This is a genomic window from Streptomyces sp. NPDC001137 (assembly GCF_040298885.1).
In the GTDB taxonomy this organism is placed as follows: domain Bacteria; phylum Actinomycetota; class Actinomycetes; order Streptomycetales; family Streptomycetaceae; genus Streptomyces.
The window spans coordinates 1-56687 of the sequence record NZ_JBEPBA010000022.1 but is presented as its reverse complement, the minus strand read 5'-3'; the positions used below and the strand labels follow the sequence as shown (position 1 = coordinate 56687).

The window sequence follows — 56687 nt, the reverse complement described above, 5'->3', positions numbered from 1 at the left end:
TCGCGCCGAAGGCGTACGCGCCGGCGATGATGCCGGCGGCCGGGTCACCGACCATGACGTAGCTCTCGCCGTTGTTCGAGGCCCACTTGGGCAGCAGACCCGTCTGGTCGTAGCCGTTGAGCATCGAGGTGACGACGTCGCTCGCGACCTTGGGCTCGACCATCGCCATCAGCTGGGTCTGCGAGCGGTAGGTGTCCCAGCCCGAGTAGTTGGCGTACTGGGCCCTCTGCCCCTTGGCCAGCCTGTGGACCTGGTTGTCCATGCCCATGTACTGGCCATTGGCGTCGGAGAAGACGTTCGGGTGCAGCAGCGCGTGGTAGAGCGCGGTGTAGAACTGCACCTGCTGGTCGGAGGTGCCGCCGCCGATCTGGAGCTTGTTCAGCACCGCGTTCCACGCTTGGTGGTTGGCCTGCTCGACGGTGTCGAGGTTCCATGTCCTGATCTCGGTGGCGAGGTTGTCCGCCGCGTTTGCGTCGTTCGTGTAGGAGATGCCGACCTTCGCGCTCACCGTGGGGTCGGAGGAGGTGTCGAAGGTCAGGTACATGCCGTTCGCGCCCGTCGTGGGGGGCTGGGCCGCCCGGGGCGTGGTGCCGGCGCTCGGCGCCGGGGACGGTGTGCCGGAAGCCTTGGCACTGCTCCCGTGGATCGTGGGAGCCGGCTTCGCCGGGACGGTGAAGTGCTTCTCCTTCAGCGGGGCCGACTGGGAGGCCTGCGGGGTCTGCCGGACCGTGCCCGCCTTCAGCGACCTCGCGTCGGGGTTGATGGTGCTGCCGACCCAGGTGCCGCTCTCGGTGAACGGATGGTCGAACTTGATGTCGAAGTGCAGCGTGTACCTGTTCTTGGCGCCGCAGAAGTGACCGCTGTCGATCGCGCCGCTGATCTCCCGGTCGTTCACCACCTGGACCCGGGTTCCGTCCACCTGCGTGGCGCCGCCGCTCAGCTTGAACAGCAGGTTCGCCTGCCGGCCCGCCGGGAAGGTGAAGCGGCCGAGGCCCGCACGGGTGGTGTCGGCCAACTCGGTCTTGACGCCGTTCGCGTCGGTGACCTCGTAGGAGCCGATGCCTGCCTGCTCGTCGCTGTGGCTGAAGCCGACGGACGTGTCGCCGAGGCTGCCGGACAGCGCACCGGTCACCGGCAGGATCGGCAGGTCCCCCGCGACGGGGCAGCCGGGGCCCGAAACGTGGGTGAGGCTGAAGCCTGAGATCTTGCTGTCGTTGTACTCGTAGCCGCCGCCGTCGGGGCGGTGGGGCGTCGTGTCGGGTCCCCACTGCACCATGCCGGCCGGCATGTCGGGACCGGGGAAGGTGTCCACGGCACCGGACGTGCCGATGAGCGGGTTGACGAGGGACGCGGGGTCCTTCACGAACGCCGGCGTCGCGGTGCTCGCGGCATCGGCGCTGCCCGCTGCCGTGAGCGGCAGGGCGACCATGCCCAACACGCAGACCGCCGCCAAGTGCTGACGGCGTCTCTTGCGGTCACGTGGCGCAGCTGAACGTCGGGGTCTCACCATCGGTTGCCTCCGCAGCAGTTCGTGCTTCGCACATCAGGTGCCGACGCTCCCGTAACCACGCAGCGCCGACGGGAGACAACGTTGTCGGACACTCTCCGTACAGTCTGACAACGTTGCCATCCATGAGTGTCGAGTGAAACGCCTGAGCTGATGGGATGTCAACGAGGCCAACCGGACTTTCTGAGGGAGGAGTTCACCGATGGTCACACCCGCCCGGGCGGAGGTACCTCGGGGGGTCCTTTGGCCCGCGGAGTCCGACCTCAGCTGTCGCGCTCGTCGGCAGGAGTGTGCTCGGTGTCGATGGTGTAGACGTCCTTGAGCTTCACCTCGGTGACGCCGCGGCCCTCCGGGAAGACCGCGCGCCAGTCGCCGATGACGTGCAGCTCGTCGGTTCCCATCGCGCGGACCACCATCAGGCCCTGGTCGTAGGCGCGGTGTGCTTTCCACCAGAGGTTCGCGAAGGCCTGCGACCGGATGAGGTGCATCCAGTCGGTGCGGTACAGCTCCCGGTTGTAGTTCGATTCCCCCAGGGTCGAGACGAACTTCGAGTACATCGCCTTGACGTACTCCAGCGTCACTTCGTCGTCTTCGGCGATCGCCCGGTCCCGGGCGTCCTTGAGGGCGACGCGGAACTTCTCCAGCAGGCCTTCGGTGGCCCCCGAAGTCCACGACTCGTGGATCTCCGGCGGGTCGCACAGCCCGTACTTCGGCCCCGAGATCCGCAGCAGCAGCCGCAGCGTCGGTTCGGTCACCCACAGCGGTCCCGGCTCGTCCCGGCTGCCGATCGGGTTGGGCAGACAGGCGTCGTGGTCCCAGTCCGGCGGGGTGATCAGGTGGAGGCCGGCGCGGCGCGGGTTGTGATGGTTGCCGGTGGAGTGCTCCAACTGGCCGAGCGGCAGATGAGTCTTGAGGGCGCTCAGATAGGCGCCGTTGATGTCGAGCGCGGTGACCTCATGGAGGCCGGGCGGTAGTTCGGGCCGCGCCCACTTGGGGCGGGCCTCCCAGATCTGGTCCGCGCCGCGGGAGGACTGCTTGCGCAGGATGTCGGGCAGCCACGGATGGGCGACGATCTCGTAGCGGCCGCCCTTGCGGCTGTGGTCCAGCAGTGCCATCGCATCCGGGATCGCCCGCTTCACCAGTGCCTTGGTCGCCGCTTCCACGTCACCGGAGTGCTCGGCGAGCGCGGCCGAGACCGCTGAGCCGATCAGGTCCGGGGTGTCGGCGGTCTGCATGCGGCGGCCGACGGGCACGACCCGGACACCGCGTCCCGCCTGCCCCTGTCGGCCGCGGGATGGTGCACGCGAGAGAGTCGTCCGTGCGGCGGGCCTCTCCGGCGCGACGGGCTGCTTCGTCTCCTCGGGCGCGGCGGCCTGACACTCGGCGGGGTCCAGGTGCTGGGGGAATCCGGCGACCTGGTGACGGGCGGGCTGCCCGCACAGCACGCACGGTTGCGGGGTGGCGAGCACGTCGACGTCGTCGTCCTGGTCGGCGGTCGGCTCGGCATCCGCGCGAACTTCGTCCTCCGGCGCCTCCGCCGGGGCTTCCTCGGATACGTCCGCTGCCTCGGCGGCCAGCTTGGCCTTCGCCCCCTCGAGGAAGTACGCGTACTTCTCCCGCACTTCGCCGCTCGGGTCCCGTCCCGACTCCCAGCCCTTTACGGTGGAAGGGCTCACCGCCAGGGCCTGCGCAAGCTGGGCGCGCGAGACGTTCAGCTCCTCGCGCAGGGCACGCCGCTCCTCGACGGAGGGCAGCGCCACCTCCTTCTTGGCACCGGCGAGCAGCGCGTCGATCGCGCCGAAGTCCGTCATCGCACGCCCCCTTCGACGGCCGCAGGGCGCTGGGTGCCGGCCGGGCGGCCGGGAACGCGGCGGCGCGCGGCAGGCAGCGCCTCGGTGGCCCGGGTGGGTCCGGCCAGAAGTTCGAGGACGTCGATGCCGTAGTGCGCGGCGACCGCCTCGCAGTCGGTCAGACTCCACGCTGCGGTGCCTGACTGACGACGGCTCACCTGGGCCTGACTCACACCCAGAGCGGCGGCCAGCTCGGTCTGCGACTCGCCTGCCGCATGCAGGAGCGCCGCCACCGCCGATCGCACGCGCTCTTCAAGGCTCATACCCACGATGCTGACTATATCGCGCATTCCTCATGCACCATACGCATATCGCATGGAGGTTGGCAGTGGGGCGGCCAGGTGCGCGCAATGGCACAGGTCGGGCCAGTTCGGTGTGCAGTGCGCGCGGGATCGTTCCAGACGACGAAGAAGTCGGTCTCGAGCTGGACGCGTCGACATGATCAGTGGCAGGGGCGGCAGGATTTGAACCTGCGGCATCCGGTTTTGGAGACCGGCGCTCTGACCAGCTGAGCTACACCCCTTCGGTGGAGGACAGCTTGGTATGACCAGCGGGTCCATCGCCAAAGGTTTTCCAGCAACTGCCTTGCGCACACCGGCATTTCATGGCTCCTGCCGGGCACCGATACGTTCCGGATTCATGGAGTGGAATTTTCTGACGGCCGAAGAACTCATGGCCGCCCTGCGCGCCGGTGAAGTGACTTCGACGGAACTGACCGACGGGGCGATCGCCCGTATTGAGCGGGACGACAAGGCGGTCAACGCGATCTGCGTGCCGGACTTCGAGCGTGCGCGGGCCGCCGCCCGCGATGCCGACAAGGCCCGCGCCCGCGGTGAGGACCGGCCACTGCTCGGCATTCCGGTGACGGTCAAGGAGTCCTACAACATCGCCGGACTGCCCACGACCTGGGGCATACCGCTGCACCGGAACTACCTGCCGGCCGAGGACGCGGTGCAGGTGTCGCGGCTCAAGGGCGCAGGCGCGGTGGTGCTCGGCAAGACCAATGTGCCCTTGGGACTGCAGGACGTGCAGAGCTTCAACGAGATCTACGGCACCACCAACAATCCCTGGGACCACGCCCGTACGGCGGGTGGGTCCTCCGGCGGATCAGCGGCCGCGCTGGCGTGCGGGTTCGGCGCGCTGTCCATCGGCTCCGACATCGGCGGTTCGCTGCGCACCCCCGCGCATTTCTGCGGTGTCTACGCGCACAAGCCGACCCTCGGGCTGGCGGCGACCCGCGGCATGGTTCCGCCGCCCGCACCGGCACTGCCGGTCGAGCTTGATCTCGCTGTCGTCGGTCCGATGGCGCGCAGTGCCCGTGACCTCGCCCTCCTCTTCGACATCATGGCCGGACCGGACCCGCTGACGCTGGGTGTGGCACACGACTTGCGGCTGCCGCCCGCGCGCCACGAGCGGCTGGGCGACTTCCGGGTCCTGGTTCTCGACGACCATCCGCTCATTCCGACCGGGTCCGCCGTGCGGGCGGGCGTGAACCGGGTGGCCGACGCGCTTGCCGACGCCGGCGCCCGCGTCGAACGGCACAGTCCGCTGCTGCCCAGTCTCACCGAAGCGGCCGTGATCTACACGCGGTTGCTGTTCTCGTACTCCGCCGCACGATTCCCCGTCGACATGTACGAGCAGCTGCGAACCCACGCCGCCGGGCTGAGCGCGGACGACCGGAGTCTTGAGGCGGAACGGCTGCGCGGCACGGTGCTCAGCCACCGCGACTGGATCGAGGCGAACGACCTCCGTGAACTGCACCGTCACGGCTGGCGGCAGGTCTTCGCCGAGTTCGACGCCGTGGTGTGTCCCGTCACGCCCACTCCCGCGTTCCCGCACGACCACAACCCCGATCTGATGGGTCGCCGGATCGCCATCGACGGCGTCGAGTACCCGTACCTCGACCAGCTCGTCTGGGCCGGTCTGGCCACCATGCCCGGCCTGCCCGCCACCGCCGTACCCGCGGGCCGGTCCCCCGAGGGACTGCCGGTGGGCGTGCAGCTCATCGGTCCGATGTTCGAGGACCGTACCCCGCTGCGGCTGGCGGAACTGCTCGAGCCGAAGCTGGGTGGCTTCCAGGCGCCGAGGTGATCCGCAAGCCGGCAGTCGTTCGAGCGCGGCCGTGACGGCCCCGGTGCGGACCGTCAGGCGAGGCCGAACCAGCCGAGCGCCCTCTGGATCAGAGGGATGGTGGACATGGCGCCGATTCCGCGTACCGGCGCCCGGGTGTCTGTCTACGCGCCGGAGAACGCGCTGACGCCGGTCCGGGTGCCGAGGTAGACATGGTCGGCGGAGAGCACGGGCGAGGCGAAGTTCGGCAGGTCGCCCACCGCCAGGTGCTGTCGGACCCGTCCGGTGCCCGGGTCGAGGGCGTACAGCGTGCCCGCCTCGAAGTCGGTGACCCAGACCGCGCCGCCGCCGATCACGGGCGAGCCCGCCCGCCGCAGCGCCGTCCGCCACCCGGTGGTCATCGTGCCGTCCGCCCGGACCGTCAGCCGCAGCAGCCCGTCGAAGCACGGCACATAGACGGTGCTGCCGGTGAAGGCCGCCGCTCCGTACGCCGGGCAGGCGCCGGTCTGCGTGAGCTGCCCGCCGATGCCGCCGAGGTGGTCGGCGGACAGCAGGTAGGCGGTGCCGCTCTTGCCGACCATCACGACGAAGCGGCCGATCCGCACCGGGGTGAGGGAACCCAGGTCGGCATCGGCCGCGTTGTCCCGCCCCCAGTCGGAGGGGGCGAAGTAGTCGGTGCGGTGCAGACCGGCGGAGAGAGCCAGCACGGAGTCCGTTCCGTCGTAACTCCCGCCGGTGGACTCGCCGTTGCCGACGGAGACCAGGAGCCGCCCACCGTCGACCACCGGCCCGCCCGGCGCCCAGATGCCGCCCATACGGTGAGTGGGCACGGTGTACGAGGTGACAGGACCCGAGCCCGTCACCGCGACCGAGACCACCGAGCCGCGGTAGGACCCGCAGTCTCCGTACAACCCGCCGTACGCGATGTACACCCGGCCCGCCAGCAGGGCGAGCGCGGCACGCTGCTGGTGCGCCGATCGGTCGCCGGCCGGGGACTCCACCTCGCGGTCCACCTTCTCGCGCCCCGTGGCCAGGTCCAGCCCCACCAGGCGGTGACGCCCGCCGGCGGTCTCGGCCACGGCGAAGACGAGCCCGGTGGAGGCGTCGTACACGGGCGTGCCGGTGATGCCGAGCGGGTCGATGTTCCCGCACCCGAGGCCCGATCGGGGCTGCGGTGTGCCCAGGTGGCGGTGCCACAGGACGCGGCCGGTGTCCGGGGCGAGGGCGTAGACGGTGTCGTTCTCGGTGGCGGCCACCACCTTGCCGCGCACGACGAGCGGCTGGCCGTACACCGCTCCGTCGAGCCGGGCCGTCCAGGCCTGCCGGAGCGTACCGAGCGCCGGTGTGCCGGGGGCGTACCCGCTGCGCAGTCCGTCGCGGTGGTACGTCGTCCAGTCCGACCGCCCCGCCGGTGCCGCCGACCGGCTCTGCGGGGGCAGGGAGCGCGGGGCCGGTACGGCGCTGTCGTCCCCCGTCGAACACCCGGCGGCCAGCAGCCCGCCGCACAGCACGATCGCCGCCAGCCGCCGCACCATCACCCTCGCCCCTTCCGCCGTCGAGGAGTGAGGGACATATCTCCTCTCCTCCACTCTGCCCGGCAGACGCGTCCGCAGCTCCCACGGCGCGGACGCGAGGGCGCGGCAGGGCACCAACACCCCGCGTGACAGGGGGTTTGTCCAAAAGAGCACCAAGGGACGGTCAAGGTGACCGACAGATCCACCCGCACGGCCAACCGCGACCGGCCGTCTCTCGTCCTCAACTGCGCGAACGAGCACAGGCCGGTCACCGGGGCCAGCCATCTTTCGCCGTCCCGGCCGCACCCCATCGGTCCTACAAGATGTAGGGTGCTCTCGCCCTACAAGGCGTAGGGCCGGGTCGACGGCAGCACGCGGGAAGAGACATGAACAAAGTACCGCGCACCGATCATGGTTGCCGACCAGAGGGATCCATACGGCACCCTCAGGAGCTGCGCTCCGAGCGCGAGGCGCTTGCCGCTCTGCGGGCCCCGGCCGGGGAGCTCACCGCGCCATCGGCGTTCCGCCCGGCGGGACCGTCCGGCTCACGATCCGCCGACGCCCGCTCGCCGGTGAGGGATCTCGCCGAAACGACCTCACGGCCCTTGCGGCACGCCCTTGCCCATCGGCCCGCCACCGCCGGCCGATGGACCGCCTTCGGGCAACCCGCGCCGCAGGCGTGCGGCTGGCGTTCGTTCGGACTACGCGGTACAAGGGGTCGGGCACGCGACGGTCCTCCCCCGCGCTCCGTCCCCACCCGCACCGCTTCCACCGCCCACTCCCCAAGGTGACCCCAGTCATGACCGCCCAGCAGCAGTCGGCCCTGATCCCCCGCCGGCGCACCACTCCCGAACAAGTGCCCGCTCCTTCCCGGCTGCGGGCGCGGGCAGCCGCATTCACCGTCTGGTATCTGCGGCTGATCGCCCTGCTCAACATCGCGGCGGTCGTGTCCGTGCCGTTCCGGCGCGAGGTCGACGAGCACAACACCGGCCGGATCTACGCCTCCCACACGGCCCACCGGTTCCACGCGCACCACGCGGGTGAGTACTTCACGCCCTATCTGGCCACCGCCGGCCTGGTCTCGGCTGCGCTCGCGATCTTCCTGTCGCTGGTGATGCGGCGCCGGAAGCGGGCCGCCTGGACGGTCAACATGGTGCTCGCCGGGCCGCTGTTCGCGCTGTACGCCGTCGCACTCACCCAGGACCCGTTTCGCGCGCACGTCTTCAACTGGGCATCGGCCCTGCTCACCGGCCTGTTCGTAGCCGCGCTGCTGATCGGGCGCCGGGAGTTCGAGGCGGTCGGGGACCCGTCCAACCCGAAGCTGGCGCTCGCCGTCGGAGCGGGCGGCATCCTGGTCAGCGGCACGATCGGCACGCTGCTGGTCGGCGCGACGAACAAACTCCACGGCGCCACCCTCTTCGACAAGGTGGCGTACACACTGCTGCGGGGCATCAGCGTCGGCCCGCTCGCCGACCGCGTGGATGCCGTGCAGGCGCCCCGCTGGGTGGACGTCATCGTCAACATCATGGTCGCGGCGACCTTCTGCCTCGTGCTGTACGTCTTCTTCCGCTCGCCCCGCGGCCGGGACCTGCTCGGCGCGGAGGACGAGGAGCGGCTGCGCGCGCTGCTCGACCGGCACGGCGAGCGCGACTCCCTCGGCTACTTCGTGCTCCGCCGCGACAAGGCGGTCATCTGGTCGCCGACGGGCAAGGCCGCCGTCGCCTACCGCGTGGTCGGCGGCGTCACCCTCGCCTCCGGAGACCCGATCGGCGACCCGGAGGCCTGGCCCGGCGCCATCGACGCCTGGCTCGCCGAGGCCCGCCGCCACGCCTGGACGCCTGCCGTGATGGGCGCGAGCGAGGAGGCCGGCACGATCTACGCCCGGCACGGCCTGGACGCTCTGGAACTCGGCGACGAGGCCATCGTGGACCTTGCCGACTTCACCCTCGAAGGCCGCGCCATGCGCGTCGTACGTCAGGCGCACAACCGGGTGCGGCGGGCCGGATACACCGTGAGTATGCGCCGTCACGCCGACATCCCCGAGGACGAGATGGCCACGCTGGTCGAACGCGCCGACCAATGGCGCGACGGCGCCACCGAGCGCGGCTTCTCCATGGCGCTCGGCCGGCTCGGCGACCCCGGCGACGGAAACTGCGTGATGCTGGAGTGCCGCGACGCCGAAGGCGAGCTGCGGGCGCTGCTGAGCTTCGTGCCCTGGGGCGAGCACGGGCTGTCCCTTGACCTCATGCGCCGCGACCGGGACGGCGAGAACGGCCTGATGGAGTTCATGGTCGTCGAACTGCTGCTGCGCGCCGAGGAGTTGGGCGTGCGTCGGGTGTCGCTGAACTTCGCCATGTTCCGCGCCGTCTTCGAGCGCGGCGCACGCCTGGGCGCCGGACCGGTGCTGCGGCTGTGGCGCTCGATCCTCACCTTCTTCTCCCGCTGGTGGCAGATCGAGTCCCTCTACCGCGCCAACGCCAAGTACCGGCCGGTGTGGGAGCCCCGCTTCCTGCTGTTCGAGAAGACGGCGGACCTGCCGCGGATCGGCATCGCCAGCGCCTGTGCGGAGGGTTTCCTCACCCCGCCCCGCCTGCCCCAGCTCCGGAGGAACCAGCCCGACGTGCCGGTGAAAACCTACGCTCCATGAGGCCGTCGCCCGGCTGAAGGAGGCGTCGGAGGTGCCGTTGCGCTCGCAGGGCGGCCTGTCGGCGAACCGGGCACGGGTGACCGTCCGGCGCCTCCTCTCCCTGCGGTGCTCAGCCCCGCGGCCACGCCAACTGCCGGACACCCGGCGCCCGTTCGGTGCACCGGAAAACCGTGCGCGCGGGCGCCGCTGTCCGGCATACGCTGACGCCCGCTGTCTGCCGAGGAGGACGCATGGGGATCCGAAGCCTGACCCGTGGCGAAGCCGAGCGCCGGGCCGCACTGCTGACCGTCGAGCGGTACGACGTGGACGTCGACCTCACGGCGCTGCCGGACGGACCAGAGGTGCGGTGTGTGTCCACGGTGACCTTCACCTGCCATGAACCGGGCGCCGAGAGCTTCGTGGACTGCGCGGCAGAGGTCGTCGGCGCCACGCTGAACGGCACCGCTCTCACCCCGAGCGGTGACGGCCGGATCCCGCTGCCCGCCCTGGCCGGGCACAATGTGCTGCGCGTGGAGAGCATCCAGGCCGACACGGCCGCGGGCGAGGGTGTGCACAAGGCGACCGACCCCGCCGACGGCGAGGTCTATGTGTGGATGAGCTTCGAACCGGACGAGGCCCGGTTCGTCTGGGCGTGCTTCGACCAGCCCGATCTCAAGGCCCCGCACGCCTTCACCGTGACGGCCCCCGCCGCTTGGACCGTCACCAGCAACTCCGGCGAGGCACGCATCGAGGAGCTGGGGACGGCCCGCCGCTGGACCTTCCCGGACACTCCGCCGCTGTCCACGTACAACACCGTCGTCAACGCGGGCCCCTTCCACGAGATCCGCCGCGAGGCCGACGGCCATGACCTGGGCCTGTACGCGCGCCGCTCGCTCGCCGAGGTCCTCGACCGTGATGCCGACGAGATCTTCACCGTCACCCGGCAGGGCCTCGCCTTCTACGGCGAGACCTTCGCGATGCCGTTCCCGCAGCGCAGATACGACCAGGTGTTCGTGCCCGAGTTCGGCGGGGCGATGGAGAACTACGGCTGTGTGACCTGGTCGGACGTGTTCCTGCGGAGGGCCGCGCCGACGCCCGCGGAGCGGGAGCTGCTCGCCAAGGTGCTGCTGCACGAGATGGCGCACATGTGGTTCGGCAATATCGTCACCATGCGCTGGTGGGACGACCTCTGGCTGAACGAGGCGTTCGCGGAGTTCGCCTGCAACTGGGCCGCCGAGCGCGCCACCCGCTACACGGACGCCTGGGCGCGCCATCTGGTGAGCGACAAACTGAGGGCCTATCTGACCGACCAGGGCCCGGCCTCCCACCCGATCCACCAGCCCATCCACGATGTCGCCCAGGCCGCGTCGATCTTCGACAGCATCACCTATCCCAAGGGCGCGTCCGTCCTGCGGCAGCTCATGACGTATGTCGGCGAAGAGAGCTTCCGCGCCGGCATGGCCGCCTACTTCGCCCGCCACGCCTGGGGCAACACCACGCTCCAGGACCTGATCGACTCCCTCGGCAAGGCGAGCGGGCGAGACCTGGACGGCTGGCGCACCGCCTGGCTGGCGACGGCAGGCACCGACCGTTTCTCGCTGGAGCGCGACGGCGAGACCGTCACGCTGGTGGCGGCCGGCACCCCACGCCCGCAGGTTCTGGCGGTGGGCGCGTACACCCGGAACGGACAGACGCTGGAACGCACGGGGCTCGTACGCATCGAGGTGACACAGCCCCGTACCCCCGTCGCCGGCCTGCCTCCCGCGCCGGACGTCCTGCTGATCAACGACGACGACCTGACCTTCGCCACGGCCCGCCCGGACCCCACGACCCGAGACGCACTCTTCCGTAGGGCCGCGGATCTGCCCACGCCCATCTCCCGGGGCGTCGCCGCCGCCACCGTGTGGGACATGCTGACCACCGGCGAGGCCACGGCCGCGGAAGCCGGGCAGTGCATCACCGCGGTCCTCGCGGCGGAGACGTCGGACGCCGTCATCGAGCCGTATCTGATGCTCGCCGGGAACATCGCGGAACTGTGGGCGCCGCCCGGCGAACGCGCGCGGCTCACGGCGGCGGTGACCAGGACCTGCCGGGACCTCGCCGCGGATCCCGGCCGCCGCCGGGTCGCCCTGCGGGGCCTTGCCCGCACCGCCACGACCGCCGAAGATCTGGCCTGGCTGCGCGAGCAGGCGGGCACGGACGTCGATCTGCACTGGCGCGCACTGGTCCGTGCGGCCGAACTGGGCGAGGACGTCACCTCCGAGGCCGCCCTCCTGCTGGAACGCGACCCGGACCCCGACGCGTGGATCCGCGCCCTCACCGTACGGGCCGCGGTGCCCGACGCCGCCGCCAAGGCGGAGGTCTGGCAGAAGCTCGTCGTCGACCGCACCGTCCCCGTCTCCGCCGTCGGGCAGGTGGCGGCGGCCTTCTGGCGCCCCGCCCAGGACGACCTGCTCAGCCCCTACACGCGGCGCTATCTGGAGGCGGTCCCCCATCTGCACCAGGGTGGGATGATCCCGGCGATGGGGTTCACGAGCCACCTGTTCCCGCCGTACGCCGTCGATTCCGATTACCTCGAAAGCGCCCAGCGGATCTCCGAAGAGGCGGCCCCGGTGGTCCGCAAAACAATCCTCGAACGCTCGGACACGGTCCGCCGCATGCTTCATGCGCGTTCCCACAGGCCCTGACCGTTCCTGCGGGAGGCCCGGACCGTGCAGGCCCGGCCGCATCTGCCTGCGGCCGTGCCTGCGCCGGGGCTCAGCCCCGGCCGGCACCGGAAGCGGTCATTCGTCGGCCCGGTGACTGGCCGCGAACTCCCGCAGTTTGTCCACGGGGGCGTTGAACCTGTCGTGGTCGCCGACGGTCGGCCCGGACGACGTGTACTGCCACATCATGTACGTCGACCAGCCCGCCGGAAGTTCGCCGACCGTCGAGCCGTACCTGGCGACCCACAGGGGGTTGGTGGAGCCGAAGCCCTTGTAGCCGCCCGTGCAGTTGTTCCACCAGTTCGTGGCCGTGTAGATCACGGCGGTGCGGCCGGTGCGGGCCTTGTAGCGGTTCAGGAAGGCACGGATCCAGGCCACCATGCCGCTCTTGGTCTTGCCGTAACAGGCGTCACCGTAGGGGTTCCACTCGATGTCGAGGGCACCGGGCAGTGTCCGGCCGTCGGCGGACCAGCGCCCGCCGTGGTCGACGAAGTAGTCGGCCTGCGCGGTGCCGCTGCTGGAGTCCGGCGTGGCGAAGTGGTAGGCCCCGCGGACCATGCCGACGCGATAGGCGCCGTCGTACTGCTGGGCGAAGTAGGGGTTCTGGTAGGACGTCCCCTCTGTGGCCTTCGTGTAGGACCAGCGGGTGCCGCTGCTCCACAAGGCGGACCAGGCGACGTCACCCTGGTAGCTGGAGACGTCGACGCCCTCGGTCTGGCCGACCTGCAGGGGCGGGGGGTCGGGATCGGGATCGGAGTGAGCGCCCATTCCTTCGTACTTTCCGACGCCCATTCCCATGTAGGCGTGGCCGCGCACGGGGTCGGGCCAGGGTCCGGCCGCCGAGTACGCGGGCGGCATTGCGGGCAGGGTGAGGAGGAGGCCGGTCAGGGCAGCGATGAGACGCCAGCGCGAGCGGCCGTGCTGAGGACGGAAGCAGCTTGGCACGCAACCCATCTGATCCCGGGACACGCCGGACCGCACGTCATGTACCGCCCAACGAAGGCATCGTCGGTGCCGGAGTACTCCAATGGGTGTGCCTCGTGTTTGCGCGTGCGGCGACATCGTCGATGCCGTTTTCCATGGGTCCGTACGCTGGCCGCATGCCCGTGCGGGAGGAGGTGCTGGTGGGTGGAGCCGGCGACGAGGAGACATCCCGAAGGCCTGTTCGTCGGCTTGTGCACGCTGGACGTCATCCAGCTCGTGGACCATGCGCCGGCATCGAACGAGAAACTGACGGCTCGTGAGCAGGTCGTCGCGGCCGGCGGTCCGGCGGCGAACGCGGCCGCCGCCTTCAGCCACCTGGGTGGTACGGCCAGGCTGCTCACCGCGGTCGGCTCCCATCCGCTGGGGCTCGGGATCAAGGAAGACCTCGGCCGGCTGGGCGTGGCCGTGTCGGACCTGGCGGCGGAGTCGGCCGAGCCCCCGGCGGTGTCTTCCATTCTGGTGACTGCGTCCAGCGGGGAACGCGCCGTCGCCTCGACCAACGCGCAAGGCCACCGGCTCGGCCCGCCCGACGATCTCGACGTGTTGGTGGCCGCCTGTGACATCGCGGAGTTCGACGGCCATCACATGGAACTGGCCGTGGCCGCTGCCCGGCTCGCGCGTGCCGCCGGCCGTCCGACCGTCTTCGACGGGGGCAGCTGGAAGGAGGGCACGCAGCATCTGCTGCCTTTCATCGATGTGGCCGTGTGCTCGGCCGACTTCCGCCCGCCCGGCGCGAGCACGCCGACGGACACCCTGCGCTTCCTGCGGGAGCACGGGGTCGGCTGGTCGGCGGTCAGCCAAGGAGAACGGCCCATCATGTGGGAGGGGCCCCACAGCAGTGGAACGGTGGACGTGCCCGCGGTCCAGGTGGCGGACACGCTGGGGGCGGGTGACGTTCTGCACGGGGCGCTCGCTCATCACCTCGCCGTTCAGCGCCCCCTGACATCGGAGGGCTTCGTTCAAGCCCTGCATGGCGCGGCCGCGGTGGCCTCGCGAGCGTGTGCGTCGTTCGGCACACGCGCCTGGATGCAAGGAGGTTGAGGCCACACCGGCCGCCCCGGACTCTACCCCGTCATGGTTGAAATTTCAAACACAGATCGGCCCATTCATCGCATGGATGCACCGGATACGTGATTCGGATAGCGCCAAGGATGGCGGCAGGCACCGGACGCACCCATAGTCGTCCCTACCCGCACGCCGCTGTCCGGACCAGTCGCCGTCGTGCGGCCCGTCCCCTGCATGCCGTGCGCCGATGGCGCCCCTGACAGGCATGCCCGCTTCCGTACACCCTGCCTGGAGTCGCCATGCCCGGTTCCGTCCCGCCGCCGCCCGCCACCGCGGTCGACGACGCCTCTTCGTCGCCCGTAGCCGTCTCGGGTCCGGCCCATCTGCTGCGTGTGAGCGTCCTGATGGCGGGCAGTTGTCTGCCGATCCTCGGGGCGGTGCTCATCGCGCCGGTTCTGCCCAAGATGCAGGACCACTTCGGATCGGTTCCGGGTGCGAAGGCGCTGGTGCCTCTCGCGCTGACCGTCCCGGCGCTGGCGCTGGCCCTGCTGGCCCCGTTCGCCGGCGTGATCGTGGACCGGCTCGGCCGCAGGCGTCTGCTGATCGTGGCCACGCTGCTGTACGCCGTGTTCGGCACCGCCCCGCTCTGGCTGGACTCGCTCGGTGCCATCATCGCCAGCCGCGCGCTCGTCGGTGTCACCGAGGCCGCGATCATGACGTGCTGCACCACGCTGATCGGCGACTACTACTCGGGGCAGCGGCGGGTGAAGTACCTCGCCCTGCAGACCATGTGTGCCTCTGCCTCGGCGACCGTCTTCTTCGTGCTCGGTGGCGCCGCCGGATCGGCGGGCTGGCGCGTGCCCTTTGGGGTGTACGCCGTGAGCCTGGCGCTCGCCCCGCTGATGGTGACCGTCCTGCCCGACCTGGCTGCACGCCCGGCTGCACACCCCGCCGCCGTCGAGGCACCGGCCGCGGCGACGGCCCGACGGCCCTTCCCCTGGCGGGAGTTGCGGGGCGTCTGCGCCATGACCTTCTTCGGTGCGATGGTCTTCTACACCGTGCCGGTGGAGATGTCGTACCTGCTCGACGGCCTCGGGACGAAGGACTCCGGTGTGATCGGGCTGGCCACGGCGATCGCCAGCGCCGCGACCGTGGGCGGGGCGATCGCCTTCGCCCGCCTCGGACGCTCCCCGGACGCGATGCTGCCGGCCGTTCTCGGCGTCTGCGCGGTCGGCTTCGGGGTGATGTTCCTCGCCGGCAACGCGCCGCTGCTGGTCGCCGGAGCGGTGATCAACTGTGTGGGCACGGGCATGCTGCTGCCCGCCCTTCTCACCAGCGCCATGTCCCGGCTGGCCTACGAGGACCGCGGCCGCGGCACGGGCCTGTGGACGGCGGCCTTCTTCGCCGGTGAGTTCGTCTGCCCGCTGGTGCTGCTCGCCGTGGAGTCGGCGGTCGGCAGCCTCGCCGGCGCCGTGGGCATCCTGGGACTGGCCGCCGCTCTCGTCGCCGCCGGACTGCTGGCGGCCCGCCGCCGCACGCCCGCAGACGACTCCCGGCCGCTGCCCCAGCAACTGGCCTGAGCACGCAAGCCGACGGCGCCCGCAGACGCCTTGCTCAGGGGCCGCCGGACCGGATCACTGCCGGTCCGGCGACCGGCGCCGGGGATCACATCCGGTCCGGCGCCGACCCGGCGCCGTGTCCGCCGGGTACGGCCGTCCCGTGGCCGTTGCCCGTCAGCGTCACGCCCACCTCTGCCGCCTTCTGCCGGAGCCAGATGTGGGCCGCGTCCTGGGCGTGGACCGGGTGCCACCACATCGCCTCCCGTACCGGTACGGCCTCGAAGGGGCAGGGCAGGACGCGTACCGCGGCGGAGCGGACCGCTCTTCGGGCCAGGCGTTCCTGGATCATCGCGACCCTGCTGGTGCCCTCGACCATGTGGGGCAGCAGCTGGAAGGCCTGCACGGACACCTCCACCCGGGGACTGATGCCGATCATGCTGAGCTGGCGGGCCGCGGGCGCGTCGTAGGGCCGCTGGTAGACGACCCAGGGCAGGCGTGCCAGATGGTCGAGGGTGAGCGCGTCGCCGATCTCGGGGTTGTCGTCGGCGACCAGGCACAGCCATCGGTCCTGGTGGAGGTCGACAGCCGGCAGGCCGTCGATGACTCCGTGCGGCATCAGCAGGCCGTCGACCGTGCTCAGCGAGGTGGCGGGGTTCTCCACGACGGAGGGCGGTGTGTGCTGGAAGGTGAGCCGGATGCCGGGCGCCTCGTCGTGCAGGGCGCGGGCGAGCGCGGCGCCGAACACGGCCGTGCCGTAGTCGGAGGCGAACAGCGTGAACTCCCGGGTCTCCGCCGCCGGGTCGAAGTCGGCCTGGCTGGAGAAGACGCGTTCCAGCAGGTCGCAGGCGGTCACACTGCGATCTCGCAGGGCGACACCGAGCGGGGTCAGCTCGTAGGCGTTCCCCGTGCGGGCCAGCAATTCGTCTCCGAAATGCCGGCGCAGCCTGGCCAGCGCCGCGCTCATCGCGGGCTGGCTCAGCCCGATGCGCTCGCCGGCCCGGGTGACGTTGCGCTCCTCCAGCAGCGCACGCAGGGCGACCACCAGATTGAGGTCGAGACGGGACAGGTTCACCGGTTACCACCTTGGAGCGAGCGCCGGGCCGAGAGTGAGGACGGCCATCCTACGAGCCATCCATGGCATGGATGTGGTGGATCCACAGGATTGATTTCCCTGATTGGTTGATCGGGGTCACAGTAGTCCGCAACCCAGCAGGAGGAAATCTGATGGCAACGCTCGTGCAACCTGCCGGCCCGTTCGCGCTCGGCACGTTCTCGGCCCAGGACGCCCACGACCCCTTCCCCGGCCTCCTGGCCGAGGGACGCGTACTCGACCTGAGCAAAGCCCTGGACTGGGCGCCGCGCGAGGTGCGTGCCGTGGTCGAGCGGTGGGAGCAGGCCCTCCCCCAGCTGCACGCCCTGGCGGGCGACACCGCCCTCGACTGGCGGCCGCTGGAGGGCCTGCGGGTGCACGCCCCGCTGGAGCCCCGCCAGATCTTCCAGTCCGGCGCCAACTACCGGCAGCACGTGATCGACCTGGAGGCCGCGCACCGCTCGCCGGACGACCCGCGCACGGTCGAGGAGGCGCGTGCGGAGATCGCCGCGGTCATGGACCGCCGGGCCGCCGAGGACCTGCCCTACGTGTTCATCGGCCTGCCGAGCACCATCGCGGGACCGTACGACGACGTCGTACTCCCCGAATGGGCCGAACAGCCCGACTGGGAGCTGGAGTTGGCAGCCGTCATCGCCAAGCCCGCCTACCGGGTGCCGGTGGAGGAGGCTCTCGGACACGTCGCCGGGTACACGATCGCCAACGACCTCACCGATCGTGCCACCGTCTTCCGCCGGGACATGAAGGCCATCGGCACGGACTGGCTGCGCTGCAAGAACGCCCCCGGCTTCACCCCGCTCGGGCCATGGCTCGTGCCGGCCGGGTCGATCGCGGATCCGCAGGATCTTCGGGTCACGCTGAAGCTGAACGGCGACACCATGCAGGACGAGTCCACCAAGGACATGCTCTTCGGGGTCGCGCGACTGGTGTCGTACATCTCCCAGACCTCTCGGCTTCTGCCCGGCGACCTGGTGTTGACCGGCAGCCCGGCCGGCAACGGCATGCACTGGGGCCGGCTGCTGCGCGAAGGCGACGTCATGGAGGGCTCCATCACCGGTCTGGGCGTCCAGCGCACCCGATGTGTCGCGGAGAAGGCGTCATGACTCTTGACCCTCACGACCCGGAAGGCGCGATCGCCGAGGCCGCCAAGGCCTACTCCAACTGGGGGCGCTGGGGCGAGGACGACGTGCTCGGCACGCTCAACTTCCTCGACGAGGCCAAGCGGCGCGAAGGGGCTGCGCTCGTGCGCCGGGGGGTCAGCTTCTCACTGTCGCAGTCCTTCGACATGAACGGCCCGCAGAAGGGCTGGCGCCGGCGGACCAACCCCGTGCACACCATGCTCGACACCGGCACCGACGCCGCCCTCGGCAACCAGGGCTTCCCGCACGGCATCGGCGGCGCCGACGACGTGATCGCCATGCCGTTGCAGTGCTCCACCCAGTGGGACGGGCTCGGCCACATCTTCGACCACGGCAAGGCCTGGAACGGACGGGCCGCCGAGAAGGTCGTCACCTCCGACGGCGACCTCGTCACCGGCATCGAGCACATGGCACCCCATGTCGCCGGGCGCGGGGTCCTCCTCGACGTGGGCCAAGTGGTCGGGGTGGACGGCGAGTTGCCCGACGGGTTCGCCATCACCGTGGAGCATCTGACCGCGGCCGCCGCGGCGCACGGGGTGGCCGTCGGGCGCGGCGACATCGTCCTCGTGCGGACCGGGCGCCTCGCGCGCGCCCGGCGCGAGGGCTGGGGCGACTATGCGGGCGGGCCCGCGCCGGGCCTGTCGTTCACCACCGCGGGCTGGCTGCACGGCAGCGAGATCGCCGCGATCGCCACCGACACCTGGGGCTTCGAGGTGCGGCCCAACGAATTCGAGGGCGCCTTCCAGCCGCTGCACCAGGTCGCCATCCCCAACATCGGACTGCTGATCGGCGAGATGTGGGACCTCGACGCGCTCGCCGCGGACTGCGCCGAGGACGGCGTGTACGAGTTCTGGCTCACCGCCGCGCCGCTGCCCATCACCGGTGCGGTCGGCTCGCCGGTCAACCCCATCGCCGTCAAGTAACGCTCACGGCCGCGCCCTGACGGGGCGTGCCGCATCCCCCGCCGCCCGAAGCCGTGCGGCCCCGACCGGGAGGTATCCCCTCAATGACCGATCCCGACGCCCGTTCCGTACTCGTAGTCGGCGGAGGCGCCTCCGGCAACGCCGTCACGATCCTGCTGCGCCGCGCGGGCATCACGGTGGACCTGATCGAGGCCAGTCCCGACTGGCACGCCTCCACCGGTTCCGGCATCACCCTCCAGGGCAACGCCCTCAGGGTGCTGCGCCGGCTTGGAGTGTGGGAGCAGGTGAGCGCCGCCGGGTTCGCCTTCGGCTCGGTGGGAATGACCGCCCCCGACGGCACCGTGCTGTTCGTCGCCGAGGACATCCAGACCGGCGGCCCGGACCTGCCCGCCACTCTCGGCATGCAGCGCCCCCGGCTCCAGCAGATCCTCAGCGACGCGGTCCGCGCCTCCGGCGCCAGCGTGCATCTGGGCGTCACCGCCGAGTCCCTGGAGCAGGACGGCGACGGCGTCTCCGTACGCTTCAGCGACGGCACCGAGGGCCGATACGACCTGGTTGTCGCCGCCGACGGTCTCAACTCGGCCACCCGTGCCGCGATCGGCATCACCGACAAGCCCGCACCGACCGGCATGGCCATCTGGCGCATCGCCGCCCCTCGTCCTGAGGGTCTGGAGCGCACCGACCTCGCCTACGGCGGCCCGGCCTACATCGCCGGATACTGCCCCACCAGCGAGAGCACCCTCTACGCCTACGTCGTCGAGGGGTGCCGGGACCGTGCGTCGATCCCCCAGCAGTCGTACGCCGACGAGATGCGCGCCCTCGCACAGGGCTACGGCGGCTTCTGGCCCGAGATCGTGAAGCACATCGACGATCCGGCCAAGGTCAACTACACCTGGTTCGACCGCCACCTGGTGGAGGGCCCCTGGCACCGCGGGCGGGTCGTGCTGGTCGGGGACGCCGCCCACTGCTGTCCGCCCACCCTGGCGCAGGGCGCGGCGATGTCCCTCGAGGACGCCTCCGTCCTCTGCGAGCTGCTGACCACCCGTGACGACTGGGACGACCAGCTCTTCACCGACTACCGGGACCGGCGGCTGCCCCGGGTGCGCATGGTCGTCGACGCCTCCGTCCAGCTCGGCCAGTGGGTGCTCGACGGGGTGCACGACGCCGACGTGCCCGGGCTGATAGGCCGCACCATGAACGCGCTGAAGGAGCTCCCGTGACCGATCCCGCCGACCTCTCGTCGATGCCGACGATCGACGTCCACGCCCACCTCCTGCTCCCGGAGGTCGAGGAGGCCGTCGCCGGACATCCCGGACTTGCCGAGGCCCACGAGCTCGACGCCCGCCGCAACGGGCCGGCGGCCCTGGCCGTGAGCGGTCCGATGGTCGGCGCCCGTCTGCCGAAGCTGACGGACGTCGACGTGCGGCTGGCGGCGATGGACGCGCAGGGCGTGGACGTCCAGCTGGTCAGCCCGTCCCCGTCGCACTACCACTACTGGGCCGAGCCCCAACTCGCCCGGCACATATGCCGATTGGCGAACGAGGGCACCGCCGCGCACTGCGCGAAGGCCCCCGACCGGCTGCACGGCCTCGGCCTGATCCCTCTCCAACACCCCGGGCTGGCTGTGGAGTTGCTCGACCACGCGCTGGACCAGGGACTGAAGGGCGTGGAGATCTCCTCTCACGCGCCCGGCCGCGAGTTGTCGGATCCCGCCTATGAGCCCTTGTGGTCCCGGGCGGAGGAGCGCGGTGCGCTGGTCTTCCTGCACCCGTTCGGCTGCACGCTCGACGAGCGCCTGGACCAGTGGTACCTCTCCAACACCGTCGGTCAGCCCACCGAGAACGCGGTCGCCCTCTCCCACCTGATCTTCTCCGGGGTCCTGGACCGCCATCCGGGACTCAAGCTGATCGCGGCGCACGGCGGCGGCTATCTGCCCACCCACATCGGCCGCTCCGACCACGCCTGGCGGGCCCGCCCCGACGCGCAGGGCTGCTCACGGGAGCCGAGCAGCTATCTGCGGCAGCTGCACTTCGACTCCCTCGTCCACGACCCCCACGTCCTGCGGGAGTTGCTGCGGGCCGCCGGGCCGGAGCGGGTCCTGCTCGGCTCCGACTTCCCCTTCGACATGGGCACCGACGACCCACTGGGCGCGCTGCGCGCCGCGGACCTGCCCGACCACGACTTCCACGCGGTGCGGGGCGGCAACGCCGCCGCCCTGCTCGACCTCGACTGAGGAGGAACCCCCCATGAACCAACGTCTGCTCACCCACCTGCGGCACGTCGACCTGGCCGTGCCCGACTACGACAAACAGCTCGACTTCTACTCCGGCGTCTGGGGCCTGACCAAGGTCGCCGAGGACTCCGGCATCTCCTTCCTGGCCGCCGAGGGCAGCCCCGAGCAGTACGTCATCCGGCTGCGCAAGGCCGACGAGAAGCGCCTCGACCTCGTGTCCTACGGCGCGGCGAGCACGGCCGACGTGGACACGTTCGCCGATCAACTCCTGGCCGACGGCGTGCAGTTGATCTCTCAGCCGGGCAAGGTGGACACTCCCGGCGGCGGCTACGGGTTCCGCTTCTTCGACGTCGACGGGCGCACCATCGAGGTCTCCGCCGACGTCGAGGTACGGCAGCACCGCAGGATCGAGGAGAAGGAGTCCATCCCGGTCAAGCTGTCGCACGTCGTCCTCAACTCCCCCGACCTGAACCGCACGCGGGAGTGGTACGAGCGCCACATGGGCTTCCGTCTCTCCGACACGCTCAGCTCGCCGCACATGGGCGAGGTCATGCACTTCATGCGGATCTCCAACCAGCACCACTCGATGGCCATCGCGAAGGGCCCCCACACCTCCCTGCACCACGTCTCCTTCGAGATGCGCGGACTGGACGAGTACATGCGCGGCTCCGGGCGTGTGATGCGGGCCGGGATCCGCAAGATCTGGGGCCCCGGTCGCCACATGGCGGGCGACAACACGTTCACCTACTTCCTCGACCCGCACGGCAACACCGTCGAGTACACGACGGAGCTGGAGGTTCTGGACGAGGACACCTGGCACCCGCACGTCTACGACTTCTCCCAGCCCGAGGTCACCGACCAGTGGGGCACCGCGAACCCCATGAACGAACTCGTCGCCAAGGAGTCCTTCAACGACGTGGACCGCGGCGTCTTCGTCGCCCCGCCGGTCTGACCGGCACCCCCCGTCACCGGGGGCGCGGCAGCCCTGTCATGCCCTGACTCCCCGCCGCGTCCCCGGCCTTCGCGCCCGCCCTCCCCTCCGACAGGACACCGCCCATGCGTTTCGCCACGTACGAGTACCGCAACAGACGCCAAGTGGCCGTCGTCGAGGAGGACGGCACGCTCCACCCCCTGCCCGGCGTCACCTCACTGACCGGCCTGCTCGCCGAGGGCGGCGGTCTGCCCGAACTCCTCGACGCGGGCTCCGTGATGACCGACGTACCGGCCGGCCCGCATGTCTCGGACGTACGGCTCCTGGCGCCGCTCCAGCCGCCCACCGTGCGGGACTTCGTCACCTTCGAGGAGCACGTCGAGGGGGTACGGCGGTCCGTGGACGGCAGCGCGGGCGTGCCCGAGCAGTGGTATGCGGCACCCACCTTCTACTTCACCAACCCGTACGCCGTGTACGGGCCGGGCGACGACATCCCCGTGCCGCCCGGTTCGAGCGTCCTGGACTTCGAGCTCGAGGTCGCCGCCGTGATCGGCAAGGAGGGCCGCGACCTCACTCCCGAGCAGGCCCGGGAGCACATCGTCGGCTACACCGTGCTCAACGACTGGTCCGCCCGCGACCTTCAGTCCGCCGAGATGCGGGTGGGTCTCGGCCCGTGCAAGGGCAAGGACACGGCCACCACCCTGGGCCCCTACCTGGTCACCGCCGACGAACTGGCCGAGTACCGCGACGAGGACGGGTTCCTGCGGCTCGCGCTCACCGCCGAGGTGAACGGCGAGGTGGTCGGCAAGGACCTGCTGTCCAACATGAGCTGGACGTTCGAGGAGATGGTCGCCTACGCCTCGCGCGGTACCTGGGTGCGCCCCGGTGACGTCCTGGGCTCGGGCACCTGCGGCAACGGCGGCTGCCTCGCCGAGCTGTGGGGCGTACGAGGCAGGCAGGACCCGGCTCCGCTGAAGCCCGGCGACACGGTCACACTCACCGTCGAGGGCATCGGCAGCGTCTCCAACACCGTGGTGAGCGGCTCCGATCCACGGCCCGTCCCCACCGGCCGGCGCCGCTCGCGGGAGCGGCCGTGAGCGACCTCCATCCGAAACGGCTGCTCGGCAAGGTCGTCGTGGTGACGGGCGCGGCGGGCGGCCAGGGCGCCGCGGAGGCCGAGGCACTCACCCGCGAGGGCGCCCGGGTGATCGCCACCGATGTCACGGAGGGGCCCGGCTGCCGCCGTCTCGACGTCACCAGCGAGCAGGACTGGGCCCGCCTCGCCGCCGAACTGCGGGAGTCGTACGGGCAGGTGCACGGCCTGGTCAACAACGCGGGCGTCACCTGGCGCGCCCGCATCGACGACGTACGCCCCGAGGACATGGCCCGCGTCCACGCCGTCAACGTCACCGGGCCGCTCCTGGGCATCCAGCACCTGGTGCCGCTTATGCGCGCGGGGGCGTCGATCGTGAACGTCGGTTCGTCGGCGGCGCTCACCGCCCACTACCCGGTCGCCTACACGGCCTCCAAGTGGGCGCTGCGCGGCCTGTCCAGGACCGCCGCCATGGAACTGGGGCCCCGCGGTATCCGCGTGAACACCATCCACCCCGGCTTCATCGAGACGGACATGACCGCCTCCGCGGCTCCGGCCTTCCGGGAGGCGAACCTCCGCCTGACCCCGCTCGGCCGCACCGGCACGGTGGACGACATCACCCCGCTCGTCACCTTCCTCCTCTCGGACGACTCCGCCTTCATCACCGGAGCCGAGATCCCGGTCGACGGCGGCCTCACCTCCCACGGCGGCGCGATGCCGATCTCGGACGCCCTGCGCCCCGACGCATGAACCAGCACACGCACGGAAGAAAGGCTCCTGAGCCATGGACAAGGTCTGCGCGAGCGCCGTGGAGGCGGTCGCCGACATCCCCGACGGTGCGTCGCTGGCCGTCGGCGGCTTCGGCCTCAGCGGCATTCCCGATGTGCTCATCCAGGCCCTCCACTCCCAGGGCGCCACGGGCCTGCGGGTCGTGTCGAACAACTGCGGCGTGGACGGACGGGGTCTGGGCGTTCTGCTGGCCGACGGCCGGATCGCCCGTGTGACGGGGTCCTACGTCGGCGAGAACAAGGAGTTCGCCCGTCAGTACCTGTCGGGCGAACTGGAGGTGGAGCTGGTCCCGCAGGGCACGCTGGCCGAGCGGCTGCGCGCCGGAGGTGCGGGCATCCCCGCCTTCTACACGCCTGCCGGGGTGGGCACTCAGGTCGCCAAGGGCGGCCTTCCCTGGCGCTACGCATCCGGCGGCGCGGTGGCTGTGGCCTCCCCGGCCAAGGAGACCCGGGAGTTCGCCGGCCGGACGTATGTCCTGGAACACGCCATCACCACCGACTTCGCACTCGTCCGGGCCTGGCGCGCGGACACCCACGGAAACCTGGTCTTCCGCAAGGCGGCCGCCAACTTCAACCCGCTCGCGGCGATGGCCGGCCGCATCACGGTCGCCGAAGTCGAACAGCTCGTGGAACCAGGCGAGTTGAGCCCGGACGAGGTGCATCTGCCGGGCATCTTCGTGCAGCGGGTGGTGGAGCTGACGGCCGCACAGGCCGCCGCCAAGCAGATCGAACACCTTCTGATTTCCGCGTCTTCGACACGAGGGACCGTACGCGCATGAGCACCGCCACCCCCACCCGACTGGGCTGGACCCGCGACCAGATGGCCGCCCGCGCCGCCGCCGAACTCAGCCACGGCTCCTACGTCAACCTCGGCATCGGCCTGCCCACCCGCATCCCCGGCCACCTCCCGCCCGGCGTGCACGTCGTGCTGCACTCCGAGAACGGCATCCTCGGCACCGGCCCGTATCCGTACGAGGACGAGGTCGACCCGGATCTGATCAACGCGGGCAAGGAGACCGTCACCGTCCTGCCCGGCGCGTCCTTCTTCGACTCCGCGCTCTCCTTCGGCATGATCCGCGGCGGTCACATCGACACGGCCGTCCTCGGCGCCATGCAGGTCTCCGCCCGCGGCGACCTGGCCAACTGGATGATCCCCGGCACCATGGTCAAGGGCATGGGCGGCGCCATGGACCTCGTCCACGGCGCCCGCCGCGTCATCGTCCTGATGGACCACACCGCCAAGGACGGCACCCCGAAGCTGCTCGAGGAGTGCACCCTGCCCCTGACAGGAGAGCGCTGTGTGCACCGCGTCATCACCGACCTCGGCGTCCTCGACATCACACCCGACGGCCTGGCCCTGGTGGAATGCGCGCCGGGTGTGAGTGTGGACGACATCGTGGCTCGAACGGGCGCGCCGGTGCAGACCTGAGCCACGCGTCCGTGCGTTGCGGGCAGGGACTGTGAGTCCCTGCCCGCGCCACGTTTTCCGGCTCGTTCCTACGACAGGGGCATGACCTTGCGGTAGGCGAACACCGCGGCCGTCGCAACCACGACATGCATCAGCAGCAGCGCCCCGACGCCGATCGCGCCGCCGGCGCCGAAGAGCAGGAAGTCGGGAACGAAGGACACGACGACGAGCGTCGGCACCAGCCACCGCACCAGCGCCCGGGGATCCTTCGACACCTTGCGCACAACGGCCCAGCCGACCGCGCCGGCCACGACGCCGACCGCCGTCAGGAATATGTACGAGGACGCCTTCAGCGGCTCGAAGTCGTCGGGCGCGCCGGCGGCCGAAGCGAGGAGCGCAAGGAGCGCGTCCGCCGCGGAGGCCACGACGATCGCGGCGAGCACACCTCCCGCCACTACGAGCGGACCACGGCGGACGACGACTTCGTCAGAGGCTACGGACATGGCAACTCCGGGAGGGGACGGCGGAGGAATGACTCCGCTAGAAGTGTTTGAAGAATCAAACGACAGTCTGAACGAATGTGTTTGAGTATTCAAGCTCAAGCGGCCAGGGAGTCCACTGTCCGGCCTCGCCGCAGGCAGCCGACCGTTCCCGCGCAGGGAACGCTTCACGCTTGCGAGCCCCAAAGCTGTACATCCGCCTCCGTCAGGCCGGCGGTCCGCGTGACCGGCCGACCTGACCCGTACACCGGGGTTCCGGCGCCGGGCGCCCTCGGGCACTCATCATGTGCCGGACCGGAGGACGCCCGGCCCCGCTGCCTCGGCCGAATGGCTGACCGCTCGTTCGGGATACGGCCTCTTTCTGTGTGCGCGCCGTGGGCCGTGCGAGCGGGGCGTCTCCGGCGGTCCCGCCTTCTCCAGGGGCAGGCAGGTGGGCGTGCTGTTCGGGCCGAACGAGTACAGCAGCATCGCCTCGCACCGAACCTGGATCAGGAAGGTCAGCGGGGCCTGAGCCGTTCCGGTCAGCCGACGCGGTACCTGCCGTGTGGTCAGGCCTCCACGATCGCCACCGTGACGGGCGTACCGGTCTCGACCGTGCGGCTGACCGTGCAGAGCCGGTCGTGGGAGGTCTTGACGGCCCGAGGGAGAATCGCGCGGGCCCGCTCGGCGCCTTCGCCGTCCGGGAAGGCGACGGAGAAGGTGACCTGGAGATCGGTCATCCGGTTTCCGAGCTCGTCATTGATCTTGTTGCCGGTCACCGCGACGGAGAACCTGGTCGGCTCCGCATGACGACTGGTGGCGATGTCGACGTCGACCGCCGTGCAACCGCCGAGCGCGGCGAGCAGCAACTCGACGGGGGTGAATGCGTCCTCCCCGTCGCCTTCGGAACCGGTCCCGAAACTGATCGTGCCACCGCGGGCGTTCGTCGCGAGGAAGTGTCCGGTGCTGGTTCGCTCGACGGTGACGGAGCGCAGGGAGTCTTCTGCCATGTCGACGACACTAAGCGCTCGGCGGGGGATGCCGCGAAGCCTGGGAAGGAGTGTCCGGGCGGTGGGACCGCGGCGGAGCCGACCTTGGTCGGACAGGACATCGCCAGGGCGGGCGGGAAGAGGGACAACTCCCTCTTCCCGCCCGCCCTGTGGGTGAAGGCGGCTCTGCCGCCGATGGTCAGACGCAGAGAAGGACGATCAGGCCATTGCACTCGTAGTCGCCATCGTCACCACCACCATGGCCACGGTGACCTCTTCCTTCACCGTGGCCTTGTGCCGAGGTCCGCTCGGCGGCGGTCGTCTTTGCGGTGAGCTGCGCGGTGGGCGTCGCGTCAGCGGCGGAAGCGGCGGTCGCCGCTCCGGCCACGCAGGCCATGCCCAGCACGGCACTCACCGCGAATATTCGCGGAAGTCGGAAAGCGATCTTGTTGGCGCGGCCGAGGCGAGTGGGGCTGTTCCCCTGTGTTGTGTTCATGCAGCCACCTTGCACACCCCTGCGCCCAATTTCGCTCCGAGCGCGGCCAATTGGGTGAGCCAGGCGAAATCGGATATTTCGCGGGTCCCGTGGCGCTTCCCGGGCGCTCCTCCGGAAGTACGAACTCGCCGTCCGGGGGCGGGACTTGCGCGACCACCCCTCTCAGGCGACGGGAGCGTCCAGGGGGCGCAGCTCGTCCGCGTACGAGACGGAGATACGACGCATCAGGCCATCGGCGGAGATGTCGTACTGGCCCAGCCGCCACAGGGGCGGGGAGTAGGCGTGGATCGAGACGGCGTCGTCGGTGGCGCCGGTGAGCCGGTGGATGTGCTCGGGGCCGAAGCAGAAGGACGTGCCGGCGTCGACGGTGACGCGCAGATGGCTGCCGCCGATGCGCGGGGTGGACTCCTCGAGCGCGCCCTGTACGACGCTGACGGCGCCGGCGGAGAGGTCGTGGTCGTGCCAGCCGGTGTCGTTCTGCCGGGTCCAGCACAGCAGCCAGACGTCGACGTAGGCGTCGCGGTACAGGGACGCGTAGTGCCGCTCGTGGTCGGAAAAGGCCACGTGGGCGCGCCAGAGGTCCGGGCGGGCGGCGAGGTCCGTCACGAGTGCCTGGAGTTCGTGCTTGTCGAGGGTCCGCTCCGGCAGGGACTCGTACGGCATGGGTGGCTCCTTTCGGGTTGCGGGGCTGCGTCGGGCTCGGGACACGGCGGTTCAGGTGTGGCCGTGCAGCAGGCGGGCGGGATTCACGGTGCGCAGGGCGTGGACGGCGGCGTCCGCGCCGAGGTCGGGGACGACGGGCGGTGCATAGGGGCGGTCGCTGCCGCTGACGAGGACGTCGATGCCGACGGCGCGGACGAGGGCGTCGACGGCCCGGGTGCCGTAGGAGGAGGTCTCGTAGAACACGTCGAAGTCGATCTCGCCGCGGCCGCCGCCGCGTGCGGCGAGCCGTTCGCCGTGCAGGGGCGCGAGACCCGCGAGGGCGGCGAAGCAGACGCGCAGGGCCGGGTGGCGGGCGCGGCCGAAGGCGCGGAAGGCGAACCAGGAGGCATGCAGCTGCTGCAGGTACGGGACCAGGGCAGGCCACCACGGCGGGGCGCCGTCGGCGGGCGGGGCCGCGCCGGGGTGGACGAACAGGGGCTTGTCGTGGCGCGTGAGGACGTCGAGGAGAGGTGCGCAGTGTGCCCAGCCCGCCGCGTCGAGGAGGGCGGTGGCGGGGAGCTGGAGGCCCACGCAGCCGCGGCGCAGCTCGCGTTCGACCGCCTCGGGGTCCACTTCGCTCAGGCATGGGGAGGCCCAGACGGCGAAGGGGGCCGGGAGGGCGAGAGCGCCGTCGTGGAACGCGGTCAGCAGGGGGTCGGCATCGTCGGGCGGCAGATATTCGATGCCGAGGGGGCTGGAGAGGGACACCAGGGCCAGGTCGAGGCCGTCGGTGGCGGCGAGGCGCGCGCGGGCCGCCGGATCGTGGTCGGCCGGGTGGACAGCGTAGGGCGGTTCGCCGGCCAGGTGCAGGGTCCAGGCGTCGAGGTACGGAGGTGCCGTGCGGGAGCGCAGCAACTCGATGAGGGCGGGCGGCCAGATGTGCTGGTGGACGTCGGTGGGCACGCGGCGGTCCTCGCTGAGGAGCAGTGTTAAGCGTTTCACTGATGCGCTTAACTTAACCGCTTAACCAGGAGGCGTGTCAACGGTGTCCCGTTCGCGGGCGGGGCGATGTGACCACAAGGCGCAGGCGCCCCGGTAGGCTTCCCGGCATGGCCAGGCCCAACAAGCGCACCACCCTCCGGGAGGTGGCCGAGGCCACGGGCCTCTCCACCGCAGCCGTCTCCTACGCCCTGCGCGGCAAGCACGTCTCCAAGGAGACCGAGGAACGCGTGCGCAGGGCCGCGGCCGAGCTCGGCTACGAGGCCGATCCCATCGCGCGCGCCCTGGCCAGCGGCCGCACCAGCATGGTCGGCGTCCTCGCGGGCGACCTCCAGGACCTGTGGCAGCAGCAGCTGATGGCGGCCATCGGCCGGGAACTCCTGGCCGGCGACCGCTATGCGCTGATCCTGGACGCGGGCGGCGATCCCGACCGCGAGCTGGTCCTCGCCAAGCAGCTGCGCGACCAGCGGGTCGACGCGCTGCTGGTGTCTCCCGTGAACCCCTCCGCGAAGGGCTGGGCCGACATCGCGGACGCGCTGCCGGTGGTCGCGGTCGGCGACTCGCTGAGCCGGGCCCGCACGGCCGGGCAGGTCATCTTCGACAACCGGGCCGGCATCGACGCCGTACTGGAGTATCTGCACGGGCTGGGCCACCGCCGGGTGACCGTCCTGACGCCGACCCGGCCGAGCACACCGGACCGGCCGGCCGACGTGTACGTGGGTGAGGCGGCCGACCGGCTCGGGCTGCGGGCCGAACTGGTGCCCTGTCCGCAGGAGTTGGGCGAGGCGACGGCGGTGGCGCGGCGCGTGCTGCAGGGTGCGCACTCGCCGACGGCGGTGTTCTGCTTCTCGGACTCGCTGGCATACGGGGTGTACGCGGCCGCGGCGGAGGACTCCCTGGAGGTGGGCCGGGATCTCTCCGTGGTCGGCTTCGACGACCATCCGGTGTCGCGGGTGCTCACGCCGCCGCTGACTACGGTGGACTGGGGGCTGAGCGAGATCGCCGCCGAGGCGGCACGGCTGACGGTTGCGGCGATCGAGGGCCGGCGGGTGCGCAGGAAGCGGGTGCTGTGTGCGCCGCGGATGCGGGAGCGCGGGTCGGCCGTGCGGGCCTGAACTCCGGAGGAACCGAGGATAGGCTCACGCTGCATGACCGTCTCCCACTCGTACCTGCGCTACGTCGCGATTGGCGACAGTCTGACGGAGGGCATCGGCGATCCGGGTCCGGCGGGCGGGCACCGCGGCTGGGCCGACCGGTTCGCCGAGATCCTCGCGCAGCAGCAACCGGGACTCACGTACGCCAATCTCGCCGTCCGCGGCAAGACCAGCGCGCAGATCAGGGCCGATCAGCTCGGTCCGGCTCTGGCGCTGCATCCGGACCTGGTGACGGTGACGGCGGGCATGAACGATGTCGTACGGCCGCGCTACGACCCTGAGGCGGTCGCCGCGAACATCGAGGAGACGTTCGCCCGGCTGACCGCGTCGGGCGCGCGCGTCGCCACCATGACCTTCCCGGACCTGGGCAAGGTGTCACCGGTCGCTCGCCGGGTGCGGCCCCGGATCGTCGGCCTCAACGCGCGGCTGCGGGTGCTCGCGGCACGGTACGGGGTCGACGTCCTGGACGTCTTCCCGCATCCGTTCACGGCCGATCCGCGGCTGTGGAGCGACGACCGGCTGCATGCGAGTCCGCTCGGGCACGCCCGGATCGCCGCCGGCATGGCCCACACTTTCGGCATTCCCGGCTACGAGGACTGGGCCGAGCCGCTGCCCCCGCTCTCCCCGCTCCCGGTGCTGCGCGCCGTGGGAGCCGATGTGCGCTGGGCCGTGGACCATGTGGGGCCCTGGCTGTGGCGGCGGCTGCGCGGCCATGTGCCGGGAGACGGATTCACGGCGAAGAGACCGGAGCCGGCCCCGGTGACGCGGCAGGTTGCCTGAACTGCTTGCGCCACAGGGCGTTCGCTGGGCTACGCGGCACAGGCCCGGATGAACGCGTCGGCGAGTTCGGCGGGGCGGGTGGAACAGCCTTCGTGGCTGCCCGGCGCCTCCAGGGTGCAGCCCAGTACGGGGGCGCACCCGGCGGGCCACGTGGTCGGCGAGCCGGAAGCCGCCGGCCTGCGGGGCCCGCAGGGGGCCGAGTCGTACTACGACGAGGGGGCCCGCTCACGGCCGGGCGGGCGACCGTGGGGAGCTAACCGGAGCGGGTCTCCAGTCGGCAGCAGCACGAGGCCTCGATCGGTACGTCCGCTGTTGCCGTGGCGATCTTCAGCTGCTGGGCCACGATCTGCGCCTCGCCGTCCTTGCCGAGCCGCACGAGGCATTCGTGGAAGCCGTGCAGCGCCCAGACGTTGGCGGGGTGCTGCTGTGCGCGCGGAAGGGTGTCGTCGAGGCCCAGGTCGGCCCGGTAGACGGCCTCGGCCTCCGCGACCAGGCCCTGTTCGAGGAGCAGCGCTCCGTAGGCGTGCCGGGTGGGCTGCATCCAGCCCCAGGGTTCGTCGTAGGGAAGGCCGTCGTCCAGCTCGATCGACCGGCGCAGGGCCGCGAACGCGGCGTCGTGGTTGCCCTTGCGGTACTCCAGCTCTCCGTCCAGCATCGCCGCGGCGATCGCGAGGATGTCCGCGCAGGTGTTGTTGAACAGCATGCGGGTCTCGGGGACCCGGGCGACTGCGTCGTGGAAGAGCCGGCGCTCGGCCTCGGCCTCCTCGATCCGGCCGGTGGCGGAGAACGCGACACCCCGTGCGTAGTGCAGCATCGCGGTGCTCACGCAGTACAGGCGCGTGTCGGCGGGCATCGGCAGGGTCAGGATGTCGGCCCAGCGGCCGAAGCGGATGAGCACGTGCACCCGCATGGCGAGGAAGCTCTCCACCCAGTCCGCCATGGGCGGGCTGTGGACCCGCAGCAGTTCCTCGGGCACGGCCGCCTCGAGCCGGTGCACCGTGTCGATCGCGTCCCGGTAGCGGCCGAGGAACATCGCTCCGTAGATCTTGAAGTGGAGGTTGTGGCACCGGTACAGGGTGTAGAAGTTCATCGCCCCGGCGCGTGCGTGGAACTTCTCGTCGGCCTCGATCGCCGTGGTGTTGTCGGAGACGACCCGGCGGTAGTCGCCGCAGAGCACTTCCAGATGCGACGGCATGTGCTGCAGATGTCCGGCGTCCGGCATCAGACCGCGCAGCCGGTCACCGGCCGGCAGGGCCACCTCGGGGGTGGGGGACATCTCCATCAGGTGGATGTACATGTGCAGCAGGCCCGGGTGGTGCGCGCCCGCCTCGGTGGTGAGCGCCTGCTCCAGTACGGCCCTGGCCTCGGTGGTGCGCGCGCCGAGGGCCGGTGTGCCGGTGCGGATGTCCCACAGCTGCCAGGGCGTGAGGTTCATCAGGGCGTCGGCGTACAGGGTGGCCACGTCGAGGTCGTCGGGCGCCAGTCGGTGAACGGTCCGCATGCTGTCGGCGTAGGCGGTGTTCCACACCGAACACTCCTCTACGGCCGGGGCCCGCTCCTGCGGATAGCGGGCCCGCAGGGCGTCGATGAGCGCCTGCTCGACGGGGGTGGCTCCGGCGGCCTTGGCGTGTGCCCGCTGCACCGCGGTGTGGGTGCGCTCCACCGTGCGGGCCAGGTCCTGTTCGTCGAAGAACTCCCAGGGCTTGTTGTAGTTGGGGCCGAGCGCATAGGCCACGCCCCAGTCGGCCATGGCGCAGCCGGGATCCGCCGCGGCGGCGGCCTCGAAACAGCGCACGGCCTCTTCGTGGTTGAAGGCGAAGGTCCAGTTCAGCCCGCGGTCGAACCACATCTGCGCCTCGGACGACGAAGTCGTCACGCGCCGGCCGTGGCTGCCGAGGTCGTAGTAGGTCACAGATGACGAATTACCGCACATCGGCCATAACGCACAAGACCCAGGCCTGTGCCTGACAGGTACAAGGCAAAGGAATCGTATGGTCTAGACCAAGAAGATGTTTGGTCTAGTCCAAAGCATGGACGCGGTCACTGTCCGGCTGGAAGCTGGGGCCTCCCCCACCCCCACCGGAGGCACACCGTGAGACGTCTTCGTGCATGCCTGGGCGCAGCCGCCGCCGTCGGACTCGCCGCCGCAGGAACCACAGCCCTGGTAGCAGGCAACGCCTCGGGCGCCACCGCCGCGCTCAGCAACCGCTGGTACGCCGCGGCCCCGTACCTCATGCCGCTGGACAACGATCCGCCGGACCCGGCGGCCATCATGGACGCCACGGGCCTCAAGGCCTTCCAGCTCGCCTTCGTCCTCGCCCCCAACGGCGGTGGCTGCTCCCCCACTTGGGGCGGCACGGCTCCCGTCTCCTCGGACACGGCCGTCCGGTCCGTCATCGACACCATCCGCGGCAAGGGCGGCGACGTGTCCGTCTCCATCGGCGGGTACGGCGGCACGAAGCTGGGCCAGGTGTGCTCGGACGCGGCGGCCACGGCGGCCGCGTACCAGCAGGTCATCACCAAGTACGGCCTCCACGCGATCGACTTCGACCTGGAGGAGCCGGAGTACGAGAACACCGCGGCGATCAAGAACGAGATCGGCGCCGCGAAGATACTCCAGCAGAACAACCCCGGCCTGTACGTCTCCGTCACCACCGCCGGCACGGCCGACGGCACCGGGTGGTTCGGCAAGCAGATGCTGCTGGAGGCGAAGTCGCAGGGCTTCACGCCGAACAACTTCTCCATCATGCCCTTCGACGGCGGCTTCAACGGCGCGGCCTCCCAGACCAGCGCGCTCACCAACTTCAACGCCATCCTCCGGTCGACGTTCGGCTGGGACCAGGCGACGGCCTACGCCCACGAGGGCTTCTCCGGGATGAACGGGCGCAGCGACACCGGCGAGATCTTCACCCAGGCCGACTTCCAGACCGTGCTGGACTACGCCACCAGCCACAACATGGACCGCTTCACCTTCTGGTCCCTCAACCGCGACCGGCAGTGCACCCCGCCCGACAACGGCGGGCGCACCTCCGGCACTTGCTCCAGCGTGGCGCAGAACTCCTGGGACTTCGCGAAGTACTCGGTGAAGTTCGCGGGCGCCACCCCGCCGGACTCGACGCCCACGCCCACCCCGACGCCCACGCCGACACCCACCGCGTGCAAGACCGCCTGGAGTTCGAGCGCCGTCTACACCGCCGGCGACGAGGTCTCGTACAACAAGCACAACTGGAAGGCGAAGTGGTGGACCCAGAACGAGACGCCGGCCGCCACCGACTGGGGGCCCTGGCAGGACGAGGGGGCCTGCTGAGCATCGTCCCCGGCTGAACCGGCCTGCGGCGCCGTCCTCCTACAGGTCGACGGCGCCGTCCGCCGCGCAGGCCTCCGCGGCCAGCCCCTCGGTGTCCGGATCCGGCCGCAGCATCCCGGCCACGATCTCGGCCGTGGCCCGGTGCCAGTCGCCACTGCGGCGGAGCATCGCGTGGTCGCCGCCCCGCACCAGCACCAGGCCGGCCCGGGCCCCGGCCTGCCGGGCCCGGCGCACGTAGTCCGCCGACTCGGCGGGCGGCGTCACACGGTCGCGGTCACCGTGCAGAACCAGCAGGCGCACGCCTTCGAGATGGCGGGCGGAGTCCACGGGCGGACACCACGGAGCCAGCGCCAGCACGCCGCGCACCAGCGGGTGCGACGCGGCCCGCAAGGCCGCCCTGGCCCCCATCGAGTGCCCCACGAGGACGGTGGGCACCGTGCCCGCCAGCCGCTGGAGTTCGTCGAGCGCCCGCAGAGCGTCATGGACGGGATCGGCGTCGTTCCACCCCTGGTGCCGGTAGCGGACCTGCCCGAGCAGCACGTCCGGAGGCGAGGCGGCTCCGGCCGCCCGCAGGACCGGGAGCATACGGAGCGCGGCCGGCTGCCAGGGGTGCGCCGCCCGGCGGCTCAGCTCATGCCCGCCGTGCAGCGTCACGATCGCCGCGGCCACGGCTTCGGGCGGCGCGTGCCGCACGATCAGCGCGGACTCGCCGCGCTGTACTGCCCCACGGTTCCTCACCAGTACGGCACCTCTCCACTCAGGACATCTCATCCTCCCCCGAAGCTCCGGGACGGCGCCGCGGAGGGGGCGCACGCAGTAGATCAGTGAGCCCTGTACGCGCCTCCACGCAGGTGGGGAAAATGCGCCAGGTCGGCGCTCTCGTGGCCGAGACACCGTGCCTCCCAGCTCCAAGTCGTCGAGAAAGCAGGTCGGCTCCCGTGCTGCTACATCTGCCCGAGTCCGTGTCCGAAGCGCAGAAGTTCCTCGCCGAGGGAGCCGTACCCGTCGGCGGGGCGACGCTGATCTGGGCCGGCTGGCAACGCGACGGGTTTCCCGAGCGGGCCATGTCGCTGCGCAGCCTGCCGGAGGCCAATGTGATCGGGCGCGGGGTGCTGGGCGGTGCCGTCGTGCTGAACACCGTCGACGAGCGCGTGCCCGAGGTGCTGCGCCGTGCGGCCGCGGCGGTGGGTACGGGAGCAGTGCGCCGGACGGCCACCGTCGGCGGCAACCTCGTCGGAAGCACGCTGCGCTGCCTGCTGCCGGCCGCGCTGGTGCTGAAGGCCTGGGCGAGGGTGCTCGACCCGGAGCGCGTCTACGAGACCGACCTCGCCGAAGTCCTCGCCAAGCACCACCTCCTGCTCAGCCTGCACTGGCGAGAACCGCTCGCCAGCAGCTACCGCAAGCTGCCCGGCGAGGCCGGCGGGCAGCCCCCGTTGGTGGTCGCCGCCGCGGTGCACCCTCAGGACGGCGGGCTCCACCGCCTGCACGTCGCCGTCCGCGACGGTTACGACGTACTCACGGACGACGTCCCCTGCCACGCCGGACCCGACGAGGCGATCCGCGCTCTGGGCGACACGGCCTTCGGCACACTCCACGCGGCGGCGTGGGAAACCGTGCGTGAGCACGTCACCGATCTCCTGGCTCGCCCTGTCGGACGCTGACGTCAAGCCGCAACGGGCGAGGAGACCGAGATCGCCGTCGCGCGCCCCGACAGGCAACACCGCCGCGGGTCATGGGACTCCCGCGAAGACCGGGCGACCTGATCGGTCACTCCGCCGTCTTGCGGGCCAGCGCGTTGTTGTCTATCGAGTTGTGCACGCTGAAGCTCACGGCGTCCGAGCGGTAGCGGTCGTCCGACCACTCCACGGGGCGGCCCTCACGGGTGGTCGTGACACGGCGGACGCGCAGCAGCGGGCTGGTGCGGCGGATGCCGAGGAGTTCGGCGTCCTGCGCGCTCGCCGCGACCGCGTCGATGACGTGCTCGCCGTAGGCGAAGACCAGGCCCGTGCTGTCGTACAGGAGTTGGGTGACGGAGGGGGCGTACGGGTCGATCGTCTCGACGGCCGGTGAGATCCAGTCGGCGTACACGGTGCGCTCGACGAGGACCGGTTCGCCGTCCAGGCCGCGGACCCGCAGTACGTGCAACACCCGTGCGCCCTCACGGAGTTGGAGACGGGCGGCGTCCTGCGCGGTGGCGGGCAGGTACTCCTGGGCCACGACCCGGCCGGTGGCCTCGCGGCCCATGGCGCGGGCCCACTGGGCGAAGCTGCGCAGCTCGGCGAAGCTCTGGCTGCGGCGGCTGGCCAGGACGACCCTGCGGGCGCCCTGGCGGGAGCCGATCAGGCCCTCGGCGGTCAGCGCGGCGACGGCCTGGCGGACGGTGCCGCGCGAGACGCCGTAGTGGGCGGCGAGCTCCGTCTCGGCGGGCAGCCTGCTGCCGACCGTGTACTCCTCACGGTCGATCGCCCGCCGCAGCTCGTCGGCGATCTCCTCGTGTCGTGTCGCCACCGTTTCCCTCCGAGTCAGCTGCTGTGCACAGCGTGACCAGCCTAATCGAGACCGACAGGTGATCGCGTTTGCCCCGAACTGTGCAGGGAATGGGAGGTCACAATTTCGCCACTGTTTACGAACTGGTCACCACAGACGGCCTTACTGAGGCCAACTTGTTCAGACAAGTTCTCAGCCTTGTGCGTCCTCCCCTGCGCCCCCTTCTGGAGTCACCGTGTCCCAGCCGAGAACAGCCGCCCTGGCCGGCTCCCTCGCCGTCGTAGCCGCACTCGCCCTGAGCGCCTGCGGCGCCGCTCCCGACAACGCGTCGACCACCGCGGACGGCAAGAACGCCGCCACCGCCACCTCCGCCGCCGACTTCGGCGGCATGGACGCCCTGGTGAAGGCCGCCAAGAAGGAGGGCACGCTGCACGCCATCGCGCTGCCCCGCGACTGGGCCAACTACGGCGCCCTGATCGACGGCTTCAAGAAGAAGTACGGCATCAAGATCGAGGTGGAGAACCCGGACGGCACCAGCCAGGACGAGATCAACGCCGTCACCTCGCGCAAGGGCCAGGACCGCGCCCCGGACGTCCTCGACCTCGGCAGCTCCTTCGCGCTCAGCGCCGCCCAGCAGGGCCTGCTCGCCCCGTACAAGGTGGCCTCGTACGCCGACCTGCCCGCCGGGCAGAAGGACCCGCAGGCCCGCTGGTACAACGACTACGGCGGCTACATCTCCATCGGCTGCGACGCCAAGCGCGTGAAGGCCTGTCCGACCACCTTCAAGGACCTGCTGAAGCCGCAGTACAAGGGGCAGGTCGCGCTCAACGGCAACCCCACCAAGTCGGGTTCGGCCTTCGGTGGCGTGTACGCGGCCGCGCTGGCGAACGGCGGCTCGTTCGACAACATCCAGCCCGGCCTGGACTTCTTCGCCAAGCTCAAGAAGAACGGCAACTACACGCCCGTCGAGTCGACTCCGGCCACCGTCGAGAAGGGCGAGACGCCGATCAGCATCGACTGGGACTACCTGAACGCCGGTTACGCCGACGAGTTCAAGTCCAAGGGCGTCGACTGGAAGGTGTCGGTGCCGTCCGACGGCCAGTTCTCGCAGTTCTACTCGCAGGCCATCAACAAGGACGCCCCGCACCCTGCGGCCGCCCGCCTGTGGCAGGAGTACCTGTACAGCGCCGAGGGCCAGAACCTGTGGCTCAAGGGCTATGCCCGACCGGCGCTGATGCCGGCCATGGAGAAGACCGGCACCCTCGACAAGGAGGCCGCGGCCAGGCTGCCGAAGGTCTCCGGTACGCCCTCCTTCCCGACCGAGGCCCAGCAGAGCAAGGCCAAGACGGTCATCGCGCAGGGCTGGGCGAAGGCCGTCTCCGGATGACGGCCACCCTCACGGGCGTGGACGTGGCGCCGCCGCTCGCTTCGGTGAAGCGGCGGCGCCGGGTCCCCGGCTGGCTCGCCGTCGTCCCGCTCCTCGTGTTCGTCGCGGTCGCCTTCGGGGTGCCCGCGATCGCCATGCTGAACGGTGCGTTCAGCGTCAAGGACCAGGCCACGGGCGTCAGTTCGTACACCGCCCAGAACATGACGACCTCACTGCACGGCGCCTATCTGACCTCCCTGCTCGGCAGCGTGAAGCTCTCCGCGATCTCCGCGGCCCTCGGCACGGTGCTCGGGCTGCCGCTCGCGCAGGTCGTGGTCACCTCCCGGTTCCAGGCACTGCGCAACGCCGCGCTCACCGCGTCCGGCGTGCTCGCCAACTTCGGCGGCATCCCGCTGGCCTTCGCGTTCGTCGCCACGCTCGGCAACGCCGGTGTACTGACGCGGCATCTGGGCCTCGCGGACGCGGGCTGGGACCTCTACAGCTTCTGGGGCCTGGTCATCGTCTACCTGTACTTCCTGATCCCGCTGATGGTGCTCACGATCATGCCCGCGCTCGAAGGCCTGCGCTCCCAGTGGCGGGAGGCGGCGCAGAACAACGGGGCCACTGCCGTGCAGTACTGGCTGCACGTCGCCCTGCCCGTGCTGCTGCCGTCGCTCCTCGGCGGGTTCGTGCTGCTCTTCGGCAGCGCGTTCGCCGCCTACGCCACCGCCGCGGCGATGGTGGGCAGTTCGGTCCCGCTGGTCACCCTCCAGATCGCCGACGCCATCTCCGGCAACGTGCTCGTCGGCCAGGAGAACGTGGCGCTCGCGCTCAGCCTCGACATGGTCCTGGTCGCGGGCCTCGTGATGGCCGTGTATCTGCCCCTGCAACGACGGAGTACGCGATGGCTCGCCTGAACCCGTGGCGGTGGGTCGTCCTCGGCTTCGCCGCGCTGTACTTCCTGGTGCCGCTCGCCGCGTCCGTGATCTTCACCGTGGACGTGCCCGGGCAGGGCATCACCTTCGACGCCTACTCGCAGATCGTCTCCACCGACGGCTTCGTCTCCAGCCTGCTGCTCTCGCTGGAGCTGGCCCTCGCGACCATCGCGATCGTGCTGCTGCTGATGGTGCCCGCCATGGTGGCGCTGCGGCTCGGCGCGCCCCGGCTGCGCCCGGTGGTCGAGGTGATCTGCCAACTGCCGCTGGTCGTCCCGCCGATCGCGTTCGTCGCCGGGATCTCGACCGTGCTGAAGTGGGGCCCCGAGTACCTGTCGCGGACCCCGCTGTTCGAGACGTTCGTGGCGATCCAGAATCCGAGCTTCCCGTTCGTGCTGGTCATGGCGTACGTCGTGATGGCGCTGCCGTTCGTGCACCGGTCGCTGGACGCCGGGCTGCGCGCGATCGACGTGCGGACGCTCGTGGAGGCCGCCCGCAGCTGCGGCGCGAACTGGCCGCAGGCCCTCGTGCGGACCGTACTGCCCAACCTGCGCGGGGCGCTGCTGAACGCGTCCTTCCTCACGCTCGCGCTGGTGCTCGGCGAGTTCACCGTGGCCCAGCTGCTCGGCTTCCAGCCCTTCGCCGTGTGGATCTACAGCGTCGGCGGCTCGCAGGCCCAGCTGTCCGTTGCCGTCTCCGTGCTCAGCCTGCTCGTCACCTGGGCCCTGCTGCTCGCGCTCGCCGGTGTCGGCGGGCGGACCCGTACCTCTTCCTCCCGGGGTTGAACCATGACCGCCACCACGCTTGAGAAGACAGCCGTCGACAAGGCCGCCACGGTCGAATTCCGCGGCCTGCGCCGCGAGTTCGGGGCGACCGTCGCCCTGGACGGGCTCGACCTGACCGTGCAGCCGGGAGAGTTCCTGGCGCTGCTGGGCCCGTCCGGCTGCGGCAAGACCACCGCGCTGCGCATGCTCGCCGGGTTCGAACACCCCGACTCCGGTGAGGTGCTGGTCGACGGCGAGGACGTCACCCATGTGCCGGCCCACCGCCGGGACGCCGGGATGGTCTTCCAGTCGTACAGCCTCTTCCCCCATCTGAGCGCCCTCGACAACGTGGCCTTCGGGCTGCGGATGCGCAAGGTGCGTACGGCTGAACGCCGCTCCCGTGCCGCCGAGTTGCTGGAGCTGGTCGGGCTCGCCGACAAGGGCGAGCGGTTTCCGCACCAGCTCTCCGGCGGCCAGCAGCAGCGCATCGCACTCGCCCGCGCCCTCGCGCTGCGCCCCCGCGTCCTGCTGCTCGACGAACCGCTGTCCGCGCTGGACGCCAAGGTGCGGCTGACGCTGCGCGAGGAGATCCGGCGCCTCCAGCAGGAGCTCGGCATCACCACCCTGTTCGTGACCCACGACCAGGAGGAGGCCCTGTCCGTGGCCGACCGGGTCGCCGTGATGCGGGCCGGACGGCTCGAACAGTGCGCGGAACCGGCCGAGTTGTACGGGCGTCCGGCCACCGCCTTCGTCGCCGAGTTCGTCGGCACGATGAGCCGGATTCCCGGGCAGCTGTCCGGGACGACGGTGGATGTCCTGGGCCTGCGGCTGCCCGCCGAGGGGGTCCTTCCCACGGCGACGGAGGTGGACGTGCTGGTGCGGCCCGAGGCCGTGCACGTCACCGCGGACGCCACCGGCGACGCCCGGGTGATCGCCACCGCGTTCCTCGGCGCCGCCACCCGCATCACCGTACGCCTGGCCGACGGCACCGAGGTCAAGGCAGATCTGCCCACCCACGAGGCCGCCGCACTGGCAGCCGGAGCGACCGTACGGGTGTCGCTGCCCGAGCGCCCGGTGCTGGTCGCCGAGCGGGCGGCGTGAGACGCCGGACACTCGCAGGACATCCGGGAACATCCCCCCACACGAAAGAAGAGACCGTGACCCAACCCCCGCTCCAGGCCGTCCTGTTCGACATGGACGGCACGCTCGTCGACACCGAGCGGCTGTGGTGGGAGGCGGTGCAGTACGTGGCCACGGGCCTCGGCCGGCCGCTGACCGAAGCCGACCAGCCGGACGTGCTCGGCAGGCCGGTCGAGCACACCGCCGCCTGGCTGGGCGGGCTCACCGGGACGCCGGATCTCGCCGACCGGCTGCACGCCGAGTTCGCCGACCGCGTGCGCACCGGCATCGTGCCGCGTCCCGGCGCGCTGGGCCTCCTCGACGCCCTCGCCCGCGAGGGCGTGCCCACCGCGCTGGTCACGGCCTCGCCCCGCGCGGTGGCCGACAGCGTCCTGGCCGTCCTCGGCGCCGACCGCTTCCATGTCTCCGTGACCGCGGACGACACCGAACACACCAAGCCCGCGCCCGACCCCTACCTCGCGGCCTGCCGTGCCCTCGGCGTCGACCCGGCGCGCTGTGTGGCCGTCGAGGACACCCCCACCGGGGTCAGCTCCGCGGAGGCCGCCGGGTGCACGGTGCTGGCGGTGCCGTCGCTGGCGCCGATCGAGGCCGCCCCCGGGCGGACGGTCGTGGCCAGCCTGGAGGAGGTGACCCCTGACCGGCTGCGGGCCCTGGTGGTCCCCCGGCTGCGGGTGCTGAGCTGGAACCTCTGGTTGGGCGGTGCGAAGGTCGACGACCACCGCGCCAAACAGCTCAAGGTCATCCTGGACACCGAGGCCGACGTCGTGGGCCTGCAGGAGACGGCCGGCACGGCGGCCCGGGAACTCGCCGAGGCGCTGGGCTGGCACCACCACCAGGCCGGCGAGAACCTCGGCATCATCAGCCGCCACCCCATCACGGCCCGCCTCGGCGATCCCGACGTCGGCTTCTACGGAGCGGCCGGCGCCCGTATCCGCATCGGCCGCGCCCACGAGGTGGACGTATGGACGGCGCATCTGCACTACACGCCGTACGGCCCCTACGAAGCGGCCTTCGACGGGCTGGGCCCGGCCGAGCTGATCGCCCATGAGGACCTGCGGCTGGCCCAGATGCGGGAGGCCCTGCGGCGGATCGCGGAGTCGGCGGACGGGACGACCCCCGTCATCCTGACGGGTGATTTCAACAGCCCCTCCCATCTGGACTGGCCGGACGTGGCCTGGCCGGTGACGAGGGCGGCCGAGGAGGCGGGACTGCGCGACTCCTACCGCGAGGCCCATCCCGATCCGGTCCGCGCACCGGGCCACACCTGGTCGCCGGTCCACACCCACCACGAGGAGGACAGCACCCGCCCGGAACCGCAGGACCGTATCGACTACGTGCTGCACAACGGCCACGGCCTCGAAGTCGTCGACTCCCGCACCGTCGTCACCGGCGTCCCGCGCGCCTGGCCGGACGTCGCGGGCAACGACTGGCCGTCGGACCACGCGGCGGTCCTGACCACGTTCGCCCTCAACCATCGGGAGTGACGCGGCATCGAGAGCCCTGTCGTTGCTCCATCCGAGTGGTGTATCCCTGCCCGCAGTCGTAGCGTCGGAACGAGTCCTGGCGTCAGAGCGTCATAGCGTCGGTAGGAGACGACAGCGGGGAGCGGACATGCGCAGGCACACACTGAGTACGGCGGTCACGCTCTGTTTCGCGGCCTCGCTCGCGGCAGCGGCGAGCGCGCCCTCCGTGGCCCGGCCGACGTCCACGCCGGCCTCGCAGACCGCACGTCAGCAGGCCAGGGTCCCTGTCCTCGTCGACTGCTTCTTCCACCCGGAAGTGCGCCCGACGGACTTCATCCTCGCCTGCGGTGACGGCAACAGCCGCCTGGCCGCGCTGCACTGGTCCAAGTGGGGCACGGGCTCCGCAAAGGCCGAGGGCGTCAACATCGTCAACGACTGCAAGCCGTACTGCGCGGCGGGCAAGTTCCACACCTACCCGGTGGTCGTCCGGCTCGACCGGGCGCAGCCCTGGAAGAAGCACCCGCATCTGCGGCACTACAGCCGGATGACCCTCGAATACCCGGCCGGCAGGCCGGACACGTTCTCGCCGACGGTGACGTATCCCCTGTGGAACTGAGGTCAGTGCCGGTCGTCCACCTCGATGGGCGGCCGGCTCTGCGGGTTATCCCCCGCGGCGAGGTGTTCCAGGACCTCGACCAGTTCCTGGCAGGCCTGTTCCACCGACCGCCTGGTGTTCAGCTGCTCGGTGATCACGGCTGACAGGAGCAGCGCGGTCAGCGCCATCGCGCCGTTGAAGGCCTGGAGCTTGATCATCACCTGGACGCCGGTCAGCCGGGCGAAGGGCCCGACCTGATCTGTCGCCGCGATGGTGGCCATGACGGACGCGAAGAGAGCGCACAACATGCTGCCCGCGAGCTGGAAGCGCAGGGCCGCCCAGATCAGGAGCGGGTAGACCAGGAACAACACACTCACGGAGCTGTGGGTGGCGAAGGGGACGAGGGCGCAGGTGATCAGTGCCAGAAGCACGGCCTCCTTCCAGCGCCGCGTGCAGCGATGCCGGCGCGCTCCGTACAGCACCAGCAGGACCGGGGTGACGATCAGGACGCCCATCGCATCGCCGGCCCACCACGCCGACCAGACCAGCCAGAAGCCGTCCGTGGCGAGTTTCCCGGTCAGCACGAGCAGGCCGGCGCCCGCGGTCGCGCTGATCAGGGTGGCCGTCAGCGCGGCCAGGAACACCAGCGCGAAGCCGTCCCGCAGCCGGGCGAGGTCGGTGCGGAAGCCGACCTTGCGCAGCAGGTAGTACGCGCAGACGGGAGCGGCGGTGTTGCCCACGAGGGTGCCGGTCACGGCGGGCTGGACCGAGCTGATGGACATGACGACGAGGAGCGCGCCGAGCACGATACCGGGCCAGATACGCAGGCCGAAGAGGAGCAGACAGGCCACCGCGAGGCCCGTGGGCGGCCAGATGGGTGTGACGACGGCACCCTCGACGACGAGCTGCCGCAGAAGTCCCAGCCGCCCGGCGGCGAAGTAACAGGCGGCGACGGCCGGCGTCTGGAGGGCGAGAACGGCCGGTCGGCGCAGATCCGGGATACCCACCACAGCTGCCATCAGACACCGGTGCCGCCCGCTCGGCGAGGCGAAAGGCGCCGGGTCCGGCCCTATGGCTCAATGCCGGGACCGTCGTGGGTGACGACGAGTACGGCCGCGTCGTCCTCGTGGCCGACCCGCTCGGCGATCTTCATCACCCCGGCGGCGAGGACGTCGGCCTCCATGCCGGCCACCGCGGCGCTGCCCGCGAGCTGCACCACCCGGGCGAGGCCCTCGTCGACGCTCAGCGAGGGTCCTTCCACCACGCCGTCCGTGAGCAGGACCAGCACCCCGCCGGTGGTGAGCCGGTGGCGGGTGACGGGGTACTGCATGTCTGCCGCGATGCCGAGGGGTGGTCCGCCCTCGTCCTCGGCGATGCCGCACTGGCCGTCCGCCGTGGCCCAGATGTGCGGGATGTGTCCGGCGCGTGCGCTCTCCAGAACGCCGGTGGCCGGGTCGAGCCGTAGGAAGGTGCAGGTGGCGAAGAGGTCGGTGCCCAGGGACAGCAGCAGGTCGTTGGTGCGGGTGAGGAGTTCGCCGGGCTCGCCGGTGACGGAGGCGAGTGCGCGCAGCCCGACCCGGACCTGCCCCATGAAGGCGGCCGCCTCGATGTTGTGGCCCTGGACGTCGCCGATGGACAGTCCGATGCGGCCGTCGGGCATCGCGAAGGCGTCGTACCAGTCGCCGCCGACGTTGAGGCCCTGGCAGGCCGGTGCGTAGCGGACGGCGAGGTGGTAGCGGCAGGCGGCGGGCAGGTCCCGGGGCAGCATGCCGCGTTGCAGGGCGAGGGCCAGCTCCACCCGGGAGCGCTGCAGCTCCGCGAGTTCGCGTGCCTGGGCGGTCAGCGACCCGAGTCGGGCAAGCAATTCGTCGCCGTCCTCTGTCGGACGCTCGAGGGACATTGATCACTCCGGCGGGACCGTGGGCCATGGCCCCTTCGGGGCAAATCCCCAGATTATGCGTTTAACGGGATGTTCGCGACATGGCGGCCGGTGAAGTCCCCCGTGCGGCTTCACCGGCCGCCCTGCCGCGCACCCGCGGCCGTGGCGTCCGGCTCAGCCGCCGAGGGCCGCCATGACGATGTCCTTGGCCTCCTCCTGCACCTGGCGCAGATGGTCGGGGCCGCGGAACGACTCGGCGTAGATCTTGTACACGTCCTCGGTGCCGGAGGGGCGGGCCGCGAACCAGGCGTTCTCGGTGGACACCTTGATGCCGCCGATGGCGGCACCGTTGCCCGGGGCCTCGGTGAGCACCCCGGTGACGGCTTCCCCGGCCAGGGTGTCCGCGGTGACCTGCGCGGGTGACAGCTTGGCGAGCAGTGCCTTCTCCTCACGGGTCGCGGGCGCGTCGATGCGCGCGTAGGCGGGCTCGCCGAAGCGGGCGGTCAGAGCGGCGTAGTGCTCCGAGGGGGTCTTCCCGGTGACCGCGATGATCTCGGAGGCGAGCAGCGCCAGGATGATGCCGTCCTTGTCGGTGGTCCACACCGAGCCGTCCCGGCGCAGGAAGGACGCCCCGGCCGATTCCTCTCCTCCGAAGCCGATCGAGCCGCCGACCAGCCCGTCCACGAACCACTTGAACCCGACCGGCACCTCGACCAGGCGGCGTCCCAGGTCGGCGGCGACCCGGTCGATCATGCCTGAGGACACCAGGGTCTTGCCGATGCCCGCGTCCGCGGGCCACTCCTTGCGGTGGGCGTAGAGGTAGGAGATTGCCGCGGCCAGGTAGTGGTTGGGGTTCATCAGGCCGGCGTCGGGGGTGACGATGCCGTGCCGGTCGGCGTCCGCGTCGTTGCCCGTGGCGACCTGGAAGCGGTCGCGCTGTTCGATGAGCGAGGCCATCGCGTACGGCGAGGAGCAGTCCATACGGATCTTGCCGTCCCAGTCCAGCGTCATGAAGCGCCAGGTCGGGTCGGCCAGGGGGTTGACCACGGTCAGGTCGAGGCGGTGTTGTTCGGCGATCCGGCCCCAGTAGGCGACCGAGGCACCGCCGAGCGGGTCGGCGCCGATGCGCACGCCCGCGGCGCGGACGGCGTCCAGGTCGAGCACGTGCGGCAGATCGGCGACGTAGGCGCCGAGGAAGTCGTGGCGGCGGGTGGTCTCGGCGGCGCTCGCACGGGTGTACGGAATGCGCCGCACGTCCTTCAGCCCGGCGGCGATGATCTCGTTGGCCCGGTCCTGGATCCAGGAGGTCGCCTCGGAGCCCGCGGGTCCGCCGCTGGGCGGGTTGTACTTGAAGCCGCCGTCGGCGGGCGGGTTGTGGGAAGGGGTGACGACCACGCCGTCGGCGAGGCCGGAGGTGCGGCCGCGGTTGTGGGTGAGGATGGCGTGCGAGACGGCGGGGGTGGGCGTGTAGCCGTCCGCGCTGTCGATGAGGACGGTCACCTCGTTGGCCGCGAACACCTCCAGGGCGGTGACCCGCGCGGGCTCGGACAGGGCGTGGGTGTCGGCGCCGAGGAAGAGCGGGCCGTCGGTGCCCTGCTCGGCGCGGTACTCGCAGATCGCCTGGCTGGTCGCGGCGATGTGGTCGTCGTTGAACGCGGTCGCCAGGGACGATCCGCGGTGTCCTGATGTGCCGAACGCCACCCGCTGCCCGGGGTCGGCCGGGTCCGGGTGCAGTGCGTAGTACGCGGTGACCAGCCGGGCGACGTCGACGAGGTCCTCGGGGCGTGCCGGGCTGCCCGCTCGCTCGTGCTGCATGTGCCCGCTCCTCCACATCGGTTGACCAAAACGCTTGCCGCTCCATCTTCCCCGTCTTGGCGGCGGCCAGCGAGAGCGGGTCAGTGCTTGGAACGTGTCAGCAGCGCGCAGACGAAGTTCTCCTGGACGGCGCGCAGTCGGCTGAGCAGCGCCGGTGTCTGGGACTTGTTGATCTGTGTGGTGACGGAGAAGGTCAGGGAGCGGCGGCCGTCGGGGGTGGCGGCGATGAGCTGGGTGTAGCCGGGGAAGTTGCCGGTGTGCCCGAGGACGACGCCGCAGCGGGTCGCGTAGCGGAAGATGGCGAGGCCCGCCATGTTCCGGCCGGGGCCCGCGGGTTCGGACGCGCCGGCGATCCAGCGCCGTTGCTCGCGCACCACGTTCTTGCCGTAGAGAGCGCCGCCCGCGTAGCCGCGGATGAAGCGGGTCAGGTCGGCGGGTGTGGAGATGATGCCGCCCGAGGCCCAGGAGCCGGAGGCACCGAGGAGCTCGCTGACGTCCTCCGGGGGCGGCGGCCCCGTCACGTCGTAACCGTGCAGATAGGGCTCGGGGATCATGTAGCCCTGGGGAAGGGTCGTGTCGTGCAGGCCCAACGGCCGGTAGACCAGCATCCGCAGCAACAGCTCGTACGGCTTTCCGGTCGCCGCCTCCGCCATCAGCGCGACGGCGATGTTGTCGGAGTTGGAGTAGCGGTACTGGCTGCCCGGGCGGAAGTTGAGGGGCTGGTCGGCGACGAAGTCGAGCAGGTGCCGGGAGTCGAAGTGGTGGTGCGGGTCCGCGGCGAGGATGCTGCGGAACTCGGGGGCCGCACTGAAGTCCGGCAGTCCGCTGGTGTGGTTGAGCAGCTGCCGGAGCGTGACGCGATGCCAGGCCTTGGGCAGATGTGGCAGCCGTTCGCCGAGCGTCTCGTTCAGGCGCAGGGTGTGCCGGTCGACCAGGCTCAGGGCCACGGCTCCGCTGAAGGCCTTCGCGGTGCTGGCGATGCGCATGTGGTCGTACTGGCTCGGACGACGGCCGGTGGCGAGATCCGCGACACCCGCCCGTACCACCTGGGTGCGCCCGTCCCTGCGCAGCACGGCGATGACGCCGGGCGGCCCGCCGGGGGCGCGGACGAGCTGCTCGAGCTGGCCCTGCAGGTCGCTGCCGCGCGCTGTGGGTGCGGCGGCGGTGCTCGCGGGGGTCTGGCAGAGGGCTGCCAGGCAGACCGCGGCGACACCGGTCGCCCGCAGTCGGGTCCGGAGCGGGAAGGGACGGGCCGGAGTGGCGCGAAGGGGCATCAGTTCTCCCGGGGCGGGCCGTAGGTGCAGGCCAAGCCTGTCCCCGTGGCCGGGGTGCGGCTCTTCCGGCTGCTGCATACGGCCCAACGGTTCATCCGTCGGCCGGCACCACCTTGAGCACCTTTCCCTGAGGACTGGCCAGGACATAGCCGGCGGCGTACTTGTCGGCGAGGCAGACCTCGAAGGCCGCGGGGTCGTCGTTGAACTCGTTCGGCGGCTGCAGAAGCAGATAGGGGCTCGCCGGCTTGTCGACGCCCAGTTTCTGCTCGGCGAAGGTATGCGGTGCACACGGCCACGGCCCGGGCGGGCGCGCCCGGGCCGTGGCCGTGTGCCGGTGGGGATCAGGTGCCCGGTGTCATCCGAACATGCCCGGCTCGTAGTCGCCGGCCGGCTGCTGGACGATGACGTTGAAGCGGTTGTACATGTTGATCACGGCGATGGTGGCGACCAGGGCGGCGAGCTGGTCCTCGTCGAAGTGCTTGGCCGCGTTCGCCCAGGCCTCGTCCGTGACCCCGCCGGCCGCGTCCGCGATACGGGTGCCCTGCTCCGCCAGCTCCAGGGCGGCGCGCTCGGCCTCGGTGAACACCTTGGCCTCCCTCCAGGCCGCGACCAGATGGAGGCGTTGCGGGTCCTCCCCCGCGGCGAGGGCGTCCTTGGTGTGCATGTCGGTGCACATGCCACAGCCGTTGATCTGGCTGGCGCGGAGCTTCACCAGCTCCTGCGTCGCGAGCGGCAGCGCCGAGTCCGAGACGACCTTGCCCGCCGAGTTGAGGTGCCGGAAGAGCTTGGCCGCGACCGGGTTCTCGAAGAGGTTCAGACGAGCTTCCATGATGTGCTCCTGTGCCGTTGTCGGTGGTTACACCTCTTTGACGGCACGGCCCGGCAGGTTGTGACACGGCCGAATGTGACCTGCGTCTCACACGCACCGGGCTCAGTCGAGCAGTCCCGCGGCAAGCGTCGCGCCCAGTTCCCAGCACGCCTCGACGTCCGACTTGGCGGGCTCGCCGGTGACCGTCACGGGTTTCGCCGTGCGGCGCCAGCCCAGCCCGGTCGTGATCGCTTCGATCCCGCGCACCGCGCCCGTGACGTCGCTGCCGCCGTGCACGTAATAGCTGAAGGGCCTGCCCTGCGTCGCATCCAGGCACGGATAGTAGATCTGGTCGAAGAAATGCTTGAGGGCTCCGGACATGTAGCCGATGTTGGCCGGGGTGCCGAGCAGATAGGCGTCGGCCGCCAGCACGTCGGACGCCGTGGCCGCCAGCGCCGCCCGCCGCACGACCTCGACGCCCTCGATCTCGGGCGCGGTGGCACCGGAGAGGACGGCCTCCAGCATCGTCTGGCAGTGGGGCGAGGGCGTGTGATGCACGATCAGCAAGGTGGGCACAATCCCGCACCCTAGTGCCGCATCAGGCAACGTTCGCCCTGTCGATGGCTACTCTGACGACGTGGCCGATGAAAAGGACAGTGGGAGCGGCTCGATCCGACGCCCTTCGTGGGACCCGGTGGTGTTCACCGTCGCGCTGGAACTCGTCGGCCTCGCGTTCTCCGGGTTGGTCGCTCTGGTGGGGTGGCCGTTCGGGTGGCTGCCCGACACCAGTTTCGTCGGCCTCGTGACGGGCCTGATCGCGATCGGGCCTGCGGCTGAGTTGTACCGCGGGGCGGACCCGCCGCGTCGACTTGCTGTTGTCGCCGCTCTCCTTGTGCTGGCAGCGGTGAAACTGCTCGTGGCCGCAGCAGTGAACTGGGCCTTTCCTGCGCTGGCTGATCCTGGCGTCGGTATCCTCGTCGGCTACCTTGTTGCGTTACCCATCGGTGTGGCTGTGTTGGCTTGGTTCCTCAACAGGGCGAACGTTGCCTGATGCCGCACCGGTTCAAGCTGCCTCGTGAGGCGGCACGGGACCGCCTCGCGACCGCTCAGCACAGCACCCGCAGCGCTCCGGGCAGGACCCTGGCCGTGACGGGCAGGACGGCCTCGACCTCGCCGTCGGCGCCGTAGGGCACGCCGCGGTCGGCGGAGATGGTGATCTCCTTGCCGCGCAGGATGCGCACCTGTGGCCGGTGGACATGGCTGCCCGTCTTGAGTTCGTTCATCATCGCGAAGAAGAGCCGCCGGGGTGCCTCGCCGATCATCACCACGTCCAGAAGGCCGTCGTCCACGCGGGCGTCGGGGGCGATGTGGCGGCCGGAGCCGTAGTAGCCGGAGTTGGCGGCCACCACCGTGTAGCCGGTGTGCTGGTGTTCCTTGCCGTCGACGGTGACCCGGTAGTGGGCCGGTCGCCAGGTGGTGACGGCCCGGAGGCCGCCGGCGTAGTAGGAGGCCGCGCCCCGCAGGAGTTTCGCGTGGTTGGCGTGGCGGTTGGCGAGGGCGTCCACGCCCGCGTACACACTGCCGAGGACGACGGTGCGGTCGTGGACGGCGGACTCGACCTCGATGGTGTCGACCGCGCGCGGTTCACTGTGGAGCAGCACCTCGGCCAACTCGGCTGGCTGCGTGGGGAGTTCGAGGGCCCGGGCGAAGTCGTTGCCACGGCCGGCCGGGACCAGGCCGAGGACGGTTCCGGTGCCGCTGAGGGCGCCCCCGATGCCGCCGGCCATGCCGTCCCCCCCGACGGCGAGCACCACCCGGCCCCGGCCGCCCGCCTGCCGGGCGAGTTCCTGGGCGTGGGCCAGGCTGCGGCTGTACTCGGTCTGCAGCTCGGCGCCGGCCTCCCGCAGCGGCCGGGCCACGGCGAGCAGCGCGGCGGCCGAAGTGGATCCGCCCGCGGTGGGGTTGACGACGGCGGTGAACTGTCGCATCGGTGTGCCTCCGAGGGCGGACGGGTCGGTACTGCCGAACAGGGGTGACGGTCAGGCGTCGAGGGGCAGAAGCACCCCGGGGTTGAGGAGTCCTGCCGGGTCCAGTCGCCGCTTCACGGCGCGCAGGGCCTCGACGGCCAGCGGGCCGGCCTCGCGGACGTACCAGTCGCGGTGATCGGTGCCCACGCCGTGGTGGTGGGTGATGGTTCCGCCGGCGGTGAGGATCGCCTCGTTGGCGGCGTGCTTGGCCCGGGTCCAGTGTGCGAGGGGGTCCTCGCCCTGGGCGGAGACGACGGTGAAGTACAGCGAGGCGCCGTTCTCGTAGACGTGCGAGATGTGGCACATGACCAGGGGTGGGGTGCCGGCCTCGGTGAGTGTGGCGGTGAGCGCGTCGCGTACGGCCGAGTACAGCTCGGGGACGCGGGACCAGAAGGTCGCCGTCTCCAGCGTCTCGGCGAAGGCACCCGCGTCGAGCAGGGCGTCACGCAGATAGGGAGCCGAGTAGCGGCCGTGCGCCCAGCGCTCGCCGGGCTCCTCACCGAGCGGCGAGCCGCCGCACTCGCGCAGGACGGCCGCCGCGCGCTCGCGGCGGTACGAGACGTCGTCCTCCGTGCCTTCGTAGCCGGCGATCGCCGTGCATCCGGCGGCCGCCTGGGCGTCGGAGGAGCCGATCGCGTCCGGCTGGGCGAGGCCGATCAGGGTCTCGGTCTCGTCGGACAGGCGCAGCACGGTCGGGCGCGGGCCGTCCTGGGCGAGCCGGCGCAGTGCGGCGGCGCCCTCCTCGAAGGAGGGGAAGCGCCAGCCCTCGTAGATGCGGGTTTGCGGGACCGGTCGGATGCGGACCGTCACGGAGGTGATCACGCCGAACGCTCCCTCCGAGCCGAGAACGAGCTGGCGCAGGTCGGGTCCGGCGGCGGAGCGCGGGGCGCGGCCCGTGTCGATGGTGCCCTCGGGGGTGGCCAGGGTGAGGCCGAGGACCATCTCGTCGAAGCGGCCGTAGCCTGCCGAGGCCTGGCCGCTGGAGCGGGTGGCGGCGAAACCGCCGATGGTGGCCCACTCGTAGGACTGCGGGAAGTGGCCGAGGGTGAAGCCGTGTTCGGCGAGCAGCGCCTCGGCCTGCGGGGCGCGCAGGCCGGGTTGGAGGGTGGCGGTGCGGGAGACCGGGTCGAGGGCGAGCAGGCCGTCCATGCGCCGCAGGTCCAGGGCCACGAAGGTGCCCCGCCGTCCGGGGGCGAGTCCGCCGACGACGGAGGTGCCGCCGCCGAACGGGACGAGCGCCAGGCCGTGTTCGGCACACGCCCGCAGCACCGCAAGCACCTCGTCGTGGCCCGCCGGGAGCAGCACCGCCGCCGGGGTGTCCTCGACGTCGCCCTCCCGGATGCGCAGCAGATCGGGGGTGGACTTGCCGCGGGTGTGCCGGATACGGGTCTCCGCGTCGGTGCGCACGCACTCCTCGCCGCCCACGGCCGCCGCGAGGGCCTGATGCACCGCAGGCTCCAACTGCCCCTCCGGTACGGCGATGTCCGCCAGGCCGACCGGCTCGGCGCCGCGCGGCTTTACGCCGAGCAGATCGCGCAACAGCCCGATCACCGTGTCGGGCAGCGGCGTCGCCCTGGCCGGGTCGCCCCAGCCGCTCCACAGCATGTCCATGACTGTCGTCCTCACCGGTCGATTCGAGCGATTCCGTTGCGAGCTGTTCTCCGACCCTCCCCGCAGGGCGTCGAGGCGTTACACTGTGACACATGACGCCTATTCGTCACAACAGCTCGGACAATGATGCGGTGCTCGACGCGGTGCGGGACTGCGTCCTGGCCGTGGGGGTCCGCCGGACGACACTCACCGACGTGGCCCGCCGCGCGGGCGTCTCCCGGATGACGCTGTACCGGCGCTGGCCCGATGTGCGCACGCTGGTCGGAGACCTGATGACCCGTGAGTGGGTCGACGTGGCCACGCGGGCGATACCCGAGCGCAGACCGGAGGCGAACGCACGCAGCCTTCTGGTGGAGGGCCTGGTGGCGGGAGTGGAGTCCTTCCGCGCCCACCCCCTCTTCCGCAAGATCGTCGACGTCGATCCCGAACTGCTCCTGCCCTATGTCCTGGACCGTCGCGGCGCCAGCCAGATCGCCCTCCTGGAACTGCTGGCCGACAGCCTGAAGGAAGGGCACGCCGACGGGTCGGTCCGCGTGGGCCATCCCGAGCGCCAGGCCCGCGCCCTGCTGCTGATCGTCCAGTCCTTCACCCTGTCCCTGCGGACCATGACCGACGAGGACGACGCCGAGCTGTCCTCCGCGGCCTTCCTCGCGGAGCTGCGCTCCATCCTGGAGAGGACCCTCACGCCATGAGCCCCAGCCCTGCCGCCCCCGGATCGTCCCTGTCCGCCGCCCGGCGCTCGCGCGAACTGGCCGAGACCGTCGGCGGCCCCGCCGTGGACGTCCTCGTCGTCGGGCTCGGTGCCACCGGTGCCGGAGCCGCCCTGGACGCCGCGGCGCGCGGTCTGAGCGTCGCCGCCGTCGACGCCCACGACCTGGCCTTCGGCACCTCCCGCTGGAGCAGCAAGCTCATCCACGGCGGGCTGCGCTATCTGGCCTCGGGCCAGCTCGACGTCGCCCACGAGAGCGCGGTCGAGCGGGGCGTGCTGATGGAGCGCACGGCACCCCACCTGGTTCGCGCGCAGCCGTTCGTCCTGCCCTTGACCCCGCTGGTCTCCCGCGCTCAGGCAGCGCTCGCGTGGGCCGGTTTCCGGGCCGGCGACACCCTGCGCCTGACGGCCCGCACCGCCCGGGCCACCCTGCCCGCGCCACGCCGGCTCTCCGCCCTGGAGACCCGCCATCTGGCACCCGCCCTGCGCACCGGCGGGCTGCGCGGCGGCCTGCTGTCCTGGGACGGCCGCCTCGTCGACGACGCCCGCCTGGTGACCGCCGTCGCCCGCACCGCGGCGGCCCACGGGGCACGCGTCCTGACCCGCGTCAGGGCGCTGGAACTGACCGCCTCCGGTGCCCGCGTCCGCGACGAACTCACCGGCGAGGAGGGCGAGATCAGGGCCCACGCGGTGATCAACGCCTCCGGCGTCTGGGCGGGCGGCCTGGTGGACGGCATCCGCATCCGCCCCTCCCGCGGCACCCACCTGATCCTGCGCTCGGACCACCTCGGCCCGCTCCCGGCCGGCCTGCACATCCCCGTCCCCGGGGAGACGAACCGCTTCGTCCTCGTCCTGCCCCAGGGGGACGGCCGCGTCTACGTCGGCCTCACCGACGAACCCGTCGAGGGAGAGATTCCCGACGTTCCCGAGGCGCCCGAGACGGACATCGGCTTCCTCCTCGACGTCCTGGGCTCTGTCCTCGACGTGCCGGTCCGGCGCGAGGACGTCGTCGGGGTTTTCGCGGGACTGCGCCCCCTGCTGGACACCGCACCGGAGGCCGGGCCCGGCGCCGTGGCCAGGACCGCCGACATCTCCCGTCGGCACGCGGTGCTCACCTCGTCCGAGGGCGTGATCACCGTGGTCGGCGGCAAGCTCACCACCTACCGGCGGATGGCCGAAGACGCCGTGGACGCCGCCGTCGCCGCCCGCCACCTTCCCGCCGGCCCCTCCCCCACGGCCGCCCTCCCGCTCGTCGGCGCCGCGTCCCCTCGGACGCTCGAGGCGGTGCAGGCACCTCGCCATCTGGTACGGCGCTACGGCACCGAGGCACCGGCCGTCCTGGCACTCGGCGCGGAGGAGCCCCGGCTGGGCGAGAGGGTGCTGCCGGGCCATCCGGTGACCGCCGCCGAACTTGTGTGGGCGGTGCGCCACGAGGGCGCCCTCGACGAGTCCGACGTCCTCGACCGCCGCACCCGGATCGGCATGGTGCCTGCGGACCGGGCCGCGGCACTGGACACCGCGCGGGAACTGGTCGGCGAGGCCTTGACCCGGCGGGGGTGAGAGCCCGCGGCCTGCCCGCCGGCCCAGCCCGCAGGGCCCGGCGCGCAGGGCCCGGCGCGCGACACGGCAAATGTGCGCCTATGCTCCATTTGCGTGACACATACCTTCGACGAGCTGGTCGAGAAACAGCGCGCAGCCGACGAGGCGCACCTCCGGGTCGAGGAGCTGCAGCACTCGTACGGCCCGGTGACCCAGCCCGGTGGCTGGAGCGGACAACAGGCCGACACCTATGAGACCGCCCGCCGCGCCTGGCGCGACCTGGCCCGCGAGGCGCGGACGTCGGTCACCGAGTATGCGAAGGAGTCCGGCAAGCCTCGCAAGGAGGTCGAGGCGGAGGTCGAGCAGGCGGTGCGACAGTCAGAGCAGTGGAGCTGACGTGCGCCGCCTGCTATGATCTTGCGGGTTTCCGGAACCCTCTCGCTCACGCTCCGCCTCCGCGGACGTCGCGGGCCGCCATCGGAGCGGCCGGTTCCGTCTCGAAACGCACCGCACTCCATCTGACACCCCATCAGCAATCTGCTGATGGGGTGTCGCGCGTTTTGCGCCCGGTTCCTGTTGGAGGCGCCGGACGACACCCCGACGAAAGGACCCATCGACCGCGATGACCTCCCTGCCCCGCAAGGAAACAGGCGATCCAACACCCGAAGCACCGGACATCCCCCTGCGCCGCGTACCCGACTTCCGCCGGTTCTGGCTCTCGCGCGTGGTCTCCGGGCTGGGATCCGCCGTCACGACGGTGGCCCTGCCCGTGCTGACCTTCAAGGAGACCGGCTCGCCGCTGATGGTCTCCCTGGTGGCGGCCTCGGCGACCCTGCCCTACGTGGTCTTCGGGCTGATCGCGGGCACCGTGGCCGACCGGACCGACCGGCGCCGCCTGATGATCCTCACCGACTGGTTCAACGGGGCCTGCATCGCCTCCGTACCGGCCGCCTCCGCCCTGGGCGTCCTGACCGGCGGCCAGGTTCTCGTCGTGGCCTTCGCCTCGGCCGCTCTCGGCCTCTTCTTCGACGCGGGCGTGTACGGCTTCGTCCCCGACATCGTCGGCAAGGACAGGCTGACCGAGGCCAACAGCGCCGTCTACGGCGCGCAGACGGTCGTACGTATCGCCGGGAACGCGGTGGCGGGTGGCCTGATCGTGCTGTTCCGCCCGGCGGGCACCCTGGCGCTGGACGCCCTGTCCTTCGCCGCCTCCGCCCTGCTCCTCAAGGCGGTCACACACACCGCCCCCTCCGGCAAGCCGGCGGTGCAGCGGCCGGGGTTCAACGAGTCCGTCCGGGAAGGACTCCGTTTCCTGCACCAGCACTCGACGCTGCGCCTGATGACGGTGGTCGGCACCCTGCAGTCCTTCTCCGGAGGGGCCATCATCGGCCAGCTCGTCGTCTTCGCCGACCGCGTGCTGGGCATCCACGGCTCCGACGGGCGGATCGGCCTGCTGTACATGGGATGGAGTGCCGGAGGCATCGGCGGATCCTTCCTGCTGCCCCGGCTGCGGCGCCGATTCGAGGCGTTCCCCCTCCTGCTGGGGGTGCTTCCCCTCGGAGCCCTGCTCGGCCTGGTGGTCGTCCTCGGCTCGGACTGGCGGGTCACGCTGGTCGCCCTGACCGTGTGGGGGTCGGCCTACCTCGTCGTCCTGGTGAACACGATGACCTACTCCCAGGAGGTGACGCCGCCAGAGCTCCAGGGCCGGGTCAACACCACGCGCCGGATGCTCTCCTCGGGCCTGGGCGTTCCGCTCGGCGCCCTGGTGGCCGGTGCCCTCACCGTGCGGGTCGGCGTACAGGCCGGGATGTCGACGGCCGTCGGGGCGATCGCCCTGGCGGCGCTGCTGGTCTGGGGTGTCCAGGTGCGCAGGCGGGTGCTGCGGTCCTAGCACCGATGCCGTGTCCGTCCGGTGTCTGGGCGGCACGAGCGGCAGGGGCCGCCGCCGGTCCCGGGGCGCCGCCTGCCCCGCGTGCTGGTGGGCAG

At 71.2% G+C, this 56687-nt stretch carries 51 protein-coding genes and 1 tRNA gene (1 of these 52 running past the window's edge); 29 read left to right on the top strand and 23 right to left on the bottom strand.

The genetic code is table 11. The features are described 5' to 3' along the window. From ABT254_RS34125 to ABT254_RS34110, 4 genes are all read right to left on the bottom strand, one after another. Window positions 1-1429 carry the beginning of a lectin gene (locus ABT254_RS34125; protein WP_351478848.1) on the bottom strand. Its footprint begins 1880 nt before the window's first position, so only the first 1429 of its 3309 coding nucleotides appear in the window; it begins with the start codon at window positions 1427-1429; the stop codon falls past the left edge of the window. A gap of 341 nt (window positions 1430-1770) precedes the next feature. Further along, complete coding sequence (locus ABT254_RS34120) at window positions 1771-3318, bottom strand: helix-turn-helix domain-containing protein (RefSeq protein WP_351478845.1); 1548 nt, start codon at window positions 3316-3318, stop codon at window positions 1771-1773. Beyond that, window positions 3315-3620: a helix-turn-helix domain-containing protein gene (locus ABT254_RS34115; protein ID WP_351478842.1), complete on the bottom strand. Its 306-nt coding sequence runs from the start codon at window positions 3618-3620 to the stop codon at window positions 3315-3317. The genes ABT254_RS34120 and ABT254_RS34115 overlap by 4 nt, the downstream gene beginning before the upstream one ends. Window positions 3621-3803: 183 nt before the next feature. After that, window positions 3804-3880, bottom strand: a tRNA-Trp gene (locus tag ABT254_RS34110). 116 nt (window positions 3881-3996) lie between these two features. Between ABT254_RS34110 and ABT254_RS34105 the strand changes: the two genes are divergently transcribed. Further along, window positions 3997-5448 carry an amidase gene (locus tag ABT254_RS34105; protein ID WP_351478839.1) on the top strand — a complete coding sequence of 484 codons (1452 nt, stop codon included), beginning with the start codon at window positions 3997-3999 and terminating at the stop codon, window positions 5446-5448. 143 nt (window positions 5449-5591) lie between these two features. Here the strand turns inward: ABT254_RS34105 and ABT254_RS34100 are convergent, their stop codons facing one another. Then, window positions 5592-6962, bottom strand: a complete 1371-nt coding sequence (locus ABT254_RS34100) for an outer membrane protein assembly factor BamB family protein (protein ID WP_351478836.1) — start codon at window positions 6960-6962, stop codon at window positions 5592-5594. Between the two features lie 778 nt (window positions 6963-7740). On the opposite strand from ABT254_RS34100, the gene ABT254_RS34095 reads away from it, so the two are divergent. Both ABT254_RS34095 and pepN read left to right on the top strand, forming a co-directional pair. Continuing rightward, the gene (locus tag ABT254_RS34095) at window positions 7741-9588 is read left to right on the top strand and encodes a phosphatidylglycerol lysyltransferase domain-containing protein (protein WP_351478833.1); all 1848 of its coding nucleotides are present in this window, start codon (window positions 7741-7743) and stop codon (window positions 9586-9588) included. 230 nt (window positions 9589-9818) lie between these two features. Further along, the gene (gene pepN / locus ABT254_RS34090) at window positions 9819-12254 is read left to right on the top strand and encodes an aminopeptidase N (protein WP_351478830.1); all 2436 of its coding nucleotides are present in this window, start codon (window positions 9819-9821) and stop codon (window positions 12252-12254) included. 96 nt (window positions 12255-12350) lie between these two features. Here the strand turns inward: pepN and ABT254_RS34085 are convergent, their stop codons facing one another. Continuing rightward, entirely contained in the window at window positions 12351-13226 is an 876-nt protein-coding gene (locus tag ABT254_RS34085) for a lysozyme (protein ID WP_450752032.1), read from the bottom strand. 174 nt (window positions 13227-13400) lie between these two features. Between ABT254_RS34085 and ABT254_RS34080 the strand changes: the two genes are divergently transcribed. Together ABT254_RS34080 and ABT254_RS34075 are read left to right on the top strand one after the other, a co-directional pair. Then, the gene (locus ABT254_RS34080) at window positions 13401-14297 is read left to right on the top strand and encodes a PfkB family carbohydrate kinase (RefSeq protein ID WP_351478827.1); all 897 of its coding nucleotides are present in this window, start codon (window positions 13401-13403) and stop codon (window positions 14295-14297) included. Window positions 14298-14560: 263 nt separating this feature from the next. Continuing rightward, window positions 14561-15841, top strand: a complete 1281-nt coding sequence (locus ABT254_RS34075) for an MFS transporter (protein ID WP_351478825.1) — start codon at window positions 14561-14563, stop codon at window positions 15839-15841. An 85-nt stretch (window positions 15842-15926) separates the two neighbouring features. Here the strand turns inward: ABT254_RS34075 and ABT254_RS34070 are convergent, their stop codons facing one another. Continuing rightward, window positions 15927-16892, bottom strand: a complete 966-nt coding sequence (locus ABT254_RS34070) for a LysR family transcriptional regulator (RefSeq protein WP_351478822.1) — start codon at window positions 16890-16892, stop codon at window positions 15927-15929. A 152-nt stretch (window positions 16893-17044) separates the two neighbouring features. Between ABT254_RS34070 and ABT254_RS34065 the strand changes: the two genes are divergently transcribed. From ABT254_RS34065 to ABT254_RS34025, 9 genes are all read left to right on the top strand, one after another. Then, entirely contained in the window at window positions 17045-18031 is a 987-nt protein-coding gene (locus ABT254_RS34065; RefSeq protein WP_351478819.1) for a fumarylacetoacetate hydrolase family protein, read from the top strand. Continuing rightward, complete coding sequence (locus ABT254_RS34060) at window positions 18028-18990, top strand: cyclase family protein (RefSeq protein ID WP_351478816.1); 963 nt, start codon at window positions 18028-18030, stop codon at window positions 18988-18990. Before ABT254_RS34065 ends, ABT254_RS34060 begins: the two co-directional genes overlap by 4 nt. Before the next feature lie 83 nt (window positions 18991-19073). Further along, on the top strand, window positions 19074-20210 hold the full coding sequence (locus ABT254_RS34055; RefSeq protein ID WP_351478813.1) for an FAD-dependent oxidoreductase: 1137 nt from the start codon (window positions 19074-19076) through the stop codon (window positions 20208-20210). A gap of 23 nt (window positions 20211-20233) precedes the next feature. Beyond that, window positions 20234-21223: an amidohydrolase family protein gene (locus ABT254_RS34050; RefSeq protein ID WP_351479148.1), complete on the top strand. Its 990-nt coding sequence runs from the start codon at window positions 20234-20236 to the stop codon at window positions 21221-21223. A gap of 13 nt (window positions 21224-21236) precedes the next feature. Continuing rightward, complete coding sequence (locus tag ABT254_RS34045; RefSeq protein ID WP_351478811.1) at window positions 21237-22175, top strand: VOC family protein; 939 nt, start codon at window positions 21237-21239, stop codon at window positions 22173-22175. Between the two features lie 104 nt (window positions 22176-22279). Continuing rightward, complete coding sequence (locus tag ABT254_RS34040; protein ID WP_351478808.1) at window positions 22280-23251, top strand: fumarylacetoacetate hydrolase family protein; 972 nt, start codon at window positions 22280-22282, stop codon at window positions 23249-23251. Then, a complete protein-coding gene (locus ABT254_RS34035) occupies window positions 23248-23997 on the top strand; it encodes an SDR family NAD(P)-dependent oxidoreductase (protein WP_351478806.1) in 750 nt (249 codons plus the stop codon). Before ABT254_RS34040 ends, ABT254_RS34035 begins: the two co-directional genes overlap by 4 nt. A 34-nt stretch (window positions 23998-24031) precedes the next feature. Continuing rightward, window positions 24032-24814: a CoA transferase subunit A gene (locus ABT254_RS34030; RefSeq protein WP_351478804.1), complete on the top strand. Its 783-nt coding sequence runs from the start codon at window positions 24032-24034 to the stop codon at window positions 24812-24814. Beyond that, the gene (locus tag ABT254_RS34025; protein ID WP_450752037.1) at window positions 24811-25464 is read left to right on the top strand and encodes a CoA transferase subunit B; all 654 of its coding nucleotides are present in this window, start codon (window positions 24811-24813) and stop codon (window positions 25462-25464) included. The genes ABT254_RS34030 and ABT254_RS34025 overlap by 4 nt, the downstream gene beginning before the upstream one ends. Window positions 25465-25532: 68 nt before the next feature. Here ABT254_RS34025 and ABT254_RS34020 read toward each other — a convergent pair whose 3' ends face one another. From ABT254_RS34020 to ABT254_RS34000, 5 genes are all read right to left on the bottom strand, one after another. Continuing rightward, window positions 25533-25946, bottom strand: a complete 414-nt coding sequence (locus tag ABT254_RS34020; RefSeq protein WP_351478801.1) for a DUF6069 family protein — start codon at window positions 25944-25946, stop codon at window positions 25533-25535. A gap of 545 nt (window positions 25947-26491) precedes the next feature. Then, a complete protein-coding gene (locus ABT254_RS34015; protein WP_351478798.1) occupies window positions 26492-26932 on the bottom strand; it encodes an OsmC family protein in 441 nt (146 codons plus the stop codon). A gap of 178 nt (window positions 26933-27110) precedes the next feature. Continuing rightward, window positions 27111-27407 carry a hypothetical protein gene (locus tag ABT254_RS34010; RefSeq protein WP_351478795.1) on the bottom strand — a complete coding sequence of 99 codons (297 nt, stop codon included), beginning with the start codon at window positions 27405-27407 and terminating at the stop codon, window positions 27111-27113. Window positions 27408-27569: 162 nt separating this feature from the next. Further along, the gene (locus ABT254_RS34005; protein WP_351478792.1) at window positions 27570-28070 is read right to left on the bottom strand and encodes a cysteine dioxygenase; all 501 of its coding nucleotides are present in this window, start codon (window positions 28068-28070) and stop codon (window positions 27570-27572) included. Between the two features lie 51 nt (window positions 28071-28121). Further along, entirely contained in the window at window positions 28122-29012 is an 891-nt protein-coding gene (locus ABT254_RS34000; protein ID WP_351478789.1) for an amidohydrolase family protein, read from the bottom strand. Window positions 29013-29158: 146 nt separating this feature from the next. Between ABT254_RS34000 and ABT254_RS33995 the strand changes: the two genes are divergently transcribed. Together ABT254_RS33995 and ABT254_RS33990 are read left to right on the top strand one after the other, a co-directional pair. Beyond that, on the top strand, window positions 29159-30163 hold the full coding sequence (locus tag ABT254_RS33995) for a LacI family DNA-binding transcriptional regulator (RefSeq protein WP_351478786.1): 1005 nt from the start codon (window positions 29159-29161) through the stop codon (window positions 30161-30163). A 33-nt stretch (window positions 30164-30196) separates the two neighbouring features. After that, window positions 30197-30982 carry an SGNH/GDSL hydrolase family protein gene (locus tag ABT254_RS33990; protein ID WP_351478783.1) on the top strand — a complete coding sequence of 262 codons (786 nt, stop codon included), beginning with the start codon at window positions 30197-30199 and terminating at the stop codon, window positions 30980-30982. Window positions 30983-31235: 253 nt separating this feature from the next. Here ABT254_RS33990 and ABT254_RS33985 read toward each other — a convergent pair whose 3' ends face one another. Further along, a complete protein-coding gene (locus ABT254_RS33985) occupies window positions 31236-32915 on the bottom strand; it encodes a tetratricopeptide repeat protein (RefSeq protein ID WP_351478780.1) in 1680 nt (559 codons plus the stop codon). Window positions 32916-33074: 159 nt separating this feature from the next. Between ABT254_RS33985 and ABT254_RS33980 the strand changes: the two genes are divergently transcribed. Then, window positions 33075-34289 carry a chitinase gene (locus ABT254_RS33980; protein WP_351478777.1) on the top strand — a complete coding sequence of 405 codons (1215 nt, stop codon included), beginning with the start codon at window positions 33075-33077 and terminating at the stop codon, window positions 34287-34289. Window positions 34290-34328: 39 nt separating this feature from the next. Here ABT254_RS33980 and ABT254_RS33975 read toward each other — a convergent pair whose 3' ends face one another. Continuing rightward, window positions 34329-35027 (bottom strand): dienelactone hydrolase family protein, encoded by a 699-nt coding sequence (locus tag ABT254_RS33975; protein WP_351478774.1) that lies wholly within the window; start codon window positions 35025-35027, stop codon window positions 34329-34331. Window positions 35028-35227: 200 nt separating this feature from the next. Between ABT254_RS33975 and ABT254_RS33970 the strand changes: the two genes are divergently transcribed. Further along, complete coding sequence (locus tag ABT254_RS33970; protein ID WP_351478771.1) at window positions 35228-35950, top strand: FAD binding domain-containing protein; 723 nt, start codon at window positions 35228-35230, stop codon at window positions 35948-35950. Window positions 35951-36056: 106 nt separating this feature from the next. Here the strand turns inward: ABT254_RS33970 and ABT254_RS33965 are convergent, their stop codons facing one another. After that, a complete protein-coding gene (locus ABT254_RS33965) occupies window positions 36057-36797 on the bottom strand; it encodes a GntR family transcriptional regulator (protein ID WP_351478768.1) in 741 nt (246 codons plus the stop codon). Between the two features lie 214 nt (window positions 36798-37011). Here ABT254_RS33965 and ABT254_RS33960 point away from each other — a divergent pair, with 214 nt between their 5' ends. From ABT254_RS33960 to ABT254_RS33935, 6 genes are all read left to right on the top strand, one after another. Beyond that, window positions 37012-38163: an ABC transporter substrate-binding protein gene (locus tag ABT254_RS33960; RefSeq protein WP_351478765.1), complete on the top strand. Its 1152-nt coding sequence runs from the start codon at window positions 37012-37014 to the stop codon at window positions 38161-38163. After that, window positions 38160-39059 carry an ABC transporter permease gene (locus tag ABT254_RS33955; protein WP_351478762.1) on the top strand — a complete coding sequence of 300 codons (900 nt, stop codon included), beginning with the start codon at window positions 38160-38162 and terminating at the stop codon, window positions 39057-39059. The genes ABT254_RS33960 and ABT254_RS33955 overlap by 4 nt, the downstream gene beginning before the upstream one ends. Continuing rightward, window positions 39047-39862: an ABC transporter permease gene (locus tag ABT254_RS33950; RefSeq protein WP_351478759.1), complete on the top strand. Its 816-nt coding sequence runs from the start codon at window positions 39047-39049 to the stop codon at window positions 39860-39862. The genes ABT254_RS33955 and ABT254_RS33950 overlap by 13 nt, the downstream gene beginning before the upstream one ends. Before the next feature lie 3 nt (window positions 39863-39865). Beyond that, the gene (locus ABT254_RS33945; RefSeq protein ID WP_351478756.1) at window positions 39866-40942 is read left to right on the top strand and encodes an ABC transporter ATP-binding protein; all 1077 of its coding nucleotides are present in this window, start codon (window positions 39866-39868) and stop codon (window positions 40940-40942) included. Between the two features lie 56 nt (window positions 40943-40998). Then, the gene (locus tag ABT254_RS33940; protein WP_351478753.1) at window positions 40999-42465 is read left to right on the top strand and encodes an HAD-IA family hydrolase; all 1467 of its coding nucleotides are present in this window, start codon (window positions 40999-41001) and stop codon (window positions 42463-42465) included. Window positions 42466-42592: 127 nt separating this feature from the next. Then, window positions 42593-43060, top strand: a complete 468-nt coding sequence (locus ABT254_RS33935; protein WP_351478750.1) for a hypothetical protein — start codon at window positions 42593-42595, stop codon at window positions 43058-43060. A 2-nt stretch (window positions 43061-43062) separates the two neighbouring features. Here ABT254_RS33935 and ABT254_RS33930 read toward each other — a convergent pair whose 3' ends face one another. The 6 genes from ABT254_RS33930 to ABT254_RS33905 form a co-directional block, all read right to left on the bottom strand. After that, window positions 43063-44058 carry an MASE1 domain-containing protein gene (locus ABT254_RS33930; RefSeq protein WP_351478747.1) on the bottom strand — a complete coding sequence of 332 codons (996 nt, stop codon included), beginning with the start codon at window positions 44056-44058 and terminating at the stop codon, window positions 43063-43065. 50 nt (window positions 44059-44108) lie between these two features. Further along, window positions 44109-44939: a PP2C family protein-serine/threonine phosphatase gene (locus tag ABT254_RS33925; RefSeq protein ID WP_351478744.1), complete on the bottom strand. Its 831-nt coding sequence runs from the start codon at window positions 44937-44939 to the stop codon at window positions 44109-44111. Window positions 44940-45092: 153 nt separating this feature from the next. Then, window positions 45093-46733, bottom strand: a complete 1641-nt coding sequence (pgm, locus tag ABT254_RS33920) for a phosphoglucomutase (alpha-D-glucose-1,6-bisphosphate-dependent) (RefSeq protein WP_351478741.1) — start codon at window positions 46731-46733, stop codon at window positions 45093-45095. An 80-nt stretch (window positions 46734-46813) separates the two neighbouring features. Beyond that, window positions 46814-48007, bottom strand: a complete 1194-nt coding sequence (locus ABT254_RS33915) for a serine hydrolase domain-containing protein (RefSeq protein WP_351478739.1) — start codon at window positions 48005-48007, stop codon at window positions 46814-46816. 355 nt (window positions 48008-48362) lie between these two features. Next, complete coding sequence (locus ABT254_RS33910; RefSeq protein ID WP_351478736.1) at window positions 48363-48836, bottom strand: carboxymuconolactone decarboxylase family protein; 474 nt, start codon at window positions 48834-48836, stop codon at window positions 48363-48365. Between the two features lie 102 nt (window positions 48837-48938). Further along, a complete protein-coding gene (locus tag ABT254_RS33905; protein ID WP_351478733.1) occupies window positions 48939-49391 on the bottom strand; it encodes a flavodoxin family protein in 453 nt (150 codons plus the stop codon). 61 nt (window positions 49392-49452) lie between these two features. Between ABT254_RS33905 and ABT254_RS33900 the strand changes: the two genes are divergently transcribed. Beyond that, window positions 49453-49866 carry a hypothetical protein gene (locus ABT254_RS33900; RefSeq protein ID WP_351478731.1) on the top strand — a complete coding sequence of 138 codons (414 nt, stop codon included), beginning with the start codon at window positions 49453-49455 and terminating at the stop codon, window positions 49864-49866. Window positions 49867-49921: 55 nt separating this feature from the next. Here ABT254_RS33900 and ABT254_RS33895 read toward each other — a convergent pair whose 3' ends face one another. Both ABT254_RS33895 and ABT254_RS33890 read right to left on the bottom strand, forming a co-directional pair. Continuing rightward, entirely contained in the window at window positions 49922-50803 is an 882-nt protein-coding gene (locus ABT254_RS33895) for a YegS/Rv2252/BmrU family lipid kinase (protein ID WP_351478728.1), read from the bottom strand. A 51-nt stretch (window positions 50804-50854) separates the two neighbouring features. After that, window positions 50855-52453 (bottom strand): FAD-binding oxidoreductase, encoded by a 1599-nt coding sequence (locus ABT254_RS33890; protein WP_351479142.1) that lies wholly within the window; start codon window positions 52451-52453, stop codon window positions 50855-50857. Window positions 52454-52545: 92 nt separating this feature from the next. On the opposite strand from ABT254_RS33890, the gene ABT254_RS33885 reads away from it, so the two are divergent. The 4 genes from ABT254_RS33885 (at window position 52546) to ABT254_RS33870 (ending at window position 56592) form a co-directional block, all read left to right on the top strand. Next, complete coding sequence (locus ABT254_RS33885) at window positions 52546-53145, top strand: TetR/AcrR family transcriptional regulator (RefSeq protein WP_351478725.1); 600 nt, start codon at window positions 52546-52548, stop codon at window positions 53143-53145. Further along, on the top strand, window positions 53142-54722 hold the full coding sequence (locus ABT254_RS33880) for a glycerol-3-phosphate dehydrogenase/oxidase (RefSeq protein ID WP_351478722.1): 1581 nt from the start codon (window positions 53142-53144) through the stop codon (window positions 54720-54722). Before ABT254_RS33885 ends, ABT254_RS33880 begins: the two co-directional genes overlap by 4 nt. Window positions 54723-54815: 93 nt before the next feature. After that, the gene (locus ABT254_RS33875; RefSeq protein WP_351478719.1) at window positions 54816-55097 is read left to right on the top strand and encodes a hypothetical protein; all 282 of its coding nucleotides are present in this window, start codon (window positions 54816-54818) and stop codon (window positions 55095-55097) included. A 226-nt stretch (window positions 55098-55323) separates the two neighbouring features. Then, on the top strand, window positions 55324-56592 hold the full coding sequence (locus ABT254_RS33870) for an MFS transporter (protein WP_351478716.1): 1269 nt from the start codon (window positions 55324-55326) through the stop codon (window positions 56590-56592). The last annotated feature ends 95 nt before the right edge of the window (window positions 56593-56687 follow it).

Bases quoted from the DNA above. Each gene is read 5' to 3' on its own strand.
- ABT254_RS34120 (WP_351478845.1), bottom strand. From the start codon at position 3,318: ATGACGGACTTCGGCGCGATCGACGCGCTGCTCGCCGGTGCCAAGAAG.
- ABT254_RS34115 (WP_351478842.1), bottom strand. From the start codon at position 3,620: ATGAGCCTTGAAGAGCGCGTGCGATCGGCGGTGGCGGCGCTCCTGCAT.
- ABT254_RS34105 (WP_351478839.1), top strand. From the start codon at position 3,997: ATGGAGTGGAATTTTCTGACGGCCGAAGAACTCATGGCCGCCCTGCGC.
- ABT254_RS34100 (WP_351478836.1), bottom strand. From the start codon at position 6,962: ATGGTGCGGCGGCTGGCGGCGATCGTGCTGTGCGGCGGGCTGCTGGCC.
- ABT254_RS34095 (WP_351478833.1), top strand. From the start codon at position 7,741: ATGACCGCCCAGCAGCAGTCGGCCCTGATCCCCCGCCGGCGCACCACT.
- pepN (WP_351478830.1), top strand. From the start codon at position 9,819: ATGGGGATCCGAAGCCTGACCCGTGGCGAAGCCGAGCGCCGGGCCGCA.
- ABT254_RS34085 (WP_450752032.1), bottom strand. From the start codon at position 13,226: ATGGGTTGCGTGCCAAGCTGCTTCCGTCCTCAGCACGGCCGCTCGCGC.
- ABT254_RS34075 (WP_351478825.1), top strand. From the start codon at position 14,561: ATGCCCGGTTCCGTCCCGCCGCCGCCCGCCACCGCGGTCGACGACGCC.
- ABT254_RS34065 (WP_351478819.1), top strand. From the start codon at position 17,045: ATGGCAACGCTCGTGCAACCTGCCGGCCCGTTCGCGCTCGGCACGTTC.
- ABT254_RS34060 (WP_351478816.1), top strand. From the start codon at position 18,028: ATGACTCTTGACCCTCACGACCCGGAAGGCGCGATCGCCGAGGCCGCC.
- ABT254_RS34055 (WP_351478813.1), top strand. From the start codon at position 19,074: ATGACCGATCCCGACGCCCGTTCCGTACTCGTAGTCGGCGGAGGCGCC.
- ABT254_RS34050 (WP_351479148.1), top strand. From the start codon at position 20,234: ATGCCGACGATCGACGTCCACGCCCACCTCCTGCTCCCGGAGGTCGAG.
- ABT254_RS34045 (WP_351478811.1), top strand. From the start codon at position 21,237: ATGAACCAACGTCTGCTCACCCACCTGCGGCACGTCGACCTGGCCGTG.
- ABT254_RS34040 (WP_351478808.1), top strand. From the start codon at position 22,280: ATGCGTTTCGCCACGTACGAGTACCGCAACAGACGCCAAGTGGCCGTC.
- ABT254_RS34030 (WP_351478804.1), top strand. From the start codon at position 24,032: ATGGACAAGGTCTGCGCGAGCGCCGTGGAGGCGGTCGCCGACATCCCC.
- ABT254_RS34025 (WP_450752037.1), top strand. From the start codon at position 24,811: ATGAGCACCGCCACCCCCACCCGACTGGGCTGGACCCGCGACCAGATG.
- ABT254_RS34020 (WP_351478801.1), bottom strand. From the start codon at position 25,946: ATGTCCGTAGCCTCTGACGAAGTCGTCGTCCGCCGTGGTCCGCTCGTA.
- ABT254_RS34015 (WP_351478798.1), bottom strand. From the start codon at position 26,932: ATGGCAGAAGACTCCCTGCGCTCCGTCACCGTCGAGCGAACCAGCACC.
- ABT254_RS34010 (WP_351478795.1), bottom strand. From the start codon at position 27,407: ATGAACACAACACAGGGGAACAGCCCCACTCGCCTCGGCCGCGCCAAC.
- ABT254_RS34005 (WP_351478792.1), bottom strand. From the start codon at position 28,070: ATGCCGTACGAGTCCCTGCCGGAGCGGACCCTCGACAAGCACGAACTC.
- ABT254_RS33995 (WP_351478786.1), top strand. From the start codon at position 29,159: ATGGCCAGGCCCAACAAGCGCACCACCCTCCGGGAGGTGGCCGAGGCC.
- ABT254_RS33990 (WP_351478783.1), top strand. From the start codon at position 30,197: ATGACCGTCTCCCACTCGTACCTGCGCTACGTCGCGATTGGCGACAGT.
- ABT254_RS33985 (WP_351478780.1), bottom strand. From the start codon at position 32,915: ATGTGCGGTAATTCGTCATCTGTGACCTACTACGACCTCGGCAGCCAC.
- ABT254_RS33955 (WP_351478762.1), top strand. From the start codon at position 38,160: ATGACGGCCACCCTCACGGGCGTGGACGTGGCGCCGCCGCTCGCTTCG.
- ABT254_RS33950 (WP_351478759.1), top strand. From the start codon at position 39,047: ATGGCTCGCCTGAACCCGTGGCGGTGGGTCGTCCTCGGCTTCGCCGCG.
- ABT254_RS33945 (WP_351478756.1), top strand. From the start codon at position 39,866: ATGACCGCCACCACGCTTGAGAAGACAGCCGTCGACAAGGCCGCCACG.
- ABT254_RS33935 (WP_351478750.1), top strand. From the start codon at position 42,593: ATGCGCAGGCACACACTGAGTACGGCGGTCACGCTCTGTTTCGCGGCC.
- ABT254_RS33930 (WP_351478747.1), bottom strand. From the start codon at position 44,058: ATGGCAGCTGTGGTGGGTATCCCGGATCTGCGCCGACCGGCCGTTCTC.
- ABT254_RS33925 (WP_351478744.1), bottom strand. From the start codon at position 44,939: ATGTCCCTCGAGCGTCCGACAGAGGACGGCGACGAATTGCTTGCCCGA.
- pgm (WP_351478741.1), bottom strand. From the start codon at position 46,733: ATGCAGCACGAGCGAGCGGGCAGCCCGGCACGCCCCGAGGACCTCGTC.
- ABT254_RS33915 (WP_351478739.1), bottom strand. From the start codon at position 48,007: ATGCCCCTTCGCGCCACTCCGGCCCGTCCCTTCCCGCTCCGGACCCGA.
- ABT254_RS33910 (WP_351478736.1), bottom strand. From the start codon at position 48,836: ATGGAAGCTCGTCTGAACCTCTTCGAGAACCCGGTCGCGGCCAAGCTC.
- ABT254_RS33895 (WP_351478728.1), bottom strand. From the start codon at position 50,803: ATGCGACAGTTCACCGCCGTCGTCAACCCCACCGCGGGCGGATCCACT.
- ABT254_RS33890 (WP_351479142.1), bottom strand. From the start codon at position 52,453: ATGGACATGCTGTGGAGCGGCTGGGGCGACCCGGCCAGGGCGACGCCG.
- ABT254_RS33885 (WP_351478725.1), top strand. From the start codon at position 52,546: ATGACGCCTATTCGTCACAACAGCTCGGACAATGATGCGGTGCTCGAC.
- ABT254_RS33880 (WP_351478722.1), top strand. From the start codon at position 53,142: ATGAGCCCCAGCCCTGCCGCCCCCGGATCGTCCCTGTCCGCCGCCCGG.
- ABT254_RS33870 (WP_351478716.1), top strand. From the start codon at position 55,324: ATGACCTCCCTGCCCCGCAAGGAAACAGGCGATCCAACACCCGAAGCA.